The organism is Pseudoalteromonas sp. NZS100_1 (assembly GCF_015864285.1).
GTDB lineage: Bacteria > Pseudomonadota > Gammaproteobacteria > Enterobacterales > Alteromonadaceae > Pseudoalteromonas > Pseudoalteromonas arctica.
The window spans coordinates 1-40,850 of record NZ_JADYXN010000034.1 but is presented as its reverse complement, the minus strand read 5'-3'; the positions used below and the strand labels follow the sequence as shown (position 1 = coordinate 40,850).

The 40,850-nt window shown below is 39.2% G+C and carries 35 protein-coding genes and 2 pseudogenes; 22 read left to right on the top strand and 15 right to left on the bottom strand.

Annotated elements, in window-relative coordinates:
• Positions 1-450 precede the first annotated feature (450 nt).
• Positions 451-1,944: a guanosine-5'-triphosphate,3'-diphosphate diphosphatase gene (gppA, locus tag I6F66_RS18010; RefSeq protein ID WP_007580584.1), complete on the bottom strand. Its 1,494-nt coding sequence runs from the start codon at positions 1,942-1,944 to the stop codon at positions 451-453.
• A gap of 43 nt (positions 1,945-1,987) precedes the next feature.
• Positions 1,988-3,265: an ATP-dependent RNA helicase RhlB gene (gene rhlB, locus I6F66_RS18005; protein WP_165741477.1), complete on the bottom strand. Its 1,278-nt coding sequence runs from the start codon at positions 3,263-3,265 to the stop codon at positions 1,988-1,990.
• A 91-nt stretch (positions 3,266-3,356) separates the two neighbouring features.
• On the opposite strand from rhlB, the gene trxA reads away from it, so the two are divergent.
• On the top strand, positions 3,357-3,683 hold the full coding sequence (trxA, locus tag I6F66_RS18000; protein ID WP_002960942.1) for a thioredoxin TrxA: 327 nt from the start codon (positions 3,357-3,359) through the stop codon (positions 3,681-3,683).
• A gap of 185 nt (positions 3,684-3,868) precedes the next feature.
• Complete coding sequence (gene rho / locus I6F66_RS17995) at positions 3,869-5,128, top strand: transcription termination factor Rho (protein ID WP_002960945.1); 1,260 nt, start codon at positions 3,869-3,871, stop codon at positions 5,126-5,128.
• A 63-nt stretch (positions 5,129-5,191) separates the two neighbouring features.
• Here the strand turns inward: rho and I6F66_RS17990 are convergent, their stop codons facing one another.
• The gene (locus tag I6F66_RS17990; RefSeq protein ID WP_007580583.1) at positions 5,192-8,011 is read right to left on the bottom strand and encodes an ATP-binding protein; all 2,820 of its coding nucleotides are present in this window, start codon (positions 8,009-8,011) and stop codon (positions 5,192-5,194) included.
• A 76-nt stretch (positions 8,012-8,087) separates the two neighbouring features.
• On the opposite strand from I6F66_RS17990, the gene I6F66_RS17985 reads away from it, so the two are divergent.
• Complete coding sequence (locus tag I6F66_RS17985; RefSeq protein WP_165739347.1) at positions 8,088-8,660, top strand: DNA-J related domain-containing protein; 573 nt, start codon at positions 8,088-8,090, stop codon at positions 8,658-8,660.
• Between the two features lie 22 nt (positions 8,661-8,682).
• Here the strand turns inward: I6F66_RS17985 and dbpA are convergent, their stop codons facing one another.
• A complete protein-coding gene (gene dbpA, locus I6F66_RS17980; RefSeq protein WP_007580581.1) occupies positions 8,683-10,071 on the bottom strand; it encodes an ATP-dependent RNA helicase DbpA in 1,389 nt (462 codons plus the stop codon).
• Between the two features lie 191 nt (positions 10,072-10,262).
• Here dbpA and I6F66_RS17975 point away from each other — a divergent pair, with 191 nt between their 5' ends.
• From I6F66_RS17975 to I6F66_RS17965, 3 genes are all read left to right on the top strand, one after another.
• Positions 10,263-12,341, top strand: coding sequence for a TonB-dependent siderophore receptor (locus I6F66_RS17975; protein ID WP_197142726.1), 2,079 nt, complete (start codon positions 10,263-10,265; stop codon positions 12,339-12,341).
• A 180-nt stretch (positions 12,342-12,521) separates the two neighbouring features.
• Positions 12,522-13,922: a M20/M25/M40 family metallo-hydrolase gene (locus I6F66_RS17970; RefSeq protein ID WP_165739343.1), complete on the top strand. Its 1,401-nt coding sequence runs from the start codon at positions 12,522-12,524 to the stop codon at positions 13,920-13,922.
• Positions 13,923-14,008: 86 nt separating this feature from the next.
• Positions 14,009-14,950, top strand: coding sequence for a tetratricopeptide repeat protein (locus I6F66_RS17965; protein WP_024589662.1), 942 nt, complete (start codon positions 14,009-14,011; stop codon positions 14,948-14,950).
• Positions 14,951-14,994: 44 nt separating this feature from the next.
• Here the strand turns inward: I6F66_RS17965 and I6F66_RS17960 are convergent, their stop codons facing one another.
• On the bottom strand, positions 14,995-15,900 hold the full coding sequence (locus I6F66_RS17960) for a DUF808 domain-containing protein (protein WP_165729320.1): 906 nt from the start codon (positions 15,898-15,900) through the stop codon (positions 14,995-14,997).
• Between the two features lie 145 nt (positions 15,901-16,045).
• On the opposite strand from I6F66_RS17960, the gene I6F66_RS17955 reads away from it, so the two are divergent.
• The 5 genes and pseudogenes from I6F66_RS17955 (at position 16,046) to I6F66_RS17935 (ending at position 21,364) form a co-directional block, all read left to right on the top strand.
• Positions 16,046-16,327: an MliC family protein gene (locus tag I6F66_RS17955; protein WP_165729321.1), complete on the top strand. Its 282-nt coding sequence runs from the start codon at positions 16,046-16,048 to the stop codon at positions 16,325-16,327.
• Positions 16,328-16,393: 66 nt separating this feature from the next.
• Positions 16,394-18,424 (top strand): annotated as a pseudogene (locus tag I6F66_RS17950) (methyl-accepting chemotaxis protein).
• 71 nt (positions 18,425-18,495) lie between these two features.
• Positions 18,496-19,962 (top strand): 4-hydroxy-3-polyprenylbenzoate decarboxylase, encoded by a 1,467-nt coding sequence (ubiD, locus tag I6F66_RS17945; protein ID WP_197176480.1) that lies wholly within the window; start codon positions 18,496-18,498, stop codon positions 19,960-19,962.
• A 109-nt stretch (positions 19,963-20,071) separates the two neighbouring features.
• On the top strand, positions 20,072-20,785 hold the full coding sequence (gene fre, locus I6F66_RS17940) for an NAD(P)H-flavin reductase (RefSeq protein WP_166419571.1): 714 nt from the start codon (positions 20,072-20,074) through the stop codon (positions 20,783-20,785).
• A gap of 168 nt (positions 20,786-20,953) precedes the next feature.
• Positions 20,954-21,364 (top strand): CBS domain-containing protein, encoded by a 411-nt coding sequence (locus I6F66_RS17935; protein ID WP_007580571.1) that lies wholly within the window; start codon positions 20,954-20,956, stop codon positions 21,362-21,364.
• 58 nt (positions 21,365-21,422) lie between these two features.
• Here I6F66_RS17935 and add read toward each other — a convergent pair whose 3' ends face one another.
• The 8 genes from add to cyaY form a co-directional block, all read right to left on the bottom strand.
• Positions 21,423-22,424 (bottom strand): adenosine deaminase, encoded by a 1,002-nt coding sequence (add, locus tag I6F66_RS17930; RefSeq protein WP_024592609.1) that lies wholly within the window; start codon positions 22,422-22,424, stop codon positions 21,423-21,425.
• 126 nt (positions 22,425-22,550) lie between these two features.
• On the bottom strand, positions 22,551-25,238 hold the full coding sequence (locus I6F66_RS17925; protein WP_165739337.1) for a CHASE domain-containing protein: 2,688 nt from the start codon (positions 25,236-25,238) through the stop codon (positions 22,551-22,553).
• Between the two features lie 51 nt (positions 25,239-25,289).
• Positions 25,290-26,399: a heme biosynthesis HemY N-terminal domain-containing protein gene (locus I6F66_RS17920; protein WP_007580562.1), complete on the bottom strand. Its 1,110-nt coding sequence runs from the start codon at positions 26,397-26,399 to the stop codon at positions 25,290-25,292.
• Positions 26,396-28,243 carry a uroporphyrinogen-III synthase gene (locus tag I6F66_RS17915; protein WP_165739335.1) on the bottom strand — a complete coding sequence of 616 codons (1,848 nt, stop codon included), beginning with the start codon at positions 28,241-28,243 and terminating at the stop codon, positions 26,396-26,398. The genes I6F66_RS17920 and I6F66_RS17915 overlap by 4 nt, the downstream gene beginning before the upstream one ends.
• Complete coding sequence (hemC, locus tag I6F66_RS17910) at positions 28,244-29,182, bottom strand: hydroxymethylbilane synthase (protein ID WP_165739333.1); 939 nt, start codon at positions 29,180-29,182, stop codon at positions 28,244-28,246. It abuts the gene before it with no gap.
• Between the two features lie 35 nt (positions 29,183-29,217).
• Entirely contained in the window at positions 29,218-30,195 is a 978-nt protein-coding gene (locus I6F66_RS17905) for a DUF2914 domain-containing protein (RefSeq protein ID WP_165729327.1), read from the bottom strand.
• Between the two features lie 22 nt (positions 30,196-30,217).
• Complete coding sequence (locus I6F66_RS17900) at positions 30,218-30,874, bottom strand: alpha/beta hydrolase (RefSeq protein WP_165739330.1); 657 nt, start codon at positions 30,872-30,874, stop codon at positions 30,218-30,220.
• Positions 30,871-31,194 carry an iron donor protein CyaY gene (gene cyaY, locus I6F66_RS17895; protein ID WP_007377335.1) on the bottom strand — a complete coding sequence of 108 codons (324 nt, stop codon included), beginning with the start codon at positions 31,192-31,194 and terminating at the stop codon, positions 30,871-30,873. Before cyaY ends, I6F66_RS17900 begins: the two co-directional genes overlap by 4 nt.
• Before the next feature lie 157 nt (positions 31,195-31,351).
• Here cyaY and I6F66_RS17890 point away from each other — a divergent pair, with 157 nt between their 5' ends.
• From I6F66_RS17890 to I6F66_RS17855, 8 genes are all read left to right on the top strand, one after another.
• Entirely contained in the window at positions 31,352-31,546 is a 195-nt protein-coding gene (locus tag I6F66_RS17890) for a lipoprotein (RefSeq protein WP_166419563.1), read from the top strand.
• Positions 31,547-32,800 (top strand): diaminopimelate decarboxylase, encoded by a 1,254-nt coding sequence (lysA, locus tag I6F66_RS17885; protein ID WP_165739325.1) that lies wholly within the window; start codon positions 31,547-31,549, stop codon positions 32,798-32,800.
• 64 nt (positions 32,801-32,864) lie between these two features.
• Positions 32,865-33,695, top strand: coding sequence for a diaminopimelate epimerase (gene dapF, locus I6F66_RS17880; RefSeq protein WP_024589649.1), 831 nt, complete (start codon positions 32,865-32,867; stop codon positions 33,693-33,695).
• The gene (locus I6F66_RS17875; protein ID WP_165739323.1) at positions 33,692-34,303 is read left to right on the top strand and encodes a DUF484 family protein; all 612 of its coding nucleotides are present in this window, start codon (positions 33,692-33,694) and stop codon (positions 34,301-34,303) included. The genes dapF and I6F66_RS17875 overlap by 4 nt, the downstream gene beginning before the upstream one ends.
• Positions 34,300-35,244 carry a tyrosine recombinase XerC gene (locus tag I6F66_RS17870; RefSeq protein WP_007580545.1) on the top strand — a complete coding sequence of 315 codons (945 nt, stop codon included), beginning with the start codon at positions 34,300-34,302 and terminating at the stop codon, positions 35,242-35,244. Before I6F66_RS17875 ends, I6F66_RS17870 begins: the two co-directional genes overlap by 4 nt.
• 10 nt (positions 35,245-35,254) lie before the next feature.
• Positions 35,255-35,962, top strand: coding sequence for an HAD-IA family hydrolase (locus I6F66_RS17865; protein ID WP_197209538.1), 708 nt, complete (start codon positions 35,255-35,257; stop codon positions 35,960-35,962).
• Positions 35,963-36,149: 187 nt separating this feature from the next.
• Entirely contained in the window at positions 36,150-37,253 is a 1,104-nt protein-coding gene (locus I6F66_RS17860) for a retroviral-like aspartic protease family protein (RefSeq protein WP_197209537.1), read from the top strand.
• A gap of 21 nt (positions 37,254-37,274) precedes the next feature.
• A complete protein-coding gene (locus I6F66_RS17855; protein ID WP_039486892.1) occupies positions 37,275-37,631 on the top strand; it encodes a HopJ type III effector protein in 357 nt (118 codons plus the stop codon).
• Positions 37,632-37,641: 10 nt separating this feature from the next.
• Here I6F66_RS17855 and I6F66_RS17850 read toward each other — a convergent pair whose 3' ends face one another.
• On the bottom strand, positions 37,642-38,049 hold the full coding sequence (locus I6F66_RS17850) for a GNAT family N-acetyltransferase (protein ID WP_165729333.1): 408 nt from the start codon (positions 38,047-38,049) through the stop codon (positions 37,642-37,644).
• Positions 38,050-38,090: 41 nt separating this feature from the next.
• Positions 38,091-38,396 (bottom strand): DUF6482 family protein, encoded by a 306-nt coding sequence (locus I6F66_RS17845; protein WP_024609954.1) that lies wholly within the window; start codon positions 38,394-38,396, stop codon positions 38,091-38,093.
• A 109-nt stretch (positions 38,397-38,505) separates the two neighbouring features.
• Between I6F66_RS17845 and I6F66_RS17840 the strand changes: the two genes are divergently transcribed.
• The 3 genes and pseudogenes from I6F66_RS17840 to I6F66_RS17830 form a co-directional block, all read left to right on the top strand.
• The gene (locus I6F66_RS17840; protein ID WP_165729334.1) at positions 38,506-39,198 is read left to right on the top strand and encodes a pseudouridine synthase; all 693 of its coding nucleotides are present in this window, start codon (positions 38,506-38,508) and stop codon (positions 39,196-39,198) included.
• 101 nt (positions 39,199-39,299) lie between these two features.
• On the top strand, positions 39,300-39,674 hold the full coding sequence (locus tag I6F66_RS17835; RefSeq protein WP_007580531.1) for a BlaI/MecI/CopY family transcriptional regulator: 375 nt from the start codon (positions 39,300-39,302) through the stop codon (positions 39,672-39,674).
• Between the two features lie 9 nt (positions 39,675-39,683).
• Positions 39,684-40,775, top strand: a pseudogene (locus I6F66_RS17830) (TonB family protein); the annotation flags it as partial.
• Positions 40,776-40,850: the final 75 nt, after the last annotated feature.

Below are 40,850 nucleotides of genomic sequence, written 5' to 3'. Positions count from 1 at the left end.
GCCGAATAATTACCGAAATAACTATTCTGTTGGTCACTCAGTTTTCAATTGAGACTCTAATTTGTTTGCCTCGCTACCTAAGTAGTTTAGCTGTTAGAACTCAATCTGTACGAGTGCCCACACAGATGATTGCTTTATATTGTTAAAGAACGTTTTGAGTCGCTTTAGCGTCTCAAGGGATGCGAATAATACACCCTTTATTTTTCGAGTCAACACTTAGTTTTAAACTTTCTTTTGGAAGATTTAAAACCGAAGTTTTATTTAACTCTCTGAGTTGTTCCTGCCTCGCTATGCGTTGGCGTTTCCCGTCTCAGTGGGGTCGCATTATAGGGAGATCCGAAAACAGATCAACCTTTTTTTGAAGAAAACTTGAAATAATGTGCTGTTCGCACATATTTGCATCGAAATGGTTACTTTAAACACTAAAAAGGCCCTGATGGGCCTTTTTAATTAGTTTACTATGAGCTTCCACCCAAGTTTACCTTGCTGTTTAGACTCTTGTTGTAGCTCGCTGGCCATTAATGGATGATCTTTTAACCAGTTACTTTCAAACTTAAGGTCTAACACTTCATTTTTAGCAGTTAACTCAAACATAGGCAGTACATCATCTTGTCTGCGCATTGATAAGATGACTGCTATCCGTAGTAATCTCACTATATATTGCGCCAATAGACTATTTACGCCGAGTGAATTAAAACAGCCTTTTGGAAAATCAGAACGATGCGCATCTGCTACCGCTACTATTAATTTATGCTCTGACTGTGAAAAACCAGGCATATCGGTATTTTCCAAAATATAAGCGGTGTGTTTATGGTACTGCTTATATTCTATTAGTAATCCAATCTCATGAAGCTGCGCTACCGCTTTTAATAGTGGTAACCCATTTAAACGTTCAATTGGCCAATCTTTATCAATACTTACCGCTAACTGCATAGCTAAGCTTGAAACCCGACACGCTTGTTTTTGATCAACGTGATAACGACTCATAAACCCATCAACTGTGCGTTTACGAATGTCGTTATTATGAAACTCCGGAACCATGCTATATAAAACGCCTTCACGCAGTGCTCCACCCGCCAATCCCATTTTTTCTATTTCAAGAGATTCAAATAGTGCGATTAAGATTGCGAGCCCTGATACAAATACCAGTCGACGGTCTTCACTTAATCCAGGAAGGTCTAGCGCTGCAATAGTGCTAAATGCAATTGCTTGCTCTTTTATAGTGTTGAGCTTTTCAAGCGTAAGTAAATCGTCAAGATTTTGAGCGACCATAATTTCTTGAATTGCTTGCACTGTGCCAGAAGCACCAGATGCAATTTGCCATCCCGCTGTTTTATATTCTGGAGAAATTTCATCAATGACTGTACGAGCTGCTTTTATGGCTGCGTTAAAGTTACTCTTACTTAATTGGCAGTCTTTGAAATAGCGTTCAAGATAGGTAACACACCCCATATTGAGGCTTTTGTAATGTAAGGCATCAAATGCTTTACCAATTACAACTTCGGTACTTGCACCACCAATGTCAATAACAAGCTGTTTGCCAGTACAAGATGAAGTATGAGCAACACCTTTATAAATTGTACGCGCTTCTAATTCTCCGCTAATAACATTAATGTTATGGCCAAGAATCTTTTCTGCATGATTTTTGAATACTTCGGCGTTAGTTGCTAACCGTAAGGTGGCTGTTGCTACTATGGTGATGTTTTTATCTGGGATATCTTGTAGACGCTCAGCAAAAAGGGCAAGGCATTCCCAGCCTCGCTGCATTGCTTCAGTGCTCAATACGTTATCTTTATCAAGCCCTGCGGCTAATCGGACTTTGCGTTTAACACGTCCAATTGTTTGTAGACCGCCAGCAATTGATTTGGCTATAAGCATATGAAAGCTATTTGAGCCCAAATCAATAACTGCGTACACATTTTTTTGCGGTTTAAGTTGCCCCACCGTTCAAAAACCTCTAGTTACTACTACTTATACAAACGGTCGTTTACGACCGTCCTTTTTGGTAACTATTATTTGGGCGACGTCCGCTGTTATTACTACGGTTACGTGGACCTGTTGAATAGTTGCGCTTTCTTTGAATGATAGGCTGAGTTAAATCATCTAGCAATGCTGTTTTATCATAATGTGATAAAGGAATGCTGTGCTCTATATATTCTTCAATTTCATGCAGGTTATATGCATATTGCTCACATGCAAAACTAATTGCGTGGCCTGATGCACCAGCGCGGCCAGTACGACCAATACGGTGAACATAATCTTCACAATCGTCAGGTAAATCAAAGTTAAATACATGACTTACTTCTGGAATATGAAGACCACGCGCTGCAACATCAGTCGCAACTAAAAAGTCTAAGTCGCCTTTGCTAAACTGCGCTAATATAGTTTGGCGTTTTTTCTGGTTAACATCACCAGTAAGCATACCTACACGATGACCGTCTGACTTAAGCCAAGCATATACTGTTTCACAACTGTGCTTGGTATTTGCAAACACGATTGCTTTCTCTGGCCATTCTTCTTCAATTAAGCTTAACAACAGCTTAATTTTATCTTCTTGCGAAGGATGAAATAGCTCTTCTTGAATACGTTTACCCGTTTTAACGTCAGGTTCAATTTGAACATGTTCTGGGTTTGTCATGTGCTCAAAAGCTAATTCTTGTACGCGATACGATAATGTGGCAGAAAATAATAAGTTTAAACGCTTTGATGTATCTGGCATACGATCGAACATATAGCGAATATCTTTGATAAAACCTAAATCGAACATACGATCAGCTTCGTCAAGCACGACTACCTCAATTTCATTAAGGGTGTAACAGCCTTGCTTATACAGATCAATTAGACGACCTGTAGTACCAATTAAAATATCAACGCCTTTTTCTAGTTGTGCACGTTGTTTTTCGTAATCTTCGCCACCATATACTAAACCTAAGTTAAGATTACAGTGCGGCGCTAAAATTTTAGCATCTTTGTGTATCTGAATCGCAAGCTCCCGAGTAGGGGCCATGATCAGGGCTCTTGGATGTTTACTAGGTGCTTTGCTAGATTGTAATAACCGATGGCACGTGGCAGTTAAAAACGCCAACGTTTTGCCTGTACCTGTTTGAGCTTGGCCCGCGATATCGCGTCCATCACAAATAAAAGGTAGGCATTTTGCTTGAATAGGTGTGCAATATTCAAACCCATTCTCGGTTAAACCGGCAACCACTTCCGGTGCGATAGCAAAGTCTGAAAACTTTTTATCGGTTAAATGTGTCTTAGTCATAGCGTTTAAGCATAACGTTTAAACTTGCAATAAGAAACAAGAGTGTTTAAATACGCACTAAATATTTCGCCTAACTAAATCGGAGAGCGCAATGAGCGAGAAAATAATCCAAATTACTGACGATAGCTTTGAAGCTGACGTATTACAATCTGACAAACCAGTACTAGTAGATTTCTGGGCTGAATGGTGTGGACCTTGTAAAATGATCGCCCCTATTCTTCACGAAGTTGCTGATGAATACGACAGCCGTGTGACTGTTGCTAAATTAAACATTGACCAAAATGCTGGCACACCGCCAAAATTTGGTATTCGTGGTATTCCTACTTTACTTCTTTTTAAAGATGGTCAAGTAGCTGCAACGAAAGTAGGTGCTCTTTCAAAAACTCAACTTATTGAGTTTTTAGAAAACAACATCTAACTGTAAGCTAGAACAATAAAAAGGGCTTTTTGCCCTTTTTTAAATTTATTTTGTATAAAGACTGGACGCTTTGCCAGTGAACTGCTAGTTTATAAAGCCAACTAATCCTTAGTTATATTCAACAAACCTCACTCAACGATCAAAGCGATTTTGAGTATGACAACTGTAATAAAGAACCCACCAATATGCATTTACGCGAATTAAAAGACAAGTCCATTAAAGAGCTTGTAGACTTAGCTGAGTCCATGGGGCTCGAAAACGTAGCCCGCTTAAGAAAGCAAGATATCATTTTTGCCATTCTTAAATCCCATGCCAAAGGCGGAGAGAATATCTTCGGCGGCGGTGTATTAGAGATTTTACAAGATGGTTTCGGCTTCTTAAGATCATCAGAAGCCTCTTACTTAGCTGGCCCAGATGACATTTATGTTTCACCTAGCCAAATTCGCCGTTTCAGCATGCGTACTGGCGATTCAATTTCAGGTCTTATTCGTCCACCTAAAGACGGTGAACGTTACTTTGCTTTACTTAAAGTAAATGAAGTTAACTTTGATAAACCTGAAAACTCTCGAACTAAAATTCTTTTTGAAAACCTTACTCCATTACATGCAAACGAACGTTTTCGCATGGAACGTGGTAACGGCAGTAAAGAAGATATTACAGCCCGTGTACTTGATTTAGCATCTCCTATTGGCCGCGGCCAACGTGGTTTGTTAGTAGCTCCGCCAAAAGCGGGTAAAACAATGCTACTTCAAAATATTGCACAATCAATTACGCACAATCATCCTGATGTAACATTAATGGTTTTACTTATTGATGAACGTCCGGAAGAAGTAACAGAGATGCAACGCCTAGTTAAAGGTGAAGTTATTGCATCAACGTTTGATGAACCAGCTTCTCGTCACGTACAAGTTGCCGAAATGGTTATCGAAAAAGCAAAACGCCTAGTTGAACATAAAAAAGATGTTGTTATCTTATTGGATTCAATCACTCGTTTAGCACGTGCTTATAACACCGTTATTCCTTCATCAGGTAAAGTACTTACTGGTGGTGTTGACGCTAACGCATTACATAAACCTAAGCGCTTCTTTGGTGCTGCACGTAACGTTGAGGAAGGTGGTAGCTTAACAATCATAGCTACAGCTCTTATCGATACTGGCTCTAAAATGGATGAAGTTATCTACGAAGAGTTTAAAGGTACTGGTAACATGGAACTTCACCTTAACCGTAAAATTGCGGAAAGACGTGTATTCCCAGCTATCGACTTTAACCGCTCAGGTACTCGTCGTGAAGAATTACTAACAAAACCAGATGAACTTCAAAAGCTTTGGATTTTACGTAAAATTGTTCATGACATGTCAGAAATTGATGCAATGGAATTCTTAATCGATAAACTATCGATGAGCAAAACCAATGATGAATTTTTTGATTCGATGAGACGCCAATAAAAGCGTTTTAATTGAATAAAAAAGCGCCTTAGGCGCTTTTTTTGTGTCTGGATTAAATACAGTTTAACTTTCATTATACTTTTTAAGTACACCCTGCAGCGTATCAACGAGCGCTTTAAAATCATTTGCACTGCTTTTTTGGCTTCTGCGTAGAAGTGCTCTGTCTAAATTTTTAGCCGATTGCGCAATTTCATCCAAACCAAACATTTGTGCAGCCCCTAAAATGCGATGGCTATCTTTTTGTAGCGCATCTAAATCTTCGCTTATAAAATGCTGCGTAATCGTTTCACTCTCCAAAGCAAAGCTCTGCTTGAAACTAATCACAAGATCGCTCATATCAACTTCATTTTGCTTTGTAATTGGCTGATCTTCTGCATTATGTAGGTGACTAGAAAGCGCTTTATAAAATGACTCTTTGTCTATCGGTTTACCTAAGTAACCAGTAAACCCTAACTCTAAATAACCATCCACTTCATGACTCATAGCATTTGCTGTTAAAGCAAAAATAGGTCGCTCAAAACCACATTGTTTTAATAGCTGAAAAGCAGAACGCCCATCCATCACTGGCATTTGAATATCGAGCAATACCAAATCTGGATATTCTTTTAAGCACTGCTCTACCGCTTGCTCACCATTTTCAACAGCAATAACCTCGAGTCCCATTGAGCGTAAATAACGACTTATTAACCTACGATTATCAGGATGATCCTCCGCAAGTACAACACGCCCTGCTAATTGCTTATTTGCCTTAGGAGCACTTTGAGTTTCAATCATGCTTTGAGATTTATTTACTTCTGCGCACGGTAAAAAGAACGAAAACTGACTGCCCTTTTTGTATTCGCTTTGTACGCTGATATAACCACCCATCATCGCAGCTAATTGTTGCGATAAGCTAAGGCCTAACCCTGTACCACCAAAGCGACGGCTAATGCTGTTATCAGCTTGGCTAAAGCATTCAAAAATAAGCTTTAACTGTTTAGAGCTCATACCAATACCGGTATCTTTTACAATAATAACTAGTCCTTGCTCACTCTTATTTAATGCAATAATGATCTGCCCTGAATGAGTAAACTTAATAGCATTTGCACATAAGTTTATAAGAATCTGCTTTACGCGTATTAAATCCAGCTTAGTGTAAAACTCATTACCCACTTGATTGTCTAAAATAAGATGTAGATTTTTTGCTTTTGCTTGGGTGATAAACATTGCGTGCACATCATTTACGAGCTCTACAATATCAAAGCACGAAATATTTAACTCTAATCTATTGGCTTCAATTTTACTTAAATCGAGTACATCATTTATTAAGCTTTTTAAATGGTCACTGTGACGCTGAATTACTCTTAATTCATCTTTAAGTGACTCAGGCTCATATAATTCATTAATTAAAGCATCTGTTTGCCCTAAAATAGCCGTTAGTGGAGTGCGAATTTCGTGACTAATATTAGCCAAAAACTGGCTTTTAACATCGTTGGCTTCTCTCAGCTCTTGTGCAATTGCCTGCAATTCTGCAGTACGTTGCGTAACTTGTTCTGTTAACTGCTGCTTAGCGCGTTTTTCTGCACCACGGCGATAAAGCGCAATACCAGTTACGACAACTAAAAGTAATAGTAAAAAAGAGAATAAAGTAAGCTGAGAACGCTGCGACATTTTTAGCTCTTGCACACGGCGATCTTGTTTAAGTTTTTCTATCTCTTGGTTTAATTGCGTTGCTTTAAATTGATGCTGAAGTACCGCTAGTGCATTTATAATTGCCGTACTTCTGAGCTTTCGCAACTCACTAATATATTTTTGTTGCAAAGCCATTGCGCTTGAATAATCGCCTTTACTGGCTTCAAGAAGTGCTTTGGCCCCCAAGCTCTCTCTAATTATTCGCTCACTACCATATTCATGAGCAAGTAAAATTGCTCTATCTAAATTTATTTGCGCCTCTTCTAAGTTGCCCTTAACAAACTGAATTTTAGCCAGCGCATGTAGCGCATTAAGCTCTAAATTATGGTTATCTATTTTAAGGGCGTAGTACTCACCTAATTTAGCTTGCTCGTACGCTTCATCCACTTTTTTTAATACTAAATTAGTATTTGCTAGGTTTGTATATTGTGTAGATAACTTATTGTAATCATTAGCTGAAATATAATAGCGTAGCGCTAGCTGGTAATAATGCAGTGCTAAGTCAAATTGATTACTCTCCATATGGGCAACACCCATATTGTTATATACCTGCGCAATACCGCTTTTATCATCTAATCGTTGATAAACCTTAAGTACATCTTGATAAAGACCAAACGCACTATCGTAGCGTGATAAGCGTATATAAACGCCTGCTATATTAAGTAGTATATCGGTTTTATCTTGCTCGCTGCCGTACGCCTCGTAGATAGCTTTTGCTTTTAAATAAAACTCTAGGGTATCGCCTAGCTTATTCATATTAAAATAGGCCAAACCAATATTATTTAATAAGTTTGCCTGCTCTAGTAATTGCTTATTCTTTTCTGCTAATGCTAGGGTACGGGTATATTCAATAATCGCTTTTTGAAATAAGCCTTGATAAAAAAGTACAACACCTTGCATTTTTATTGCACGAAAGTGCTCATCAGGGAAGAAAGTATCCGAAGTATGTTGTTCAAGTAATTTAAAGTAATGTAATGAGTCTTTAAAATTATCAACCGATAACGCAGTATTACCCAATGCCGAATAAACAGCGACACGCTCTTTTTTGGAGGCATTTTTATTAGCAAGTAGCATGTTTGCTAATTGTAATTTAGGCTCCCACTGCACTTCGTTTTTGAATTGCTCAAATAACGAATCATTATTTTGGGCATAGCTAGGAGCTATTAGTACACAGCATATAGTAAATAAGAGGCATTTTAACTTGCCCAGCATAATTTTAATCCTTCAAACCGTTACTTATATCAGTGTAATCTTTATTGAAGATACACCAACTACTAGGACCTAAACAATGCTTAACCCACTGATTGATGAGATTTTTGAGCTAATACTAACAAAGCAGGTTTGGCAAGTTCATACTTTAGCAGCAGAACTGACAAACCGCAGCGCTATGACCACTCTCGATAAAAGTCCTGAACGTGATTTATTTAAACGTAACTTTTTAATTATGAATGCACTGTACCAACTGCAGGCACAATTACGCCCTCAGAGTTTACTCATTTCAGCTCTGCATATCGAGCTTTTAGAAAAAGGAGATAATAGTTTAGTAACAACAAGCGAAAATTTGCGAGATTATTATTTAGATTGGCATAATTACGATACCAGAGAAGAGCAGATTGATGAGCTTTTAAATAGCTTTTGGCGTCAGTTTAAAACGATATCACCACAACAGGCTTTAAATGAAAATGAATTTAAAGCATTGGCTTTAGAATGGAAGTTACCTGAAAATTTCACTCTTAAAAATGTTCAAAAGCGCTGGAGACAACTTGCATTACAAGTGCACCCAGATAAACCAAATGGCTGTGAAGTTGAGTTTAAAAAAATACAAACACAATACGAGCAGCTAAAGGTAGCTGCTCGTTAATCTATTAATTTAGAAGTTTAAATTAACGAGTAAGGCGACGTGCGCGTATTTTACGCCCTTTAATATTGCCTTCGGTTAATTTACGAAGCGCAGGTTTTAATGAGTTACGCTCAACAGCAACAAACGCTACGTTATCAAGTACGTTAATTTTACCCACCTGACGACCTGCAACCCCATCTTTACCCGTTAAGGCACCTAAAATATCACCTGCACGTACTTTTTGTTTTTTACCTGAATCAATCATCAAAGTAACCATTTCAGGGCGGTACGGTGGCTTGTCTAATAAATTAAATGGTGGCATTTGCTCTGGAGTAATATCACGTTCGTAATGTTCGCCTATTTGAGCAATTTTAAACGCTTCTGCTTCACCGTAAATAGAACATGCAATGCCCTTTTTACCAGCGCGACCAGTACGACCAACACGATGCACATGTGTTTGCGTGTCATGTGCTAAATGGTAGTTAATCACCATATCCATGTCGTCAATATCTAAACCACGTGCAGCAACATCGGTTGCAACAAGTATTGAAGCACTTTTATTTGAAAAGTGAATTAACGTACGTTCACGATCGCGCTGTTCTAAATCACCGTGTAGCGAAACAGCACTAAAGCCTTCATCAGCTAAATCGTCACACACTTGTTGTGTTTCTACTTTAGTATTACAAAACACAACACAGCTTTGTGGTGTAAATTTAAGTAATAATAATTTTAGCGTTGGATAGCGCTGCTTATTATTATCCATTTTGTAGAAGTACTGCTTAATTGTGCTTTTGGCTTGCTCTTCTTCTACTTTAACCATTTCTGGATTTTTAAGTACACGCTTAGCAATTGCTTCAATAGCTCTTGGGAATGTTGCACTAAATAACAATGTTTGACGATTTTGTGGAATGCGCTCAATAATTGCATCAAGTGTATCTTGAAAACCCATATCAAGCATTTGATCGGCTTCATCAAGTACCAATGTTTCAACATCATCTAAACGTAAAGTACCTTTACGAATATGGTCATCAACACGCCCAGGTGTACCAACAATAATATGCGCGCCATGTTCAAGCGAGCCTATTTGTGGACCAATTGATACACCGCCACATAACGTTAATATTTTAATGTTATGGATACCGCGCGCTAATTTACGCATTTCAACCGCAACCTGCTCGGCAAGCTCACGAGTAGGACACAAGACTAAAGATTGAATACGAAAGCGTTTTACGTTTAATTTAGCTAACACACCCAAGCTAAACGCAGCAGTTTTACCTGAACCGGTTTTTGCCTGAGCAATGATGTCTTTACCAGCAAGTACAGGCGGTAAACTTTGCGCTTGTACAGGTGTCATATGCGCATAACCAAGTGTTGATAAATTATCAACGAGTCCAGCTGGTAAAGCCAAAGATGAAAAAGCAGTTGAAGTCACAGTAAGTTCCATAGCAATAAAAATAACGTGGGGGAAAGCCCCACTAAATATGCTGCTAATAATAGCAGAATTCGCAATTGGCAACCATTAACAAACACACTATAAAGCATGTTAATAAAAGATGTTGAAAATGATAGTGATTTGCATTAGGATCTCGATTGTTTTTTACATAACTGCGCTGGAAGCAATCAATGAAACTGAATTCTCTTTACATAGCACTATTAGCAAGCATTACAACAAACGCATATGCAAACTCTACCGACCTTGAACGTATAGAAGTAAAAGGTAGCTACTTTAATGATTACAAAGTAGATAACGCTAATGGCGCAATGAGAACGTCAGCTTCATTACTTGAAACCGCACAATCTGTAACCGTAATTACAGACACTATTGTTAATGAACAACTTGCCACTACCCTTGGCGAAGTACTAACAAATGATGCCAGCTTAACGGCAGGCTCACAGCAACGAAACCGTGAAGTATTTAACTTACGTGGGTTTGAGCTAAGCTCATCGACAGGTTATTTACGCGACGGGCATCAGCATTGGTCGCACTACCAGCAACCAATCGAAATTTTGCAACAAGTTGAAGTAATTAAAGGCCCATCAAGTATTTTATATGGTCAGTCAGGCCCTGGTGGATTGGTTAACATGGTAACCAAAAAACCAACTGCAACGACATTATTTAATGCCAGTGCCGATGTAGACCAACATGGTTCAACGCGCTTTATGGTTGATGCTGCAGGCGCATTAACAGAATCGGAAGATTTACGTGCTCGCGGTATTTTAGTTAAACAAGATGTTGATTACTGGCGTGAATACCAAAATGGTGAAAACCGTGAACGTGACCGCTTTTTAGGTGCTTTAGTTGTTGATTACGATATTAGCGACAATGCATTAGTACGTGTGCATTACGACCGCACAGACGACGAAGCAGGTTTAGATACTGGCGCATGGATAGACGATAATGCCAATGTAATTGGTGATGATAAAACAATCCGTGATATGTCTTGGGCGTTTACCGATATTACAGTAGAAAACGTAGGTGTAGACCTAGAAGTATTTTTAACCGATAACTGGCAAGTAAAGCTTGGCTATAACGAACAAACATTTGAGCGCCAACGCTTTGAATCAGCACCGAATATGCCAAGTGACTTTGTTGAGGGTGATAGCTATCAATCAAATCCTTATGATCGCTTTGATGATTGGCAATTTAAAACTGCATTTATTGATTTTATTGGTGAATTTAAAACGGGAAGTTTACAACATCAGTTTTTAATTGGCGCAAACTCGCTTAATTATTACTACGGGCAACGTCGTACCTCTGCCGACTCTTTTGATTTTTCTGCAGGACAAGCAGAACCATCTCGTCCATCAGTAAGCTATAAAACAGATGATACAATAAGCGAAACTGAATACGACTACTACGGTATTTACGTTCAAGACTTAATTTCGTTCTCACCAGAGTGGCAATTATCGCTAGGTGGCCGTTACGATAAACAAACACGAGAAGATGCAGATAACGAATCATTTGTACCAAAAGTAGGCGTGCTTTATCACCCAAATGCTTCTGCAACTATATACGCTAGTTACTCAGAAGGTTTCGAGCCTCAAGGCAGCGAAACATTAATTGATGAAACAGATGTAAATAACGGTATGAAATTAGATGCTATTACATCTGAGCAAAGAGAAATTGGTATTAAATGGCAATTATTTGATGACCGCCTAATGCTTACCAGTGCTATTTTTGATATTAGCAAAGAAGGTACTCTTGTTAGCGAACAACTTGAAGTTCCTATTGGGTCATTCACAAGTGAAACAAACCAAGTAGGTGAACAACGCCATAAAGGTTTTGAGCTAAGCGCACAAGGTGCCGCTACTGACCGTTTATTTGTAATGGCATCAACTATGTACCTAGATGCTAATTTTGAACGCGATGAAAAACTTGAAGGCAAACGCCCTACCGATGCACCAAAATGGTCGGCATCACTTTGGACTCGTTATGAATTAAACGATGCAATTGCACTTAATGCAGGTGCTTTTTACGAAGGTGAACGTTTTGCTGATAGCGCCAATACAATTACTAAAAATGCATATACGCGTGTTGATGTAGGTGCAACTTATAAGTTTAACTTAAGTAATACCGATATTAACTTACGCCTTAACATCGAAAACTTATTTGATAAAAGCTATTTAGGTGGTGGCGGCACAAATAATGTAACTGTTGGCGAGGGCACAAATCTTCGTTTAGCTGCGCAATTTAGCTTTTAAATAAATGCCTTAAATAACAGCTTTAAAATATAGCCCGCGTACATTTACGCGGGCTTTTTTATATCTAAATATTCACACCTAACAGCATTAAACCTATTACAAAGCCTATTCATCTCATCTATTTTTTATCATGTTTGTTACATGCTCTAATAGCGCTAATTATTAAAAAGGCCTACCAAAATGAAAAAATTAATTACCGCACTGCTGCTTACTAGCAGTATGGCTGCAAACGCTAACAGCGCCGAATTTACCCAAAAGCAATTACAACAAGTAGACAAAGTGCGCACCTCTGCACTAAATAGTGATTTAAGTTATAAATTACTAGAGTCATTAACAACTGAAGTAGGCCCACGCCTTCCTGGTACCGAAAACGATAAAAAAGCCGTGGCATGGGCTCAAGCCAAATTTAATGAACTGGGCTTTGATAAAGTATGGTTAGAAAAAGCCACATTTCCTGAATGGCGCCGTTATAGCGAAAGCGGAAAAATACTAACACCAAGCGAGCAACCACTGCACTTAACTGCATTAGGTAACAGTATAAGCACGCCAAAAGATGGGATTACAGCGCCGGTTGTATTATTCGAAACACTTGATGAATTAAAAGCCGCACCGGCAAACAGTTTAAAAGGTAAAATTGCGTATATTAATTACCGTATGAACCGCGACATAGACGGGAATGGTTACGGACCTGCTGTAAAAGCACGCGGTACAGGCGCTATAGAAGCATCTAAAAAAGGCGCTGTTGCCTACATGATGCGCTCGGTTAGTACCGGTCATCATCGCTTTGCACACACTGGCGGTAGTTACTACAAAGAAGGTGTTACAAAAATACCTAACGTAACAATTGCTAACCCAGATGCAGATCAAATAGCACGCTTAGTTGCTTTAAATAAAGAAGTGTCGGTAAATATTAATGTGCAAACCGAAAGCCTTGGTGAAGGCACTGGTTATAACGTTATTGGCCAATTTAATGGTACCGAAAACCCTGAGCAATATGTATTAATTGGGGGGCATTTAGATTCTTGGGACTTAGGGACTGGCGCATTAGATGACGGCGCAGGCGTTGCACTAACAATGGCAGCCGCTAAACATATTAGCGATGTAAAACGCCCTAAGCGCAGTATTCGTGTGGTACTTTTTGCAGCTGAAGAGCTAGGTCTTTGGGGTGCAAAAGCTTATTTTGCAGAGCATAAAAACGAGCTAAGCAATATTGTTGCAGCCGCTGAGTCTGATTTTGGCGCCGATGTTGTATATGCTTTTGAGTCGAACGTAAGCGCAGAGTCACTTCCTGTAGTTCGCGCTATAGCAAAAGAACTTGCGCCGTTAAATATTGAGCACATTGGTAAAAACCAAGCGAATGGTGGCCCCGATCTAATTCCACTTAAAGCAGCAACGTCAGCGCCTATTTTTGAACTTGCTCAAGATGGAACAGATTACTTTGATTACCACCATACAGCTGACGATACGCTTGATAAAGTGACACCTGCTAAGCTTCGTCAAAATACCGCTGCATATGCTGTATTTGCTCTAATGGCTGCCGATGCAAAAACCACTATCAAGCCTAAAGCTCAAAATAAGTAATAACAGACATACTTACTTACAGTTTGTAGCTTTAACTAACACGCTTCTTGTTTTACCTTTAGGTAATTAAACAAGGAGCGTGCTTTATGTTACTTTTCAACACAAGTGAATCATTTCCACATTTTGCACAAATAACACGCTGCCCTCACTGCCAAAGCGACGCCTACCATTTAGTAAATAAAAGCCGCTATTTACGATTTAGCATTTTACCTATGCTTGCCTTAAAATTAAGCTATAAACGCGAGTGCTATCAATGCGGAAAAAGCGAACCTGTTAAAATACCGCAACTACCGTTAATAGAAAAACTAAGCCTACCTAAATACTTTATTGGCGTATTTTTATTGCTTTGGATTGTTTCGTTTTTTTATCAACAACACCTTGATACCGAGACTCAAAAGCAAAGCTATTTGAATACACCTAAAATATATGACACCTACTTAGTACACGCCGACAAATTTACACACGAACCCTGGACCCTAACCAATTTAAGAATTGCTCAAGTTTTAAGTTTTGATAAGCAGTTTATTACCTTTCAGATAAGCAACTACAGCTATAAACGTAATAATAGTATTACCTTGGCAATGCGTACCAGCCAACTAATTCAAGACAATTACTTCTCCACTAAAACAATCACCCTCCCTCGTGATGAAGTAAAGCGTTTGTATAAAGACGAAGCTATTTATGACGTGCTGCGACCTTATGCCAACAGCCTTTATGGCGGGTTTGTGATGTTTCCTCCCAAACCTAAGCCACTATATAAAGGTTTAAAACTCGATAAAAACAATCAACAAGGCATTATTTATTTTAAAGATAAGTTGTTTTTTGAAGCATTTAATAGCTTTAAGCTAGCTGCTGAAGCGGGTTCTCAATGGGGGCAATTAAATTTAGCGCAAATGTATCGTGATGGTCAGGGAATAGCTCAAAATTATCAACAGGCTATTTATTGGTATAAAAAGGCCATTGAGCAAAAAAATACTAAAGCACAATTTGAATTAGAATCGCTTTGTAAAATAGCTAACTGTGAATGAGTGAATTTAAATATAGCTGGCGCAACAAGTACGCCAGCTATAAACTATTTTTTAAATAACTTTGTATAACCTACATGTATAAGCACAACAACTAAGCCGGCAATAACACCTAGCAAACCATCAAACAAGAGAGGCGCTAATACTTCTCCTGTGCCGCCAGCAACAGACTGAGCATAGCTCGTTACATCCACTTGAGTATGATGCAATAACTCAACACCATGCACTAAAATCCCGCCGCCTACTAAAAACATTGCAATGGTGCCCGCAAATGCTAAAAACTGCATCAACCTAGGCGCTGCTGCGAGTAAGCCTTTACCAAGTAACTCTTTAAATTTATTAGCTGACACTTTAGATTCGTTGAGTAAATAAAGCCCGGCATCATCCAGCTTTACAATACCGGCCACTAAGCCATAAACGCCAATCGTCATTATAATTGCGATAACACAAAGCACTAAAGCTTGGTTAAGTAACGTAGCGCCTGCCACAGTGCCTAAAGTAATAACAATAATTTCGGCAGAAAGAATAAAGTCGGTTCTTATTGCCCCTTTTATTTTTTGTTTTTCATACTCAACTAAATCTAATTTTTCATCTTCATCTACCACTTCATTGTGATGAGGCAAAAACTTAGCAAATACTTTTTCAGCTCCCTCAAAACACAAAAACAAACCACCCATCATTAAAAGCGGTGTTATTAACCAAGGCAGCCATACGCTTATTAATAAAGCAGCGGGTACGAGTATCGCTTTATTTAAAAATGAGCCCTTTGCCACAGCCCAAACAACCGGTAATTCACGCTCTGCTGCAACACCTGTAACCTGCTGTGCATTGAGTGCTAAGTCATCGCCTAATACACCCGCTGTTTTTTTTGTTGCTACCTTACTCATTGTCGCAATGTCATCAAGTAAAGTGGTTATATCGTCTAATAACGTTAAAAGGTTAGTGCCTGCCATAAAGCTTCCGAGCTCAAAAAATATTGCTATAAACATAACGTAAAGCGCTACTTTCACCAACGGTTAATTTTGCTTTGTTATTCTTACATTAGATTAAAATTTTGCCCTGCGTTTTAACTTACTTTTAAAGAAGATGGGAGAAAAAATGAAAGTATATTTAGCATTAATCGCTATTTTACTAAGCTTAACCGCATGTAGTGATTTACAAACCAGTACTGCTTACCAATGCGATGATGAGAGCGTAAAACTCAATATTATTAATAATTCTGAAGCCGAAATTATCTTTAACAATAAAGTGCATGTACTTAATCACGAAAAAAGTGCATCAGGGAATAAATATATAAGTGAAGAGGTACTGTTTTGGGGTAAGGGAAATGAGGCCATGCTAATCATTGCTGGTAAAAAAAGACAGTGCATCAAGGTTTAACACAAAACCAACCAATAAATTACAGTAATGCTACAATAATTAAAGACCCATTATTGTGATGAAGTTATGCGTTCAATTGCGATCAAACATAAAATAATTTTAGCTTTTACAGCCATTGGTTTATTGGTGCTAACAAGTAGTGTGTTTTTTTATTGGTCATTAAACAAAATTAGCGTTAACAATACCCGAACCGAAAAATTAGCAGTTCCGGTACAACAGTTCAGTAAAGATTTAAGGCTATCATTACTGTCTATTACTAAATTTAACGCCTTAGCTTACAGCCAAGCAAACCTTGATTTACTTCAACAAAATAAAAAACAGGCGCAAGCTGAGCAACAACAATTTAGCGATATGCTCAATTCGTTAAGCACTCAACTAAATCAACAAATAACAATGCAAAATTTACTCACCAGTACCAACGCAGGCTTCGAGCAACTGACTAAAGTAAGTGTCGCAATGTTTAGTGCTAAAGAGAGTAAGTTTGTAGCGCAAAATTCCACCATAGAATTATCAGCAACGTTTAACGAGCAACTTTACAATTTAAGTTCTAACTTACTTGATATAGAACTTTTAGAAGTGCCTGCAAAACAGCAGGCGCTACTTAATGCGATGTTTGGAACAGCGACCCGTATAGATGATTTATTGTTTAACTTAAGCAATAATATAAAAAGCATTACTCAAACTACAAGTATCAATGATTTAAATAGCCATCAGCAAGATACCCTATTTCTACTAGATAACATCCAACCTAATTTCACCTATTTAGAGCAACAAGCGCTACCCTTTAATAATGCGTTTAATGCTAAAAATTTAACGGCTAAATTTAATCAATTAAGAGAGTTACTTAACAACGATACAGGAATTTATGCCCAACAAAATAAAGTACTCAAAAGTACTATTGCTGCGGCTCAAAATTTTGAACACTTTCAACAGCAATTTATAACAACAGAAGGTCAGCTTATTGAACTTAATAAATTGGCTGATGAGCGCTTTAATGCCTTACAAACTAATGCAAAGGCCGCCATAAATACTGGGATTAGCTCTGTAGTAATTATTACGCTTGTTTTAATTATATTGATTATCGCTATCTCTATTTTTACAACTCGCGCAATGCTAAAACCGCTTAAAAAAGTAAACCGCGATTTAGCCCGAATCGCCTCAGGTGATTTATCAAAGCGAAGCCATCCGCGCAGTAAAGATGAATTTGGTACTTTGCTAAATAACATAAATAAACTCAGTGAAGACCTTACCCAGTTAATTGGCGCAATTAGTAGCGACGCCCATGAACTAGACCGCAGCGCTATTAAAACCAGTGAAAAAGGTTAGCAAATGACGGTTGTTGCACAACAGCAGTTGGAGCGAAGCGCACAGGCAACATCGCTTGCACAAAATATGCTAACTAACTCACAAGCGGTTTATGAACAAGCAGATAAAACATCAAGTGAAATAACCAATGCATCGCAATTTGCCAATGACGTAAACAAGATTGCTAATACAAACAGTCTAAGTATAGAAACTTTATTACAGCGCCTTGATAAAGCAGTAGGCAGCACTGAGGAACTAGCCCAACACACTCAGCTTATTGAAGCCATTGTTGAAACAATTAGCAGCATTGCCGAGCAGACCAACTTATTGGCACTCAATGCTGCAATTGAAGCAGCGCGAGCGGGTGAAAACGGACGCGGGTTTGCTGTAGTTGCTGATGAGGTTCGATCATTAGCTGCACGTACACAGACCTCGACTAGCGAAATAAACACCATGATCCAAACATTGCAACAGCACACTCAAACAACTCAAGAACACATTACCGATGGCCAACACCAAGCCAAGCAATGTGTTAAAAACAGCACTGAACTAAATAAAGCCGTAGAGCGTATTAAAAGCACATTGTTGTCTGTTAATCAGATGAGTGAGCAGATTGCTCATGCATCACATGAGCAATTGACTAACAGTAACGACATTCAACAAATAATGGCCAAGGTGACAGAGCAAGCAACCTTGAATGCCAAAAACGCGACAACCCTAGCAAGCGAAAGTGAAGACGTAAATCAACTTGCACACTCCTTAACAAGTGCCGTAGAGCGCTTTAAGTTTTAAGTGCAAGTAATGACTTGGCTTGCATGAAATGGGTATAATACTTCAACTCTTTTGCTTAATAGCGGCCCACAATGAAATATAAAGATCTACGTGATTTTATCGATTTGCTTGAAAAAAAAGGCGAACTTAAACGTATCACCCAAGAAATCGACCCGTATCTTGAAATGACCGAAATATCTGATCGCACATTGCGTGCAAAAGGCCCTGCGTTATTATTCGAAAATCCAAAAGGCTACGATATGCCAGTGCTTACCAATTTATTTGGTACACCAAAACGCGTAGCTATGGGCATGGGCCAAACCGATGTTAGTGAGCTACGTGAAGTAGGTAAGCTACTCGCTTTTTTAAAAGAGCCAGATCCACCAAAGGGCATTAAAGAAGCCCTAGGCGCTATACCTATTTTTAAGCAAGTGCTTAATATGCCAGCAAAAGAAGTTAAAAAAGCGCCTTGTCAGCAAGTGGTTTTAGAAGGTGATGATGTAGACTTAACTAAATTACCTATTCAGCATTGCTGGCCAGGTGACGCTGCACCATTAATTACTTGGGGCCTTACCGTAACTAAAGGGCCTTATAAAAAGCGCCAAAATTTAGGTATTTATCGCCAACAGCTATTAGGCAAAAATAAAATAATTATGCGCTGGTTATCACACCGTGGTGGCGCGCTTGATTTTCTAGAATGGTGTAAAGAAAACCCAGGGCAACCTTATCCGGTTTCTGTTGCATTAGGCGCTGACCCTGCAACAATACTAGGCGCTGTAACACCAGTACCCGACACATTAAGCGAATATGCTTTTGCTGGTTTATTACGTGGTAGTAGAACCGAAGTTGTTAAATCTATTTCCAATGACCTACAAGTCCCTGCCAGTGCAGAAATAGTACTTGAAGGTTACATTATGCCGGGCGAAATGGCGCCAGAAGGCCCTTATGGTGACCATACCGGTTACTATAATGAAGTCGACGACTTTCCAGTTATGACGGTAACTCACTTAACGCATCGTAAAGATCCTATTTATCACAGCACATTTACTGGCCGTCCGCCTGATGAGCCTGCGATTTTAGGTGTAGCACTTAATGAAGTGTTTGTGCCGATATTACAAAAGCAGTTTCCTGAAATTGTCGATTTTTACCTTCCGCCTGAAGGGTGCTCGTACCGTATGGCGATTGTAACAATGAAAAAACAATATCCTGGTCATGCTAAGCGCGTGATGATGGGCGTTTGGTCGTTCTTACGTCAGTTTATGTATACTAAATTTGTAATTGTGTGCGATGACGATATTAATGCCCGTGATTGGGAAGATGTTATTTGGGCTATAACAACCCGAATGGACCCCGCTCGCGATACAACATTAATAGAGAACACACCTATCGATTACCTCGATTTTGCATCGCCAGTTTCTGGCCTTGGTTCAAAAATGGGAATGGATGCTACCAATAAATGGCCTGGCGAAACCACCCGTGAATGGGGCGAGCCTATTGTTATGGATAAAGACACCAAAGACCGCGTAGATGATATTTGGGAAAGCCTTAATATTCTTTAAGTGTTTATATGTAAGTACATAACAGGCTATAAAATAACCCTGCAGATATGCTAGAATCGACTCATTCGATTGCGTATCTGCTGTTAAAAGCGCTGCTAAAAGGTAAAAAATGCAAACATTAAAAGCTGAAGTTGTAGCTATCAGCCCACTTACAGAATTTGTTCATAAAGTAATTTTAAAGCCACAACAACCTGTGACCTTTGAAGCTGGCCAATACATGCAACTGGTGTTAGGCGAAAAAGACAAACGTGCTTTTTCTATAGCTAGCCGCCCTTCACAGTGCGATGCAATAGAACTGCATATTGGCGCGTCAGGTGCCGATTCGTATGCAATGCAATCGCTGGAACATTTAAGAAGTGCACATAATGATGGGCAGTTAGTAGACATTGAAGCCGGACTGGGTATTTCACAGTTGCGCCTACAATGTGAGCGACCAATTATTTTACTTGCCGGCGGTACTGGTTTTTCATACGCAAAATCAATGGCTGATCACTTAGCTGAGATTAAATGCGACCGCCCTGTATTGTTTTACTGGGGCGTAAAAGAAGAGTCTGCTTTATACGCACACACCGAAATGCAAACATGGGCCGATAGCCACAAAAACTTTGAGTTTATTCCTGTGGTAGAAAATCCATCTGCTAATTGGCAAGGTCATACTGGTTATGTACACAAAGCAGTAATGCAAGATATTGTATCGCTTGAACCGTACGATATTTATATGGCGGGTCGTTTTGACATGATAGGTATTGTCCGTGATGACTTTATTACTCATGGTGCAATTCGTGAAAACATGTACGCAGATGCATTCGCATTTATCAAATAATTGAAATTAACTTTCAGTTATGAATAAAGGCACCTAATCGGTGCTTTTATTTTATATAACAATAAATACTTAATAGTTAAAACCTATCAATCTCATCAATATAAACAATTTCCTAAATTCCTATCTATAAACCATACTTTGTATAGAACATCAGCGGGAGAGACCCAAATGCTAAATACAAAAGTAAAAGATTTTATGCAACGCAAGTTGCCAAATATAACACCCGATACAGAAATGACGACAGCCATAGCAGAACTACAAAAATTTAAACTACTTGGCGCACCAGTATTTGATAAAGATAAATGCCTAGTCGGATTTATATCTGAGCAAGAACTATTAAAACCACTTACGCAAAGCAGTTATTTTTGTGATGGGATGGTTAAAGTATCGCAACTTATGCAAACAAAGGTAGTGACAGTTAGCGGCGATACCAATATTATTGAGCTTGCAGAGCAAATGCAGCCCGGTAAACCAAAAAACTACCCTGTTGTAGAGGGTGTTAAAGTAATCGGCATGATCAGCCGAGCAGATGTACTTAAAGCACTTTACGATAATTACATGAGCTGCCAAACACACTAAATTGCAGATAACAAAATGCCGCTTATAAAGCGGCATTTTTAATGTGTATTAAATAGAGTTAACGTGCGCTAACGATTGCTGAAAGTTCTTTTTTATCGCCATCGCTTAAAAATGCTATTTCTAATGCATTTTTTTGGGCTTTTTCCATATCAGCTTGAGATAAGCCCGCTTTAGGTGCTGCAACGGTATATTCGTACTCAATTTCAATGCCTTCAACCGCAGGGTCATCAGTATTAATACACGCTAAAATACCGTGATCTAAAAACTGTTTAAGTGGGTGCTTAGCTAAATCGTTTACTGTACTGGTTTGAATATTACTTGTTAAGCACGACTCAATACCAATACGGTTATCGCGTAAGTAATCCATTAGTTTTGGATCTTCAATAGCTTTAACGCCATGCCCTATTCGGCTTGCACCTAACTCATTAATTGCTTGCCAAATACTTGGAGCACCGAGTGCCTCTCCAGCATGAATAGTCGAAGCTAAATAAGCATTTCGTACTTGTTTAAAGTGCTCTACAAACAACTCACCAGGAAAGCCAATTTCGTCACCGGCTAAATCAACAGCGACTAAATCATTTTTAAATGCGAGTAAAGCATCAAGCTCTTTTTGACATGTTTTTACGCCATAAGTACGCGATAAAATACCAATCAAGTTAGCTTTTATATTTGCATCCTTTGTTGCTGATTTAATACCATCAACAACCGCCTCTACAACCCCTTCTGGGTGTAAACCTTGGCTTTGTGCCATGTAGTAAGGGCTAAATCGAAGCTCTACATAATCAAGGCCTTGTGCTTGTGCATCTTCAATGTTTTCAATCGCTATGCGTCTACACGCATCGTAGTCGCCAAGTACAGTGACACCCCAATCTAACTTTTGTAAAAAAGCCATAAGGTTTGGCTCAGGGTCAATAACTTGAACATGAGGAATTAATGCCTCAACGTTATCTGCAGGTAACTCTATATTAAACTGACGACCAAGTTCTAATATGGTTTGCGCACGTACATTACCATCTAAATGACGGTGAATATCTAGCAAAGGTAATTTTCTATTGATCATAATAGCAACCCAGTTTAGTTAAATTTGCGCGCATGATACGCAGATATAGTTATTTTTCAAGTCTATATGGTTTGCGTTAAGTTTAAGCGGTCATATGTCTGCTTTTTGTGCAAAAAATAACGTTACTTATTTATTTGATAAATAATGCCAAAGAGTTTTAAAAAGCGTATTTGCATCAATAGGTTTGGTAATATAACTATTCATTCCAGAGGCTAATGCCTTTTTAACGTCATCGTCATGGGCGTTCGCCGATAGCCCTATTATGGGTAAATCAATTAACCCTAAATCACAACGAATTACTTTTGTTGCTTGGAGTCCATCCATTTTTGGCATCTGAATATCCATAAGAACAATGTCGTAGCTATTTTCGGTTAGCTTTTCTATGGCTTCAAAACCATCATTAGCAATGTCGGCAATACACCCTTTTGTTTTTAAAATGGCACTGGCAACATGCTGGTTAAGTGGGTTATCTTCGACTAAAAGTAACTTATAGTTTGCGAATGATAAGGTACTTACATCTATTTCGTCGTATTGCTGTTGAATTTGCTCTGCCTTTGGTAAAGGCGATATAAGCGGCAAACTAAATGTAAATGTAGAACCTTTACCTTCATAACTGACTAAATCAATTGCACCACCCATTAACTCAACCAGCTTTCTGCAAATACTTAACCCTAAGCCTGTACCACCATATTGACGTGAGGTTGAGCTATCGGCTTGCGCAAACGGTTTAAACAATTGTTTTTGTGCTTCGCTACTAATACCAATACCCGTATCGTTAATACTAAAGTAAGTCATTTTTTTCGACTGCCAAATTTTCAGAGTGATCTCACCTTCCCCTGTAAATTTAACCGCATTATTGAGCAGATTCAGCAGCACTTGTTTTAAGCGGATTGGATCGGTATTAATGACCAAATTTGATGTTTTATCAAAATCTAGACTTAACTTTATTGATTTAATGTCAGCTTCAAACTGAAGTAAATTAAGCATTTCATCCGCTAAACTCGCTACATTAATAGGCTCTTGCATTAAGTCTAGCTTGCCTGCTTCCATTTTTGAAAAGTCGAGCACATCGTTTAATACCCGCAGTAAAACACCCAGTGCTCCATCTGCTTGTTCAATGTAACTTCTTGCTTGTTGCCAATCATTCTGTTGCAGCGCTAAATAATGCAGCCCTTTTATACCGTTAATAGGGGTACGGACTTCGTGACTCATGTTTGCTAAAAACTGTCCTTTAATATGACTCGCTTCATCTGCTTTTTGTTTTTCTTTGCGTAATGTATGCGTTTGCTTAGCCACTTGTTCGCGAATTTGTATGTTTGTACCTGTAACTGAAATCAAAAATGTAATCAGTAACCACACAAACAACATACCTACTATTTGTGCAAGCCAATACATTAACCAAGACGTTCTAACTATTGGTTCATATAACTCGACCTGCCACATGCGTTTGCCAATCAACAATTGATATTCTTTAAACAGCGTTTGCGAGTTATCGGTATCGGCAATATAAATTGCCTGCTTTTTCCCTGGTATCGTTGTATCAAAAAAACTGACTGAAATTGAGTTGTTGTGATCAAATAATAGTGTTTGCGATAAGCGTTTCAGACTGACAATCGCTGCCACAAAACCTTGAAAATCATCTTCGGTAGACGACTCTCCAAAAACAGGATATAAAAAAAGCACACCGTCTTCAGCTGTATTTTGGACTAAATTAATTGGCTCACTTAGTGCAAGTTCATTAAGCTCTTTCGCTTTGCTAAGCGCTGCACCTCTTACTTTACTAGAAGCTAAATCAAACCCTAAAACACCTTCATTATCTTTTAAGGGATATACATATTTTACAGGAAAGTAATTACTACGAGTACCTGCAGGTTGCCAACCTCCATCAAGTGACTTTTCTTTTATGTATAAAGTTTTGCCTGTGGCTGTATTTTCATGTGTTTCAAAATCTGCGAGTTTATTTGCTGGTACATAAGGTATCCATTCAAATGCTAAAATTTCTTGGCTATAGTCCAACTGCTTTGAAGTAAATTGTTTAAACTCTTTAAAGTTCACGTCATTACTACTAGCAAAAAATGTAGCTAACAATCCTAAGTGAGCAGTAATACCATCGAGCTTCTGGCTTATAGCATTTTGCACAGTAAGTATTTTGGCTTCTTGCTTTTGAATGTCTTTTTCTTTTTTTACACTGGCAGCGCCATAAAAACTAACGCTGATCAGTATATAAATTAATAGTGAAGGTAAAATTACCAACATACGGTGGCGTACTTGCGTGTAATTAAAGGCTGCGAGCATGAGTGGAGTAAATATAAGTACACCGATACTGTCACCAATCCACCATGCTATAAAGCTATCAAAAATAGCATGCGTAGGGATCACATTATTCAATGCTAATAAGCTAGTTCCCACACCTGCAGCAATAACACAGCATATTGGCCCTGCTACTATTAGGCTCTGCACACTGTGTTTTAAAGAAGATAAATCTAGTGGAGCCTTTATAACATTTACTATGATTTGACGACCAATCCAAGCCTGTAAAACAGAGGCTAAAGTGACGCAAATAGCTTGTAAAAGCACATTAAAATGAAGAATATCTACGGTGTTATCAAGATGAATTAAGTTAGTACAGAAAGCACCAAGAATAAGGCCAATAAATGACTTACGTCCCCAAATTAAAAAGCTCGCTAAAGCAATTCCTGAGGGCGGCCAAGAGGCGACCGCATAGCCATCAACAGAAAGAAGTGAGTTGCTAAAATACCCAGTAAAGAAGTAAGCACAAGCCAAGCTAAGGGTTAATATTAAAAACTTTCTCAATGCTTGTGCTCCTGAACTACAAAAAATGCTAAGTAGTTATAGTGTAGTCATTTATTGATATAAAACGAGCGCCTTTTCTGCTTGTGCACTATTTTTATAACTTAAAACAGCTTGTTCAGAGAACTGTTTTTTATTGTCACTATTCAGTGCTTTATCAAAAATTCTAGCTGCTAAGTCATAATCACCTTTAGCATTAGCAAGGCAAGCCAGCGCAAGTAATAGTGAATTATTTGAATCATCCTTTTTAAGGCGTTCTTGTATGTTTATTTGCAACTTAGGCGCGTCGGCTGCTGTTGCTTTACTTAATATATTGGCAAGCTCTAAGTGTTGCTCATTATGCTTAACCATTTTAATTAAGTCACTTTCGATAACAGCCAATTGACCTGCTTGCGCCATTTGCATTAAATATGCGGTGTGGGCATGAGCTTGCAGCTTTTTCGGTAGCTGTTTATATTTTTCACTCAGTTTGTCTGCATCTAACGCATTAAAGTAGGCACTAAATAACTGCGTCCACTGTGCATCAGTAAGTGCTTTTTTGCGTAATAAACGCGGCAAAAAATCTTCCAGCGCACTAAAGTGTTGTTGCTGTACTAATACTTCTGCATAAAGTTTTAACTCAAGTGCGGTGGCTTTTTTAGCTTCTGCGCTAATACGCATTTGTGATTCAATCGCGCTACTGTCGCCACTTGCCAACCATAGCTTTGCTACTTTTAATTGATGCTCTGGGCTTATTTCAAATAAACGCTCAAGTGCTTTATCTGTTTGATTATTAGCAAGCGCTGCTTTTGCAAGTAATGCTAAGCGAATATCTTCAAACTTATCTGGTACGCTATTACCCGATAGAGCCTGCTCTACATGCTCATAATCATCATTAATAGCACTCCACAGAGCCTGCTCAATAGCTACTTGTTTGCGCTCTTGGCTACGTGCAAAAAAGCCATGTTTAGTATTATGATAAATCGATAATAAGTAGCGGATTAGCTTATATGTTAAATATAAAACAACAGCGGTAATGACTGCCATTATACAAAACGATACTATCGTGCCTTCTATCGTCGTATTGTTAAATGAAATAAGTACATAACCTTTTTCATCTAGCACAAATGGAGTAACCGCTAGTACAACAACAATAGCTACAATTAAAATAATTAGCCCTATCATTGCGCCCACTCCTTAACCTTTTGTGTACTATTTAAGGTTATTTTTGGATTAAAATTAAGCTGCTCTTTTTCGAGTTTAGACAACGCTTTAAGTACCGTTTTGGTTGCATCATCGTCTTGCTTAAAGTACTCACCAACTAAACGTTTTGCTTCACTTAAGGCGCTAAAGAAAATACTCGCCTGCTTACTCATAAGTGCATCTTGTGCCTGAGTTATATTAAGCTTGATTCGTTGATTAATTAAATGGCGCTCTTGATCTGTAAGTAATGGCTCAATGGAAACACCTTCGTGCTGGCGAATAGTAATAAAGCTATCCACAATTTTATTCCAGCTATTACTCAGGTTTTGCTGCCAATCACTCACGTCATCACTTAAAGCATTTTCATCTATTGCAGCCGCTTCTTCTGGCAAGTTAACCGCATTAAAAACTAAATTATCAACGCTATTAAGTGCACTGTTTAGCTGTAAATAAATAGCCTCTGTTGCTATAGGTTTAAGGCTATCAAGTGTTTGTATGTCTTGCATAATAGCTTGGCGAACTTCAACTGTTCCTGGGTGTTCGCTAAGTAATGCATCTAAGCGCTTTAAAACAGCACTAGTGCCTTGGTAATCTTTTTCAGCCCATAGTTTAAATTCAGCCATACGCTGTAAGCTGGTTACTTCTTGTGGGTTTAAAGACGAGCCTTGTTGCTGCGCTTTTTGCAGGGCTGCTTTTAGTTCTTGCTGATTTTGAGCTGCACTTTCACTTAGGGTTGCGGCTACTTTTTTCTCACTATTAAACAGCGCTTGCTGCAAATTAGATTGCGCCGATTTAAGTGCTTGCAGCTCTTGAACGAGTAACTTATTTTGCTCGCTTAACTCATTAACGGCTAGGTTTTGCGCCTTACCCGCATTTAATTTTTGATAAAACTCGTATCCAACACCAGAGGCCACAATTAACGAAATAAGAAGCGCAAGTGCTGCAACCTTACTTACCTTTTGTTTGTTTTTTTCTGTCGTATTTTTTGTAGCTGCTGGCTCTTGCTTAGCTGATTTAGCTGAGGCCGGGTTAGCTATTGTTGATGTGGCTTTTTCTGCCGTAACTGACTTTGACTGTTCGCTCATGTTGCTACCTTGCTGATTAATACAGGTAAACATAGCGTCATCGCTAGCTCCTGCTGCAATATGTATATTAGCCAAACTTACTTGTTGTTGCTGTAAATATGCGGCAATGCGCTCGCTGGCAACATAAAATTGGCACTGTTGTAACCATTGTAGTTGTGGTGCAGCAAGGGGAGTAAAAATGGCATCGACTGCTGCATTACTTGTTATGACTATACCGTGTACATTATTGCTTTTCCAGTGGTCAGTCCAGTTACCACCTAATTCACTTATCGGTTCACGTTTGTACACTACGCAATTATTTAAAAAAGCACCGCGCTCTTTAAGCACTTTTGCTATATCTGGGCGACCGCCTTGTCCTTTAACCAAAACTATATTACTACCATCAACCTGAGCAAGTGATTTTAGAGCCAGTAACCCCTCTGAATCATATTGCTTAGATTTAGGCAATGCAGCACGCACACCAAATTGTTCATATATTGTGTCGGCTGTTTGTTGGCCTACCGCATAAAACTGCGCTTTTGTATTTATATCTGGTTTTAGTTGCGCAAGCGCACTGACTGCATCTTGCGATATAAATATTATTTTGTCCGCATTTAACAGCGGACTCAGCTCGGTGCTAGAGGGTGTTAAATGCGTTATTTTTAATACCGGAAACAAAGACGCCTGATAACCCGCTTGCTCTAATTGCTGTGCAAGGGCTGCGCCTTTTCCTTCGGGCCGAGTTATCAGAATATGTGTCATTTATGCGTCTCTATAAACTTCAGCTAATATTTTGTCTGCGCCTTGAGCTAGTAATTTTTTAGCAAGCTCAATGCCTAGTTTTTCTGCATCATTTACATGACCAGTTACTTCGTCGCGTAAAATTTCGCTGCCATCAACAGCACCCACTAAACCACGCAAATGTACCTGCTCGCCATCAACTAATGCATAAGCACCAATAGGCACTTGGCAACCACCTTCTAAATGGCGATTCATCGCACGCTCTGCATTTACGCGAATACGTGTTTGAGTATGCTCAAGTGGTGCAAGTAATGCTTTTGTTACTTCATCATCAATACGGCACTCAATACCTACAGCGCCTTGACCATTTGCCGGTAATGATACTTCTGGCTCAATATAGTCGGCAATACGCGACTCCATTTCTAAACGAATAAGCCCTGCTGCAGCCAAAATAATAGCATCGTATTGGCCATCATCTAACTTACCTAAACGCGTATTTACATTACCGCGTAAATCACGAATATCTAAATCAGGACGAAGTGCTTTAATTTGGCACTGACGGCGCAAACTCGAAGTGCCCACAATAGCGCCCTGTGGTAGAGCGTTTAAATTAGCAAAATTGTTTGATACAAACGCATCTCGCGGATCCTCACGCTCACAAATAGTATACAGCTCTAATCCGTCAGGGAACTCTACTGGTACGTCTTTCATAGAATGTACGGCAATATCAGCTCGGCCATCTAACATGGCTTGCTCAAGCTCTTTAACAAATAAACCCTTACCGCCAATTTTGGCCAAAGGCGTATCTAAAATTATATCCCCTTGCGTCGACATTGGGACTAATTCTACGCGTACATCTGCATGAAAACGCTCAAGTTCAGCTTTTACAAATTCGGCCTGCCAAAGTGCTAAAGCACTTTTACGAGTTGCGATGCGTACTAATTTTGTTTTTTCTGTCATAAGGGTATCCAATTAATTACTGCGTTTAGCTAGTTTTAGTCAGCTAAAATTCTAAATTCTTTTTGGGCAATTAAATTACCTTGCTCATCTACAACATCAACACGCCAGTGGCCTGTTTGTGTGTCCATAATATTTTTTGTTGAGTAGGTTCTGTAGCGAGGCGAAGTAACATTGAGTGTAATTTCAGCCATAGTTTCATCTTCAAACGTCCAAACATGTTTAACTTGCTGCCCTTGAAGGTTTTTAATCTCGCTAAAAAACGATAACCCTTCATCAAACTGACTTAACCTAATATCTGCCGCAAACACATTAGTAGGCTCACGCTTACTTACTTTACGAGTAAGTACCGCACGGCTAATTTTATCTGTGTCTATTTGCGCGCCTAATGCCACACTTGCCACTTGTGCTGTAGGCGAAAAACCTTCAGTACCACTCAATGCACCATCATCGCTTTTTTGATCTAAAAGTAAGTCACTCTGATCAGCATACTCAGCTATATTTTCAGCTTCTTCGGTTTCTTCCTGCGCATCATTATCAAGGTTTGAGTTTAACTCTGTATTAATACTCTCACTTTGATCAATCACAATATCGTTGCTAGCTAATAAAACTGTATCATTATTTACTGGATTCACTTTATCAGGTGCATTATTTGATATGCTTTGCTCAACTTCATTCTGCGCAGCTAATAACGGTTCAATGCTCGTTTGCGTTATCTCTGCGGACTCGTTAGGAATGTTGTTTATTGATGATTCAGGCTCAACATCCGTTACTTCAACGTTTGTCTGGTTTTGAGCGTTACTGCTAAAGCTTAAAAATTGCTCCTGCTCATTTGGATGCTCACCTTGCTCTGCACTGGCTGAGGTTGTTAAGCCATATACAACTGCTGCAGAGGTCATTAATACCAACATAGCAATACTCACAATACGACGCCAATTCCACTCGTAGCTTACCGTTGGTACACTCTCTTGTAGTTCGCGTTTAACATTTGCTTTAATAACTATTTTTTGACTCATATTGACCTCAGCGGTTCCAAAATTAGCTTAAACGAGCAATTAACCATTGGCGAATAGCTTGCAATTCTTCTGCGCAAACTTGATGAGCCATTGGGTATTCTTGCCAGCTTACATCCATGTTATGTGCTGTTAATACTTCAAACGCACTTCTTCCCGCGCTATGCGGTACTACGTTATCTTGACTACCATGCGCCATAAATACATTTAAATCGGTATGTTTTGCTTCATCAGCAAATTTTTGCGGCACACACATATAAGTAGAAAGCGCCATAACACCCCCAAGTTTTTGCTCAAAGCGCGGCGCTAAATGTAGCGACACCACACCACCTTGAGAAAAACCAGCTAAAATAATTTTATTAGCGGGTATGCCATTAGCAATTTCTTTGTTGATTAGCTCTTCTACTTTAGCAGCCGAATCTCTTACGCCTTGTTCATCGGCACGCTTATCTAATTCTATAGATTTAATATCGTACCAAGAGCGCATTTCCATACCACCATTTATGGTGACCGGTTGCATTGGTGCATGCGGAAAAACAAACCGTATACCCAGTTCACTTGGTAAATTAAGCTGCGGAGCCACTGGTGCAAAACCATCCCCAGAATCGCCTAAGCCATGTAACCAAATAACCGTTGCTTTATGCTCGCTTTGAGCTGGGTATTCTACAAACTCTAAACTCATAGTGTTGATTGCCACTTAACTTCTTGACCTGCTTGGCGAGTTGATGCTTCATTTATAAACGCCCAAAATTCTGCACCCGAACGGTTATCAATCCATAACCCATCACGCATTTCAAAATGATGACCGTTAAACTTAGTCGCAACCCATACTTGATGAAGAGGCGCTTGTTTATTGATTACTATTTTACTTTTATCAGGAAAAATAATTTCTAAAATACCTTGTGCCGATTCGTAATCTAAATCAGCTTCGCAATCATCAACTTGCTCTTCAATAGTGAACATAAGAGCTTCGGCTAATTGGTGATATTCGTGTTCAGTCATTGTTATTTCCTTTGCAGGCGAGCCGCCTAATATTGGGTACGTTTTAGCTTTAAAAGTGTACTGTTAGTGTAACAGGAATAAAATCATCCGCGAATAGCTGCATTTTTTAGATATTCTGTTACTCTGCGATTATAAAGCCAGCAACCATATTAATCTAATGAAAGCGACGCATACCTTACAATTAAAAAAACTATTAATAAGCACTGTACTGTTAAGCGCCTTAGCTGGCTGTGGGCAGAGCGGTCCGCTATATTTACCAGAACAACAAACAGAGCAAAACCAACCTCAAAATACAGCTAAGCCAGCCACTACCGCTGAGCAAGCAAAAACACAGCAAAGTCAGGAGCAATAAATGGATTATTTTAACTACAAAAACAACCAATTATTTGCCGAAGACGTAAGTGTGGCAAGCATAGCGCAGCAATACGGCACACCTTGTTATGTATACTCGCGTGCTACGTTTGAGCGCCATTACCTAGCGTTTGCTAACGCCACTAAAAATCATAAAAGCTTGGTGTGTTACGCCGTTAAAGCAAACTCAAATATAGCCGTACTTAATATATTAGCGCGCTTAGGATCGGGTTTCGATATTGTATCTAAAGGCGAACTTGCACGTGTAATTAAAGCAGGAGGCGATGCCTCTAAAGTGGTTTTTTCGGGCGTGGCTAAAACGTCTGACGAAATAGCGTACGCATTAAAGTTAGGTATTAAATGCTTTAACGTTGAATCAGCCTCTGAGCTTGAGCGAATTTCAGAAGTTGCTTGTGAGCTTAATTTAGAAGCGCCTATTTCTATTCGTGTAAACCCCGATATAGATGCAAAAACACACCCGTATATTTCTACCGGCTTAAAAGAAAATAAATTTGGTATTGATATTCAAACGGCGGTGAGTGTTTATCAACAAGCAGCGGCTTTACCTGGTTTAAAAATAATTGGTGTTGATTGCCATATTGGCTCTCAATTAACTGAAGTAAGACCCTTTTTAGAAGCCCTTGATAAACTCATGGCGCTTATTGATGAGCTAAAAACCAACGGTATTGAGCTAACTCACTTAGATATTGGTGGCGGTTTAGGCGTGCCATATAACAACGAGCAACCACCGCACCCAAGTGAATATGCAGCGCAAGTTACCGAGCGCTTAGCTAACTATAAACACCTTGAACTAATTTTTGAGCCAGGGCGCGCTATTGCAGCTAACGCAGGTATTTTAGTTACTCAAGTTGAATTTATTAAACAAAACCAAGACAAATTTTTTGCCATTGTAGATGCAGGTATGAACGACATGCTTCGCCCTGCGCTTTATCAAGCGTGGCAAAAAATCATTCCGGTATCAGTTCGCGACGACGAAACACCTACTCACAACTTTGATATTGTGGGTCCGGTGTGCGAAACCGGCGACTTTTTAGGAAAAGATCGTGAACTAGCGCTTAAACAAGGCGACTTACTCGCACAGCGAAGTGCTGGTGCATATGGCTTTACCATGAGTTCAAACTACAACTCGCGCCCGCGTGTTGCAGAAATAATGGTAGATGGTGAGCATCATCACCTTATTCGTGAACGCGAAACTATTGAAAGCCTTTATCAAGGTGAGAAAATTTTACCATAAACGTTTTTGTTACGACGCTGCTCTGTGGCATGATTAGCACAGAGCAAAACCGAATTAGAGCGCTATGTTAGTTAATTTTTCCAAAATGCACGGCTTAGGCAACGACTTTGTTGTAATTGATAACATTACACAAAATGTTTTTTTGTCGCGAGATCAAATCAAAAAACTGGCAGATCGCCATTTTGGCATTGGCTTTGACCAATTGCTGATGGTTGAAGCGCCATATTCTCCTGATCTCGACTTTCATTATCGAATTTTTAATGCCGATGGTACCGAAGTAGAACAATGCGGTAACGGCGCACGCTGTTTTGCCCGCTTTGTACGCATGAAAGGCCTTACTAACAAGCACAAAATTACTGTGTCGACCAAGTCGGGCAACTTAACGCTCTACATAGAAAAAGACGGTCAAGTGACGGTTAACATGGGTCATCCTAACTTTGAACCCAGTAAAATCCCTTTAAAAGCAAGCAAGCGCGAGCTTACTTATATTATTAGAACCGAGGAACACACTGTATTTAGTGGCGCGGTATCTATGGGTAACCCGCATTGCGTACTAGAAGTTGACGACGTAACCACCGCGCAAGTTGATATATTGGGGCCATTGCTTGAAAACCACGAACGCTTTCCGCAAAAAGCGAATATTGGTTTTATGCAGGTTGTATCGCAAGAACACATTAAATTAAGGGTATGGGAGCGAGGCGTTAACGAAACCCTAGCCTGTGGCACAGGCGCATGTGCAGCAATGGTTATTGGTCATATGCAAAATAAGTTATCAACAACCGTTCAAGTAGATTTACCAGGCGGTAGCTTGCAAGTACGTTGGAGTGGCGAAGGTCACCCTGTACGCATGACAGGCCCCGCAGAGCACGTATTCGACGGACAAGTAGCGCTATGAGCGAGCTAAGTAAAGAACAGGTTATTGATTACTTGCAGCAACATCCTGATTTTTTGGTTCAACACCCGGAGCTACTCGCACAACTTGAGCTGCACCAACAAGCTCAAGGTGCAACGTCGCTGGTACATATTCAGCAACGCCAATTACGCGAGCACAACACGCTTTTAAAAAGCCAAATAGACGCGATGAGCAAGCATGCAACGCAAAACGAGCTTGTATATCGTTTGTTTAGCCAGTGCCATCGCCAGCTTTGGAATCATGACGACTTTGATACGCTAGCAAATAACCTGCGCAATATAATTTGCTCAAGTGAAGATGTTAACGACTGCAAATTAGTAAAATATAATCCCGAATACGACGAACTTATTGCACATCGCCTTACCCATTCTGGGCATTATTTAGGGCGTATTAATCAGCAAGAACGCGAACAATTATTTAGTGAAGATACACAATCTGCTGCTATTTATTTAATTGGCGACACTACACACCCTATCGCTATTTTGGCCTTTGGTAGTAATAACGTAAACCACTTTGAGCCCGCTCAAGATAACCTTTTTGTACTCGACTTTATAAACGCATTACACCTGCGGTTACAAAAACTAGCATGAGTGACGATGCGCCTAATATTACTCAATTAAGCGATAACTGGCGCACACCCATAACGCTATTTAGCGATTATTTAAAGTTCGAAAAACAATATTCAGCACACACCGTAAACCAATATGTAAGCCAACTTGGTTTTGCAGCCCTCTATTTTAGTAAATTATGTGACGACTGGTTTGGCGTGCAAGGCGAGCATATTCGCCGCTACAGCATGGCGCTGCGCTCAAAACAATTAAGTGGGCGTACTATTAGTTTAAAGCTCAGCTGCATTCGCAGTTTGTATAAGTTTTTAAAAGCAAAAAACATTGCCGAGCAATCGCATTATCATAATCCTGCTGTGGGTATAAAAGGCCCTAAGTTTGCAAAACCTTTACCTAAAAATCTCGATGTAGATCAAATGGCCCGCTTGCTCGAAATACCCGACGACGAGCCTCTCGCAATTAGAGATAAGGCAATGATGGAGTTAATGTATTCATCAGGGCTGCGTATTAGTGAGTTAGTTGGCGCTAATATGCAAGATATTAGTGCCGCTAATGGCGAAATTTTAGTGCGTGGTAAAGGCAATAAAGAGCGATTAATTCCGGTGGGTAAAAAAGCGTTAGACGCATTAAAAAAATGGCTCACAATACGCCCTCAATTTACAAAGCCCGATGAAATAGCAGTATTTTTAAGTAGCCAAAAAAATCGTATTTCGATTCGCCAAGTGCGCCTACGCATGCAAGAGTGGGGAATAAAACAAGGCATTAGCTCGCAGGTTCACCCGCATAAGCTGCGCCACTCGTTTGCGTCACATATTTTAGAATCATCTGGTGATTTACGCGCCGTGCAAGAATTACTAGGGCACAGCAGTTTGTCGGCTACACAAGTGTATACGCATTTAGATTTTCAACATTTAGCCAAGGTGTACGACAACACTCACCCTCGCGCAAAAAAACGAACTGATTAGGAAAATAAATATGATCCGATTTAATCGTGCTATTAAGCCATTTTCTGTCATGAGCTTTGATTTAGACGACACGCTATACAGCAATCACCCTATTATAAAAGCAGCCGTTAAAGCCCAACAAAATTATTTAAACGCGCTACCGGGCTATCAAGAGCAAGGTCCAAAGTACTGGCAACTATGTCGCGAACTTGCCGTAATACAAAACCCAGATCTCGCAGATGATGTAACTAAATGGCGCAAACACACCCTACGTTTAGCGCTTTCTAAACTTGGGTTTACCGCAGATGATGTAGAGCGCCATGCAAATGCCGCCTATAACGCCTTTGCCGATGCGCGCAGCAACATAGTCGTAAGCGATGACGTACTAAACTTACTAGATAACCTAGCCAAACACTTTACGCTTGTTGCGATTACTAACGGTAACGTTGAAATTGAACGCTTTAACTTACACAACAAATTTGAGCTAGTATTACAAGCAGGTATGCACGGTAAAGCAAAACCTCACAGCACCTTATTTGATAAAGCAGCCACACATTTAAACGTTGCTAAAAGTGAAATTTTACACATTGGCGATAGCCTAGACACCGACGTACAAGGCGCAAATAATGCCGGTTGCCAATCGGTATGGTTAAACGATCAAGGCGCCAATTATGCTTATAAAGGGCTGGCTGATATTGAAATAGTCAACATCCACGCCTTAACGCACTTTATTAAATAATACCAATTGCATTAAATAAGTGTTCTATTATAGCGCTAAGAAAATAGCACAATAACAAGGCGAAAATTGTGACATATAGTTGTTCTATATAAATAATTTTTAACGCAGTTAGTGAGTTATTTAATGCAATAAAATGATCATGTTTTAATAAAATTGGTATAAACTCGTTTAAAAATAAGAGGTCACAATGAGCCACTATACCAAGCTAATCACCTTGCTATTAATTGGCTCGCTTAGCCTTAACGCTTATTTATTATGGCCGCAGCCTGCGTTAACTACACCACAAAAAACGCAAAGTGCCCAGCAAAGCATATCGCCTAAACAACAAAATACGTTACTAAATACGGCAAAGCAGCAATTTAAACAACACCAATTTGAAGCCGCACTTAGTAGCTATCAACAACTCAAAAACAGCAATCCAGAGAGTGCAAAAAACCTTTATTCATCGTGGCTGATACAGCTTAAAACATGGCTAAATAGCAATTTATTACTCAGCGAATCGCTTCTCAATGCGCTATTAAATAACAGCCCTTACAACGTAGAAATACTTAATTTACAGGTTGAGTATTTAATAAATAGCGAGCAAACACAAAACGCCATTATTGCTTTATTTGAGCTGAATTCATTACTACCTGCTGATCAGCAAAACAACGTAAATACACGTTTAAATACGCTCACTAAAAACGAATTACACACATTAACTGAGCAACAAAATTGGCAAGCTATTATTGAGCAAACACAAATTTGGCTTGATTATAAAAGCGATAACGCGCAGTTTTTATATCCGCTTGCGTACGCCTACTTTCAGCAAGGCGATTTAATTAGTGCACAAGCAACGCTTGATCGAATGCCAAACCAGCACAATCTAAAAAGCCAAGTGCAAACACTGCAAGCTATGATCAATAAAGCACAATCGCAAGACGACTTTGTTGCTTTAACGCCTTACGGCGCGCATTACTTAATAAACACCGAAATAAATAACAATCTATCGACCGAACTAATGATTGATACAGGCGCAAGCATCACCTCACTACCTACAAGTATAATTGAGCAAATTTCGCCACAACCTTTGTATTTAGGCGATGTAACGGTAAACACAGCTAACGGTCAAATTGTTGTAAAACGTTATCAAATTGAATCGTTTAAAGTGGGCTCGCAAATTATTTATGGTTTTGAAGTGTTGAGCATTGAAAACACACGCGGACAAGGTTTGCTAGGGATGAACTTTTTATCGCGATTTAAATTCAATATAAATCAGCAAACAGATGAGCTAGAGTTGAGCGCTAAATAATTAAAAATCCAAAGGTAACACATGACACTAAATAACTATTTAAAAGCACTTGCTGAAAACCCAAAAAGCATTCAATTTACCGATACAATGGCTGTTATTGAAGCAAATTACGACTTTACTGCATGTGGCTTTAATAACCATGGATTACTTAGCGCTGCGAGTGAGAACAACGGCTCATGTAAAATTTTTGCGTTTGCTAAATTAAACGATTTAAGTAAACAAAATACGTTGGATTGCTTTGGTAAGTTTTACCGAGAAGACGTGCTGCAAAACCCTAAAGGTGATGATCACATGAACATTCGCACCTTTATGTTAGCGCCAGAGACAACGCCATTCTTAGGTATTACCTTTGAAGGCGAGCCACTAAAAGCAAAATAGTCAGCAAAAATTAAAGCGGCTTTTCCATAAAATAGCGCGTACCAGAGCGCGGATAATTATTAAGTTGATACTTAACACTATAACCGCGCTTTTCATAAAAGGGTTTTGCTTGAAAATCTAGCGTATCAAGCTGAGCGGTCGTTGCACCTAGTTCAATAGCTGATTGTTCAAGTGCCGTTAGCAACTTATCTGCAAGCCCTTGACCTCGCGCTACATCGCTACACCAAAGCCAACTAATCATCAGCCAATTTCCAAATACACACCCACTAATACCGGCAACAAGCTCGCCTTGCTCATCTGTAAATTTATAGCCTAATGGCACTCTTTGCGCATCAAAATGCTGGGCATTAAATTCAACCATTTTTGTGCGAAGCGCTGAGTTTAACGCGTCGGTATTATCTGCTTTTAATTGATACATGTTCCGCCCTTAAAGGAGCAGATACTAGCAAACTAGTTCTATCAATACAGGTTGTTTTTACCGTAAGGTACTTCGAGCATATTACTGCCGGTTTTTTCGGGCTGTCCGCACATTTCGTCGTAAGCGCTTGTTTGGCGCAGTACCATTCCCGCATAGGCTATTTTATCAAAACGCTTTTGAACATGCAGTGGGCTTAGCGCTCTTAAAAACTCACCGCTGTCTTCTGTTACATAGTATTCAACGTTATTAATCATTACTGATACTTGATAAAGCGCCATATCTAACGAGTGAACAATGACTTTTTGTAGCGGCTCGTGCTTTTTTAACTGTGAAAATTTAATACCCATCTTGATTACCTTTTTATATTTAACCTGAGTTCAGGTTATTTAACATTATCGATACGCAGCTTTGCTATAATCACGATCAAATTTTTATTAGCCGCTGGCGTCACACGTTATGAGCACAAAAATCCGACTCGCTAAATATATTGCCCATGCAGGTATTTGTTCTCGTAAACAGGCATCGCGTTTAATTGATGAAGGTGTTGTGACTGTAAATAATCGCCCAGCGAATCATATAGATCACGTTGATGAGCAAGACATTGTAATAGTGAACGAAAAAGAAATTAAAGGTGCTGCCGATTTAGTTTATTTTGCGTACCACAAACCAGTAGGTATTGACTGCAAATTAAATATTGATGACCCTGCCAGCCTTATTCACCATTTGCCCACACTCACCCGCGTTTACCCTATTGGTCGATTAGATAAAGACTCTCGCGGTTTGCTTATTTTGACCAACGATGGGGATTTTTGTAATCAACTAATACATCCTGACTTCCACCAGTCTAAACATTATTTAGTCACCGTAAATAAGCCTTTAGACGATGCTTTTTGTAAAAAAATGGCAGCAGGCGTACCCGTTGATAAACACATAACCCTGCCTTGTGAAGTAAATAAAATAGCCAGCAATCAGTTTAGTATTGTTTTAAAACAAGGGCTAAACAGACAAATACGTAAAATGGCGCATTATTGCGGATATAAAGTAATTGATTTATTTAGAGTGCAATTTAGTGACCTCACCCTTTCAAAACTAAACCTACCTGAAAACCAATATATACAAATTAATAAAAACGATATTTCAAAAATCTAATACCAAGTCACTTAATTACATCTCAAAAAGTTAAAAATAAACTTGCAATTACAGATTACAGGTGTAGTCTTTAATTAAAGATTACATTTGTAGGCAATAGCATGATTGAGTTATCAAAAGCAGAGTTTGACGTGCTCGACGCACTTTGGATTAACTACCCCGCCACCGCGAGCCAAATAATTGAGCGCTTAAGCGACGATAAGCAATGGCACGAAAAAACCATTAAAACCCTACTAGGTCGACTAGTAAAAAAAGGCGCACTTACATTTGAAAAAGAAGGTCGTCAGTATATTTATATGCCGTGTATGGAGCGCGCCGACTACACCTTAAAAGAAAGCCAAAACTTTATTGAGCGCTTTTTTAGTGGACGTATTGCGCCACTTGTAAGCGGTTTTGCTAAATCGGAGCAGCTTTCTCAGCAAGATATAAACGAGCTTAAAAAAGTTATAGATGACTGGGAAAAAAACCAAAAGTAAGGGATTAACATGGTTATTCAAACTGGTTTTAATTGGTTGATTGAGCAGCAATTACTATTAAGCATTTTGTTTTGTGGATTTATTTTACTCGAGCGATTTGGTTTAAAAGCCCTTGGCTCGCGGTTTGTATATAAATTAGCATGGCTATTACCTGCGGCATTGGTGATTGCTAATTTACCAAATGCGATTAAACCACTGCAAAATAGCAATATTAGCCATTACTTAATCACCCCTAACCAGCCTTTTACACATGAAATGGGTATTAGCTGGGCGCTCATGTATGTACTTATTACCGCAGGGTTATTAATAGCTAGTTTTATTACACATACCCGTTTTGTTAAAAGCCTGCAGTTAACTGAGTTAACACAATTTGAAGGCACTCTTACCGCTGATGTTAAAACTTATACCAGCCAACATGTAGCCACGCCAATGGTGGTCGGTATTTTAAACAGCAAGCTGGTGTTACCGAGTAACTACAATACCCAGTTTGATAAAGCCACATTAGCGCTTATTTTAGAGCACGAAAACGTACACATAAAACGCAAAGACAACCTAACAAACGCACTTATGTTACTACCTACTATTTTACTTTGGTTTAACCCACTAGCTTGGTTTTGTTACGCAAGCATGCGCCGACTACAAGAGCTGACTTGTGATGAACGGGTACTTAGCAATAAAACCACACAACAACATATTTTATATAGCAAAGCCTTAATAAACTGCGCGGCAAATGCGCCCACAGGACTTATGGCTTATTCACACTACGGAGATAAAAAAACCATGTTACAACGACTAACTAATATAAAACACAGTGGGGAGCGTTCAAAGCTTGCTAAAGGTGGCTTATTACTTGTAGCCGCAAGTATGCTAAGTGGATTAGCGATTGCAAAGCAACCAGAGGCAATGACTAAAGAGGATCACATTTCACCGACAATGCGTATTGAACCCCTTTATCCAATACAAGCAGCTCAACAAGGCATCAGCGGCTCAGTGGTATTAAAGTACGATATAACTCCCAATGGTGAAACCGCTAATGTTTCTGTTGTTAGTGCAAAGCCTGAAGCCATATTTGACCGTGAAGCTAAAAAGGCGCTAAGACAGCTGTCTCTTGATCACAAGTCTGGCTCAAGAGATTTTGCTAAATCGTAGCCTTCCAGGATGGCTTGTAACTTAAGC

Excerpts from the sequence above, each read along its gene's own strand:
- I6F66_RS17905 (WP_165729327.1), bottom strand. The coding sequence starts at position 30,195 with ATGAGTCAAAAAATAGTTATTAAAGCAAATGTTAAACGCGAACTACAA.
- I6F66_RS17875 (WP_165739323.1), top strand. The coding sequence starts at position 33,692 with ATGAGCGAGCTAAGTAAAGAACAGGTTATTGATTACTTGCAGCAACAT.
- I6F66_RS17985 (WP_165739347.1), top strand. The coding sequence starts at position 8,088 with ATGCTTAACCCACTGATTGATGAGATTTTTGAGCTAATACTAACAAAG.
- I6F66_RS17845 (WP_024609954.1), bottom strand. The coding sequence starts at position 38,396 with ATGGGTATTAAATTTTCACAGTTAAAAAAGCACGAGCCGCTACAAAAA.
- I6F66_RS17835 (WP_007580531.1), top strand. The coding sequence starts at position 39,300 with ATGATTGAGTTATCAAAAGCAGAGTTTGACGTGCTCGACGCACTTTGG.
- ubiD (WP_197176480.1), top strand. The coding sequence starts at position 18,496 with ATGAAATATAAAGATCTACGTGATTTTATCGATTTGCTTGAAAAAAAA.
- I6F66_RS17960 (WP_165729320.1), bottom strand. The coding sequence starts at position 15,900 with ATGGCAGGCACTAACCTTTTAACGTTATTAGACGATATAACCACTTTA.
- I6F66_RS17865 (WP_197209538.1), top strand. The coding sequence starts at position 35,255 with ATGATCCGATTTAATCGTGCTATTAAGCCATTTTCTGTCATGAGCTTT.
- I6F66_RS17890 (WP_166419563.1), top strand. The coding sequence starts at position 31,352 with ATGAAAGCGACGCATACCTTACAATTAAAAAAACTATTAATAAGCACT.
- I6F66_RS17915 (WP_165739335.1), bottom strand. The coding sequence starts at position 28,243 with ATGACACATATTCTGATAACTCGGCCCGAAGGAAAAGGCGCAGCCCTT.
- I6F66_RS17850 (WP_165729333.1), bottom strand. The coding sequence starts at position 38,049 with ATGTATCAATTAAAAGCAGATAATACCGACGCGTTAAACTCAGCGCTT.
- I6F66_RS17900 (WP_165739330.1), bottom strand. The coding sequence starts at position 30,874 with ATGAGTTTAGAGTTTGTAGAATACCCAGCTCAAAGCGAGCATAAAGCA.
- I6F66_RS17855 (WP_039486892.1), top strand. The coding sequence starts at position 37,275 with ATGACACTAAATAACTATTTAAAAGCACTTGCTGAAAACCCAAAAAGC.
- I6F66_RS17975 (WP_197142726.1), top strand. The coding sequence starts at position 10,263 with ATGAAACTGAATTCTCTTTACATAGCACTATTAGCAAGCATTACAACA.
- add (WP_024592609.1), bottom strand. The coding sequence starts at position 22,424 with ATGATCAATAGAAAATTACCTTTGCTAGATATTCACCGTCATTTAGAT.
- I6F66_RS17990 (WP_007580583.1), bottom strand. The coding sequence starts at position 8,011 with ATGCTGGGCAAGTTAAAATGCCTCTTATTTACTATATGCTGTGTACTA.
- rhlB (WP_165741477.1), bottom strand. The coding sequence starts at position 3,265 with ATGACTAAGACACATTTAACCGATAAAAAGTTTTCAGACTTTGCTATC.
- hemC (WP_165739333.1), bottom strand. The coding sequence starts at position 29,182 with ATGACAGAAAAAACAAAATTAGTACGCATCGCAACTCGTAAAAGTGCT.
- I6F66_RS17970 (WP_165739343.1), top strand. The coding sequence starts at position 12,522 with ATGAAAAAATTAATTACCGCACTGCTGCTTACTAGCAGTATGGCTGCA.
- dapF (WP_024589649.1), top strand. The coding sequence starts at position 32,865 with ATGTTAGTTAATTTTTCCAAAATGCACGGCTTAGGCAACGACTTTGTT.
- trxA (WP_002960942.1), top strand. The coding sequence starts at position 3,357 with ATGAGCGAGAAAATAATCCAAATTACTGACGATAGCTTTGAAGCTGAC.
- cyaY (WP_007377335.1), bottom strand. The coding sequence starts at position 31,194 with ATGACTGAACACGAATATCACCAATTAGCCGAAGCTCTTATGTTCACT.
- rho (WP_002960945.1), top strand. The coding sequence starts at position 3,869 with ATGCATTTACGCGAATTAAAAGACAAGTCCATTAAAGAGCTTGTAGAC.
- I6F66_RS17965 (WP_024589662.1), top strand. The coding sequence starts at position 14,009 with ATGTTACTTTTCAACACAAGTGAATCATTTCCACATTTTGCACAAATA.
- I6F66_RS17920 (WP_007580562.1), bottom strand. The coding sequence starts at position 26,399 with ATGATAGGGCTAATTATTTTAATTGTAGCTATTGTTGTTGTACTAGCG.
- I6F66_RS17955 (WP_165729321.1), top strand. The coding sequence starts at position 16,046 with ATGAAAGTATATTTAGCATTAATCGCTATTTTACTAAGCTTAACCGCA.
- fre (WP_166419571.1), top strand. The coding sequence starts at position 20,072 with ATGCAAACATTAAAAGCTGAAGTTGTAGCTATCAGCCCACTTACAGAA.
- I6F66_RS17935 (WP_007580571.1), top strand. The coding sequence starts at position 20,954 with ATGCTAAATACAAAAGTAAAAGATTTTATGCAACGCAAGTTGCCAAAT.
- I6F66_RS17840 (WP_165729334.1), top strand. The coding sequence starts at position 38,506 with ATGAGCACAAAAATCCGACTCGCTAAATATATTGCCCATGCAGGTATT.
- lysA (WP_165739325.1), top strand. The coding sequence starts at position 31,547 with ATGGATTATTTTAACTACAAAAACAACCAATTATTTGCCGAAGACGTA.
- I6F66_RS17860 (WP_197209537.1), top strand. The coding sequence starts at position 36,150 with ATGAGCCACTATACCAAGCTAATCACCTTGCTATTAATTGGCTCGCTT.
- I6F66_RS17870 (WP_007580545.1), top strand. The coding sequence starts at position 34,300 with ATGAGTGACGATGCGCCTAATATTACTCAATTAAGCGATAACTGGCGC.